This window comes from Cuneatibacter caecimuris, from assembly GCF_004216775.1.
GTDB classification, from domain to species: Bacteria; Bacillota; Clostridia; order Lachnospirales; family Lachnospiraceae; genus Cuneatibacter; species Cuneatibacter caecimuris.
In genome coordinates this window covers 57,672-114,208 of record NZ_SGXF01000004.1, presented here as the reverse complement: position 1 = coordinate 114,208, position 56,537 = coordinate 57,672, and the positions used below count along the sequence as shown (strand labels likewise).

General features: G+C 49.3%; 62 protein-coding genes and 1 tRNA gene (1 of these 63 only partly in view). 44 read left to right on the top strand and 19 right to left on the bottom strand.

Annotated features, from left to right (window positions below; all coding sequences use genetic code 11):
- Window positions 1-69 precede the first annotated feature (69 nt).
- The gene (locus EV209_RS10710; RefSeq protein WP_130435460.1) at window positions 70-957 is read left to right on the top strand and encodes a DUF3881 family protein; all 888 of its coding nucleotides are present in this window, start codon (window positions 70-72) and stop codon (window positions 955-957) included.
- A gap of 84 nt (window positions 958-1,041) precedes the next feature.
- Window positions 1,042-1,115 (top strand) — tRNA-Arg (locus EV209_RS10705).
- A gap of 72 nt (window positions 1,116-1,187) precedes the next feature.
- On the opposite strand, the gene EV209_RS10700 is transcribed toward EV209_RS10705, so the two are convergent.
- The 3 genes from EV209_RS10700 to EV209_RS10690 are packed head-to-tail and all read right to left on the bottom strand — an operon-like array spanning window position 1,188 to window position 3,895.
- Entirely contained in the window at window positions 1,188-1,967 is a 780-nt protein-coding gene (locus EV209_RS10700; RefSeq protein ID WP_130435459.1) for a hypothetical protein, read from the bottom strand.
- A 20-nt stretch (window positions 1,968-1,987) separates the two neighbouring features.
- On the bottom strand, window positions 1,988-3,031 hold the full coding sequence (locus tag EV209_RS10695) for a suppressor of fused domain protein (RefSeq protein WP_130435458.1): 1,044 nt from the start codon (window positions 3,029-3,031) through the stop codon (window positions 1,988-1,990).
- 27 nt (window positions 3,032-3,058) lie between these two features.
- On the bottom strand, window positions 3,059-3,895 hold the full coding sequence (locus tag EV209_RS10690) for a DUF2262 domain-containing protein (RefSeq protein WP_130435457.1): 837 nt from the start codon (window positions 3,893-3,895) through the stop codon (window positions 3,059-3,061).
- A gap of 165 nt (window positions 3,896-4,060) precedes the next feature.
- Between EV209_RS10690 and EV209_RS10685 the strand changes: the two genes are divergently transcribed.
- The 9 genes from EV209_RS10685 (at window position 4,061) to EV209_RS10645 (ending at window position 10,500) form a co-directional block, all read left to right on the top strand.
- Entirely contained in the window at window positions 4,061-4,636 is a 576-nt protein-coding gene (locus EV209_RS10685; protein WP_130435456.1) for a TetR/AcrR family transcriptional regulator, read from the top strand.
- An 8-nt stretch (window positions 4,637-4,644) separates the two neighbouring features.
- A complete protein-coding gene (locus tag EV209_RS10680) occupies window positions 4,645-5,487 on the top strand; it encodes a helix-turn-helix domain-containing protein (protein WP_130435455.1) in 843 nt (280 codons plus the stop codon).
- A gap of 90 nt (window positions 5,488-5,577) precedes the next feature.
- Window positions 5,578-5,784, top strand: a complete 207-nt coding sequence (locus EV209_RS10675; RefSeq protein WP_130435454.1) for a hypothetical protein — start codon at window positions 5,578-5,580, stop codon at window positions 5,782-5,784.
- 4 nt (window positions 5,785-5,788) lie between these two features.
- Entirely contained in the window at window positions 5,789-6,577 is a 789-nt protein-coding gene (locus EV209_RS10670; RefSeq protein WP_130435453.1) for an SAM-dependent methyltransferase, read from the top strand.
- 252 nt (window positions 6,578-6,829) lie between these two features.
- Entirely contained in the window at window positions 6,830-7,306 is a 477-nt protein-coding gene (locus tag EV209_RS10665; protein WP_130435452.1) for a hypothetical protein, read from the top strand.
- 79 nt (window positions 7,307-7,385) lie between these two features.
- The gene (locus EV209_RS10660; protein WP_130435451.1) at window positions 7,386-8,033 is read left to right on the top strand and encodes a CatB-related O-acetyltransferase; all 648 of its coding nucleotides are present in this window, start codon (window positions 7,386-7,388) and stop codon (window positions 8,031-8,033) included.
- Between the two features lie 142 nt (window positions 8,034-8,175).
- Window positions 8,176-8,970: a MerR family transcriptional regulator gene (locus EV209_RS10655; RefSeq protein ID WP_330521117.1), complete on the top strand. Its 795-nt coding sequence runs from the start codon at window positions 8,176-8,178 to the stop codon at window positions 8,968-8,970.
- A gap of 1 nt (window position 8,971) precedes the next feature.
- On the top strand, window positions 8,972-9,787 hold the full coding sequence (locus EV209_RS10650; RefSeq protein WP_130435450.1) for an ABC transporter ATP-binding protein: 816 nt from the start codon (window positions 8,972-8,974) through the stop codon (window positions 9,785-9,787).
- Window positions 9,784-10,500, top strand: a complete 717-nt coding sequence (locus tag EV209_RS10645; protein WP_130435449.1) for an ABC transporter permease — start codon at window positions 9,784-9,786, stop codon at window positions 10,498-10,500. Before EV209_RS10650 ends, EV209_RS10645 begins: the two co-directional genes overlap by 4 nt.
- A gap of 2 nt (window positions 10,501-10,502) precedes the next feature.
- On the opposite strand, the gene EV209_RS10640 is transcribed toward EV209_RS10645, so the two are convergent.
- Window positions 10,503-10,940, bottom strand: a complete 438-nt coding sequence (locus EV209_RS10640; protein WP_130435448.1) for a metal-dependent transcriptional regulator — start codon at window positions 10,938-10,940, stop codon at window positions 10,503-10,505.
- Window positions 10,941-11,049: 109 nt separating this feature from the next.
- On the opposite strand from EV209_RS10640, the gene EV209_RS10635 reads away from it, so the two are divergent.
- The 4 genes from EV209_RS10635 (at window position 11,050) to EV209_RS10620 (ending at window position 14,668) form a co-directional block, all read left to right on the top strand.
- Window positions 11,050-11,283: a FeoA family protein gene (locus tag EV209_RS10635; RefSeq protein ID WP_130435447.1), complete on the top strand. Its 234-nt coding sequence runs from the start codon at window positions 11,050-11,052 to the stop codon at window positions 11,281-11,283.
- 12 nt (window positions 11,284-11,295) lie between these two features.
- Window positions 11,296-13,440, top strand: coding sequence for a ferrous iron transport protein B (gene feoB / locus EV209_RS10630; RefSeq protein ID WP_130435446.1), 2,145 nt, complete (start codon window positions 11,296-11,298; stop codon window positions 13,438-13,440).
- Between the two features lie 95 nt (window positions 13,441-13,535).
- Entirely contained in the window at window positions 13,536-14,069 is a 534-nt protein-coding gene (locus tag EV209_RS10625; protein WP_130435445.1) for an inorganic diphosphatase, read from the top strand.
- Window positions 14,066-14,668, top strand: a complete 603-nt coding sequence (locus tag EV209_RS10620) for a 4'-phosphopantetheinyl transferase family protein (RefSeq protein ID WP_130435444.1) — start codon at window positions 14,066-14,068, stop codon at window positions 14,666-14,668. Before EV209_RS10625 ends, EV209_RS10620 begins: the two co-directional genes overlap by 4 nt.
- Here the strand turns inward: EV209_RS10620 and EV209_RS10615 are convergent.
- Window positions 14,657-15,079, bottom strand: a complete 423-nt coding sequence (locus EV209_RS10615) for a PPC domain-containing DNA-binding protein (RefSeq protein ID WP_130435443.1) — start codon at window positions 15,077-15,079, stop codon at window positions 14,657-14,659. The two genes, EV209_RS10620 and EV209_RS10615, sit on opposite strands and share 12 nt — an antisense overlap.
- Window positions 15,080-15,234: 155 nt before the next feature.
- Here EV209_RS10615 and EV209_RS10610 point away from each other — a divergent pair, with 155 nt between their 5' ends.
- From EV209_RS10610 to EV209_RS16365, 16 genes are all read left to right on the top strand, one after another.
- Window positions 15,235-16,425: a glycoside hydrolase family 88 protein gene (locus EV209_RS10610; protein ID WP_130435442.1), complete on the top strand. Its 1,191-nt coding sequence runs from the start codon at window positions 15,235-15,237 to the stop codon at window positions 16,423-16,425.
- A gap of 176 nt (window positions 16,426-16,601) precedes the next feature.
- Window positions 16,602-16,928, top strand: a complete 327-nt coding sequence (locus tag EV209_RS10605) for a hypothetical protein (RefSeq protein ID WP_130435441.1) — start codon at window positions 16,602-16,604, stop codon at window positions 16,926-16,928.
- A 4-nt stretch (window positions 16,929-16,932) separates the two neighbouring features.
- Window positions 16,933-17,913, top strand: a complete 981-nt coding sequence (locus EV209_RS10600; RefSeq protein WP_130435440.1) for a 3'-5' exonuclease — start codon at window positions 16,933-16,935, stop codon at window positions 17,911-17,913.
- A complete protein-coding gene (locus tag EV209_RS10595; RefSeq protein WP_130435439.1) occupies window positions 17,897-19,261 on the top strand; it encodes an MATE family efflux transporter in 1,365 nt (454 codons plus the stop codon). Before EV209_RS10600 ends, EV209_RS10595 begins: the two co-directional genes overlap by 17 nt.
- Before the next feature lie 66 nt (window positions 19,262-19,327).
- Window positions 19,328-19,918, top strand: coding sequence for an SOS response-associated peptidase (locus EV209_RS10590; RefSeq protein ID WP_130435438.1), 591 nt, complete (start codon window positions 19,328-19,330; stop codon window positions 19,916-19,918).
- A gap of 327 nt (window positions 19,919-20,245) precedes the next feature.
- A complete protein-coding gene (locus tag EV209_RS10585) occupies window positions 20,246-21,085 on the top strand; it encodes a tyrosine-type recombinase/integrase (protein WP_130435437.1) in 840 nt (279 codons plus the stop codon).
- Window positions 21,086-21,481: 396 nt separating this feature from the next.
- On the top strand, window positions 21,482-22,042 hold the full coding sequence (locus tag EV209_RS10580) for a signal peptidase I (protein ID WP_130435436.1): 561 nt from the start codon (window positions 21,482-21,484) through the stop codon (window positions 22,040-22,042).
- A gap of 64 nt (window positions 22,043-22,106) precedes the next feature.
- Window positions 22,107-22,718, top strand: coding sequence for a SipW-dependent-type signal peptide-containing protein (locus EV209_RS10575; protein WP_165388903.1), 612 nt, complete (start codon window positions 22,107-22,109; stop codon window positions 22,716-22,718).
- Window positions 22,719-22,803: 85 nt separating this feature from the next.
- Entirely contained in the window at window positions 22,804-23,373 is a 570-nt protein-coding gene (locus tag EV209_RS10570; protein WP_165388902.1) for a TasA family protein, read from the top strand.
- 72 nt (window positions 23,374-23,445) lie between these two features.
- Window positions 23,446-24,210, top strand: coding sequence for a TasA family protein (locus EV209_RS10565; RefSeq protein ID WP_130435433.1), 765 nt, complete (start codon window positions 23,446-23,448; stop codon window positions 24,208-24,210).
- Between the two features lie 152 nt (window positions 24,211-24,362).
- Complete coding sequence (locus EV209_RS10560; RefSeq protein ID WP_165388901.1) at window positions 24,363-24,944, top strand: SipW-dependent-type signal peptide-containing protein; 582 nt, start codon at window positions 24,363-24,365, stop codon at window positions 24,942-24,944.
- A gap of 12 nt (window positions 24,945-24,956) precedes the next feature.
- Window positions 24,957-27,929 (top strand): VWA domain-containing protein, encoded by a 2,973-nt coding sequence (locus tag EV209_RS10555; protein ID WP_130435431.1) that lies wholly within the window; start codon window positions 24,957-24,959, stop codon window positions 27,927-27,929.
- Window positions 27,910-28,497: a hypothetical protein gene (locus tag EV209_RS10550; protein ID WP_130435430.1), complete on the top strand. Its 588-nt coding sequence runs from the start codon at window positions 27,910-27,912 to the stop codon at window positions 28,495-28,497. Before EV209_RS10555 ends, EV209_RS10550 begins: the two co-directional genes overlap by 20 nt.
- 14 nt (window positions 28,498-28,511) lie before the next feature.
- Window positions 28,512-29,789 (top strand): Cna B-type domain-containing protein, encoded by a 1,278-nt coding sequence (locus EV209_RS10545; RefSeq protein ID WP_130435429.1) that lies wholly within the window; start codon window positions 28,512-28,514, stop codon window positions 29,787-29,789.
- On the top strand, window positions 29,782-30,423 hold the full coding sequence (locus EV209_RS10540) for a sortase (protein ID WP_130435428.1): 642 nt from the start codon (window positions 29,782-29,784) through the stop codon (window positions 30,421-30,423). The genes EV209_RS10545 and EV209_RS10540 overlap by 8 nt, the downstream gene beginning before the upstream one ends.
- Window positions 30,424-30,569: 146 nt before the next feature.
- Complete coding sequence (locus tag EV209_RS16365; protein ID WP_165388900.1) at window positions 30,570-30,713, top strand: hypothetical protein; 144 nt, start codon at window positions 30,570-30,572, stop codon at window positions 30,711-30,713.
- 67 nt (window positions 30,714-30,780) lie between these two features.
- Here EV209_RS16365 and EV209_RS10530 read toward each other — a convergent pair whose 3' ends face one another.
- From EV209_RS10530 to EV209_RS10480, 11 genes are read right to left on the bottom strand one after another with little or no spacing between them, the layout of a single operon-like run.
- Window positions 30,781-31,683, bottom strand: coding sequence for a ribokinase (locus EV209_RS10530; RefSeq protein ID WP_130435426.1), 903 nt, complete (start codon window positions 31,681-31,683; stop codon window positions 30,781-30,783).
- Window positions 31,684-31,704: 21 nt separating this feature from the next.
- Window positions 31,705-33,093 carry a D-alanyl-D-alanine carboxypeptidase family protein gene (locus EV209_RS10525; protein ID WP_130435425.1) on the bottom strand — a complete coding sequence of 463 codons (1,389 nt, stop codon included), beginning with the start codon at window positions 33,091-33,093 and terminating at the stop codon, window positions 31,705-31,707.
- A gap of 4 nt (window positions 33,094-33,097) precedes the next feature.
- Window positions 33,098-33,715 (bottom strand): V-type ATP synthase subunit D, encoded by a 618-nt coding sequence (locus EV209_RS10520; RefSeq protein ID WP_130435424.1) that lies wholly within the window; start codon window positions 33,713-33,715, stop codon window positions 33,098-33,100.
- 29 nt (window positions 33,716-33,744) lie between these two features.
- The gene (locus EV209_RS10515) at window positions 33,745-35,142 is read right to left on the bottom strand and encodes a V-type ATP synthase subunit B (RefSeq protein WP_130435423.1); all 1,398 of its coding nucleotides are present in this window, start codon (window positions 35,140-35,142) and stop codon (window positions 33,745-33,747) included.
- A gap of 12 nt (window positions 35,143-35,154) precedes the next feature.
- Window positions 35,155-36,924, bottom strand: a complete 1,770-nt coding sequence (locus EV209_RS10510) for a V-type ATP synthase subunit A (RefSeq protein WP_130435422.1) — start codon at window positions 36,922-36,924, stop codon at window positions 35,155-35,157.
- The gene (locus tag EV209_RS10505; protein WP_130435421.1) at window positions 36,914-37,510 is read right to left on the bottom strand and encodes a V-type ATP synthase subunit E; all 597 of its coding nucleotides are present in this window, start codon (window positions 37,508-37,510) and stop codon (window positions 36,914-36,916) included. The genes EV209_RS10510 and EV209_RS10505 overlap by 11 nt, the downstream gene beginning before the upstream one ends.
- A 17-nt stretch (window positions 37,511-37,527) precedes the next feature.
- Window positions 37,528-37,836, bottom strand: a complete 309-nt coding sequence (locus EV209_RS10500; RefSeq protein ID WP_130435420.1) for a V-type ATP synthase subunit F — start codon at window positions 37,834-37,836, stop codon at window positions 37,528-37,530.
- An 18-nt stretch (window positions 37,837-37,854) separates the two neighbouring features.
- Entirely contained in the window at window positions 37,855-38,295 is a 441-nt protein-coding gene (locus tag EV209_RS10495) for an ATP synthase subunit C (RefSeq protein WP_130435419.1), read from the bottom strand.
- Window positions 38,292-40,253 carry a V-type ATP synthase subunit I gene (locus tag EV209_RS10490; protein WP_130435418.1) on the bottom strand — a complete coding sequence of 654 codons (1,962 nt, stop codon included), beginning with the start codon at window positions 40,251-40,253 and terminating at the stop codon, window positions 38,292-38,294. Before EV209_RS10490 ends, EV209_RS10495 begins: the two co-directional genes overlap by 4 nt.
- A 30-nt stretch (window positions 40,254-40,283) precedes the next feature.
- Window positions 40,284-41,324, bottom strand: coding sequence for a V0D/AC39 family V-type ATPase subunit (locus EV209_RS10485; RefSeq protein ID WP_130435417.1), 1,041 nt, complete (start codon window positions 41,322-41,324; stop codon window positions 40,284-40,286).
- A 4-nt stretch (window positions 41,325-41,328) separates the two neighbouring features.
- Window positions 41,329-41,640, bottom strand: a complete 312-nt coding sequence (locus EV209_RS10480; protein WP_130435416.1) for a hypothetical protein — start codon at window positions 41,638-41,640, stop codon at window positions 41,329-41,331.
- 168 nt (window positions 41,641-41,808) lie between these two features.
- Between EV209_RS10480 and trmB the strand changes: the two genes are divergently transcribed.
- The 9 genes from trmB to atpC all read left to right on the top strand — a co-directional run bounded on the left by trmB (window position 41,809) and on the right by atpC (window position 48,756).
- Window positions 41,809-42,453, top strand: coding sequence for a tRNA (guanosine(46)-N7)-methyltransferase TrmB (gene trmB, locus EV209_RS10475; RefSeq protein WP_130435415.1), 645 nt, complete (start codon window positions 41,809-41,811; stop codon window positions 42,451-42,453).
- Window positions 42,454-42,516: 63 nt separating this feature from the next.
- Window positions 42,517-43,179: a F0F1 ATP synthase subunit A gene (locus EV209_RS10470; protein WP_207220608.1), complete on the top strand. Its 663-nt coding sequence runs from the start codon at window positions 42,517-42,519 to the stop codon at window positions 43,177-43,179.
- Between the two features lie 49 nt (window positions 43,180-43,228).
- Entirely contained in the window at window positions 43,229-43,450 is a 222-nt protein-coding gene (gene atpE, locus EV209_RS10465; RefSeq protein WP_130435413.1) for an ATP synthase F0 subunit C, read from the top strand.
- A 34-nt stretch (window positions 43,451-43,484) separates the two neighbouring features.
- Complete coding sequence (atpF, locus tag EV209_RS10460) at window positions 43,485-43,970, top strand: F0F1 ATP synthase subunit B (protein ID WP_130435412.1); 486 nt, start codon at window positions 43,485-43,487, stop codon at window positions 43,968-43,970.
- Complete coding sequence (gene atpH / locus EV209_RS10455; RefSeq protein ID WP_130435411.1) at window positions 43,967-44,470, top strand: ATP synthase F1 subunit delta; 504 nt, start codon at window positions 43,967-43,969, stop codon at window positions 44,468-44,470. The genes atpF and atpH overlap by 4 nt, the downstream gene beginning before the upstream one ends.
- A gap of 4 nt (window positions 44,471-44,474) precedes the next feature.
- A complete protein-coding gene (gene atpA / locus EV209_RS10450; RefSeq protein WP_130435410.1) occupies window positions 44,475-45,977 on the top strand; it encodes a F0F1 ATP synthase subunit alpha in 1,503 nt (500 codons plus the stop codon).
- 21 nt (window positions 45,978-45,998) lie between these two features.
- On the top strand, window positions 45,999-46,886 hold the full coding sequence (gene atpG, locus EV209_RS10445) for an ATP synthase F1 subunit gamma (RefSeq protein ID WP_130435409.1): 888 nt from the start codon (window positions 45,999-46,001) through the stop codon (window positions 46,884-46,886).
- Window positions 46,887-46,925: 39 nt separating this feature from the next.
- The gene (gene atpD, locus EV209_RS10440) at window positions 46,926-48,320 is read left to right on the top strand and encodes a F0F1 ATP synthase subunit beta (RefSeq protein WP_130435621.1); all 1,395 of its coding nucleotides are present in this window, start codon (window positions 46,926-46,928) and stop codon (window positions 48,318-48,320) included.
- Between the two features lie 19 nt (window positions 48,321-48,339).
- The gene (atpC, locus tag EV209_RS10435) at window positions 48,340-48,756 is read left to right on the top strand and encodes an ATP synthase F1 subunit epsilon (protein ID WP_130435408.1); all 417 of its coding nucleotides are present in this window, start codon (window positions 48,340-48,342) and stop codon (window positions 48,754-48,756) included.
- A 303-nt stretch (window positions 48,757-49,059) separates the two neighbouring features.
- Here the strand turns inward: atpC and EV209_RS10430 are convergent, their stop codons facing one another.
- Complete coding sequence (locus EV209_RS10430; RefSeq protein WP_165388899.1) at window positions 49,060-50,784, bottom strand: sensor histidine kinase; 1,725 nt, start codon at window positions 50,782-50,784, stop codon at window positions 49,060-49,062.
- Window positions 50,785-50,878: 94 nt separating this feature from the next.
- Window positions 50,879-51,616 (bottom strand): response regulator transcription factor, encoded by a 738-nt coding sequence (locus EV209_RS10425; protein WP_130435406.1) that lies wholly within the window; start codon window positions 51,614-51,616, stop codon window positions 50,879-50,881.
- Window positions 51,617-51,836: 220 nt separating this feature from the next.
- On the opposite strand from EV209_RS10425, the gene EV209_RS10420 reads away from it, so the two are divergent.
- The 4 genes from EV209_RS10420 to EV209_RS10405 all read left to right on the top strand — a co-directional run bounded on the left by EV209_RS10420 (window position 51,837) and on the right by EV209_RS10405 (window position 56,149).
- Window positions 51,837-53,171 (top strand): ABC transporter substrate-binding protein, encoded by a 1,335-nt coding sequence (locus EV209_RS10420; protein WP_130435405.1) that lies wholly within the window; start codon window positions 51,837-51,839, stop codon window positions 53,169-53,171.
- A 73-nt stretch (window positions 53,172-53,244) separates the two neighbouring features.
- Entirely contained in the window at window positions 53,245-54,150 is a 906-nt protein-coding gene (locus tag EV209_RS10415; RefSeq protein WP_130435404.1) for a carbohydrate ABC transporter permease, read from the top strand.
- The gene (locus EV209_RS10410) at window positions 54,140-54,991 is read left to right on the top strand and encodes a carbohydrate ABC transporter permease (protein WP_130435620.1); all 852 of its coding nucleotides are present in this window, start codon (window positions 54,140-54,142) and stop codon (window positions 54,989-54,991) included. The genes EV209_RS10415 and EV209_RS10410 overlap by 11 nt, the downstream gene beginning before the upstream one ends.
- Before the next feature lie 12 nt (window positions 54,992-55,003).
- On the top strand, window positions 55,004-56,149 hold the full coding sequence (locus EV209_RS10405) for an enolase C-terminal domain-like protein (protein ID WP_130435403.1): 1,146 nt from the start codon (window positions 55,004-55,006) through the stop codon (window positions 56,147-56,149).
- A gap of 322 nt (window positions 56,150-56,471) precedes the next feature.
- Here EV209_RS10405 and EV209_RS10400 read toward each other — a convergent pair whose 3' ends face one another.
- A protein-coding gene (locus EV209_RS10400) for a hypothetical protein (RefSeq protein WP_130435402.1) crosses the window boundary here: on the bottom strand, window positions 56,472-56,537 show its final stretch. The gene runs 828 nt beyond the window's last position; the window shows 66 of its 894 coding nt (coding positions 829-894); the start codon falls outside the window, past its right edge — the gene reads right to left on this strand; the stop codon is at window positions 56,472-56,474.

Here is a 56,537-nt window from a genome sequence, read left to right as displayed (position 1 = left end):
GGAATCAGGACTTGCAAAAGCTACGGAGCTGAATTATAATAAGCGAAAAGCGTTGAAAGGAGCAGCGGAATGCACAGCTATTTAAAAACTATTGGATTTCGTTCCTATCAGAATAAGAGGCAGATCCGCCAGCTCCTGCAGCTGGCTATGGAGAAGCCTGATACGATGCATCTGGTCCAGACAGACATGGACAGCACGATGGCAGTGCTGACAAGGGAAGTTGCAGAAGGAATCGGACTGGCGCTGTATGGTGAGATGGATGAAAACGGGCAGTTTCAGATGGAATACTATTATCCCTATATGGTTGGGGATGAAATCAGCAGCGTGAGCGAAACTGTGATTCAGAAACAGGGCAGCAGAGATTCTTTTGCAGGTATGTATGAAGATTACAGGGTTGGAATGACGCTGATCTATTTTCTCACCAATGTGTTTCAGATGAAGGAATTGTTTTCCAGGACCGGGAAAGAACCAAAAGTTTTATCCACCAGGCTGGCCGGGCTGGCCAGCGAAGGGAAAATAATTTTGCCTGTCAGGAAATCTACCATGGAACTGAAGCAGGCGAAAGTCCTGTCAAGACGCAGGGAAAAACTGATTGAAGAGGCAAAGCAGGGAAATGAAGAAGCCCTGGAAGATCTTACGATTGAAGAAATGAATACCTATGCCAAAGTAAGCCGCCGTCTGGAAAAAGAAGATCTTTATTCTATTGTTGATTCTTTTTTTATTCCCAATGGGGTGGAATGCGATCAGTACTCTGTAATGGGAGATATTCAGGGCTGCGAGACCGTGAAAAATAAGATCACCGGAGAAGAACTGGTGCGCATGTCGCTGCTGTGCAACGATATTTCCATACAGGTTTTGATTAACAGGGAGGACCTGCTGGGCATGCCTGCCCCTGGATTCCGGTTTAAAGGAAATATCTGGCTGCAGGGCAGCGCAGAATTTCAAGTTAATAGTTGACTTTTCCGCAGTTTTCCGTTAGAATATAGGTTGTTTGTACAGCATCCTGTATTCTGACGGGAGCGGAAGTGCATACAGTTATGAGTCGCTATAGCTCAGCTGGATAGAGCGACCGCCTCCTAAGCGGTAGGCCGGAGGTTCAAATCCTCTTAGCGACGTTATAAAAACTGCTGAAAATTCTGGATTTCCAGAGTTTACGGCAGTTTTTTCGTTTAACCTGGCATTATTTTTTACTTCTCCGATTGTTGTATGTGTTTTCGGATTTCCAATTCATATTTCTGACAATAGGCATAGCTGTTTCGCATAAAATCTTTGATATTCTGGCTCTTGTACATCGCGTCCAGCGTGTCGAGGATCAGCTTGCCGTCCACTGTCATATCGAAGAAATACGGATAGATACAGCCGCCGTTTTCTCTGGGATAATAAGGATTGATGGAACTAAGGCGTTTATCACTCATAACAGACTCGACAACCATCTCGCTCAGAATCCATTTAAGCGACGGTTTTTCATATTCCTTGCAGGTGTCATGGAACAGGCTATTCCATATATAAAACCAAACAAAATGAATGATTTCATGTATTGCGGTACCGATGGCGCCTTTTTCACTGTTCAAATAAAACACCTCAAAACACCGTTTCTTCAGAAAACGAGGGCTTATGGGGTTCATGCAGATATTACACTGCAGATCATTAAACAGTTTTGTACAATCAATTTCAAAAGCATCCGAAAGTGCAGCCTCAATCTGCCCTTTACAGTTTGTCCAGTGACTGGAATACAGAGCAACTTTTTGATTGATTATATTTTCCAGTTCGAAATATTCATCACGCAATATTCGTTCCAGGTAAGCAGATCTTTCAGGAAAAGGCAGATTCATAGAAAAATCCCTGTCTAGCCTTGGATAGAAATGATAGAGTGGTTCCGACCAGAACGCAGACATTTCCTCCGTCTGGAATTCCATAATAGATTGAATCATATATTCCACACCGGGATTTATAAAATTTATTTCCATTCAGTTGTACTCCTTGCTTTTTATTCAATTACCTTCAGAACGTTTCCTTTTTGGTCCGTGATCCTGGTAGGGACTAACTCTACAGTCAGCGGAAAGGATGCCAGAGGATAGACGCCGGCATGAGGCTGGAGAGCGGCGCACAATTCTGTAAGAGCCTGTTCCGGAAGAGTCAGAGCCAAACATTCATCCTCCAGAGTGACGAGAGCCTGTTTTCCGGATTGGAACTGTATTAAAGTATTTTTACCTTGAAGACACAATGCCTTCCCTTTGCCCACTCTGGCCCGGAGCATATTTTTCAGTATCCGGTCATGGCCTGCGCCCAGCCGAATCCGGGCATGGTTATCTTTCAGGCTTACGCCTACTTCATCCAGATATAGGAATCCCGTTGAGGAGCCATCCTGCTCCATGCCATTTTGGCATATGTCCCGGAAAGCAGATACTTCCATTTGAGACCCGCGGGCAAGATCAGTGATACACAGAGGAATTTGCTCTTCCAGAGCCGCCAGAAATTTTTCACCATTCCAGCACATCATAGCTTCCATTTCATTGCCAGTGATTCCAATTGCCTGTAAAAAGGCCATGCGGCCGTTGGGAGTATCCATTTCTCCCAGTTCCGGGTCCACCCGGAAGGCTAAAGCAGTGAGTAAGGTATCAGTCTCTAAAGCAATAGGACCATTGCAGTCAATGTAATGTCCTGAGGAAAAAACATTTCCGCTGGAAAATATATAGCGTCCCAGATTTTGCAGAAGGCTGACGGGCCAGGAAGGGGGCTGTTCTTCTCCGCTGCGTTTCAGGCGGAAAGTCAATTCGAAGCCGTAACCGCTTACATCAGGGGTATCATTTTCTTTTTCATAGAGTTCAGAAAAGCCATAGGTAATGTAATGCCAATGTGGGACGCCGCGCTCGCTTTCCCAGACCTCTACGCCGTCCAGCGGATCGCCGCCGCCCAGGGAATAGGGAATGATGGTGCCGTAATAAGTCCCATCCTGGCTGGGATATAATTGTTTCATTTTTTCAGAAATGGCGTCAAAACCTGCCTGTCCCAGTTCAATTTCATCATTCATGGGATCTCTCCTTTTATCTGTGTGTGTTTACCCCACAATATCTGCTGTAGTGGGACCTTCCTCCAGGGAACCGCAGACCTGAACTGCATGTCCCCAGAACATATCATCATCGTTATAGTAGGCGGTAAAACTGCCGCCGGAACCAATGGAAAGTTCCGACAGGGTTATGCGTTTTGAAAAGGATTCCTCTGTAATGCCTGCGGATTCCTGGTTTTCATCATCATCTTCCAGCCAGTCATTGGCCAGTTCAGTCAGTTCACGCGCGGCAAAGGCACGCATGGCGGTTTCCCAGGATTCTTGGCCCATGACCATTGCTTTCGCTGCAGTGAAGACAGCGTCCCAGGAGGACCTTTTTTCCGAATCAATCTCCAGCATGAGCGAAATCTCTTCTTTGTTCCACCAGAGAGAAGTTTCAAATATATTAAGCTCCCGGTTGAGGGTCAGCGTTCCCAATATCTTGTCTTCAATGACCACAGGCCTGCTGTACTCTTCCAGAACTGCTTCCAGCTGCGGGCAGGACGCTTTTGATTTCAATATCTTGGTAACACACCAGCAGTTAAACTTTTCTGGATCCATATGCGCCGGCGCCTGATCGTCCAGGAGCTTTCTTACCTTAATCCGGCAAATCTGCCCTTTCTTAAACTTCTTCCAGGCTTTTCCTTTATTTTTTTCTTTTTCTGTAACGGGCCACTTCAGCCGTCCTTCCTGGATTTTGACTTTTCCTGTATCACAGAATACCATCCCCAGTGAAATCGCCGTCATCTCCCAGAAACCGCTGTTATATCCGGCGCCCAGGCAGTTCCGTACCAGAACAATTACTTCTTGTTCCTCCGGGGCGTATTTTTCATAGAATTTTTTAAACATAGATACTCTCCTTGTTTTTCAGTATACTCTATTTTAAATAATAAGTACAATACAAAAATGAAAAACAAAACCGGACTGAATACTTGATAAAATCCAATATCCTCCAGTTGACAAAACTATTTAAATTAGTTAAAATAAGAACAAGAAAAGCTTTGGAGGAATAAAATGGCGCGGGCAGGGCTTGATAAAAACATTGTGATAGAAAAAGCTGCACAGCTGGCGAATGAGCTGGGATTCGAAAATATATCGCTGAAACTGCTGGCGGACAGGCTAAAGGTCCAGCCCCCTTCCCTGTATAATCACATCAAAGGGCTGGATGATCTGCAAAATGAATTAATGCTGTACGGCTGGCGGCATATGGAAGAGAAAATGATTGAGGCAGCGGTGGGCGTCAGCGGATATGCTGCCTGGGAAGCGGTATGCAGGGCGTTCTATAGGTATGCCACCTGTAATCCAGGCGTCTTCAGCGCGATGCTATGGTATAATAAATATCAGGGCGAGGAAGCGCTGAAGGCGACTGAAAGATTATTTTCTGTATGCTTTAAAATTGCGTCTTCGCTGAATATTTCAGAGGAAAACTGCGGTCATTTAATCCGAACTTTTCGGGCGTTTTTAGAAGGATTTTCCCTGTTGGTCAACCACCAGGCATTTGGGGATCCGTCGTCTGTGGAGGAAAGCTTTGAATTGTCACTGAAGGTGTTAACAGCAGGAATGAAAACATTAGAAGAAAGTCAGGAGTGACAGGTTTTATGACCCCAGATTTCCATAAACAATACAGGCCGCTGACTTCCCGGCCGTTTCTTCGCGGATACGCTTACTCTGAATACGCCCCCAGTGGCTGCCTTGCTCCCTACATAGCTTGTTTTTGGGAGGCGGGAGAGGTAAAGGAAGGTGCGGGGGAGAGGAAGGTGCTGGTGATACCGGATACCTGCGCGGATATTATCATTCATATAAATTATACCAGACAAACAGTGAGCAGCCGTATCTGCGGGGTTGCAGATTCCCCCGCAGTATCAGTGCAAAAGCCGTCTGGCGATAGGGAAACTACTTTTGCGGTTCGTTTTTATTTTTGGGCGGTACGTTTGTTCCTGAATGTGAAAATGAGCGAACTGTACAACCAGGTTCTTAATCTTGAACTGGTGGACAAAGAAGCTGCGGGAGAGTTTAAAGCTTTTTTAGATATAACAGAAACAAGTGGACGCATTGCCTGGCTGGAAAGGTTTTTGCTGAACAGGCTTCTGCAGGCAACCGTGAAAAGACAGTGCAATTTTAACGTATACAACGCCGTCGACCGGATATTAAAAAATTCCGGGAGCATATCAGTCAAAGAGGTATGCGGATATGCCAGCATCAGCCAGAGGCAGATGGAACGGCTTTTTATGCAGGACATCGGCCTTTCTATCAAGCGTACGGCAGACCTGGTACGTTACCAGAATGTGTGGTGCGACGTGGTCAGGCAGGACGTATTGAATATACAGGATACGGTTTACCGTTACGGCTTTGCGGACCAGTCCCATCTGTTAAATGAGTTTAAACGTTTTCATGGCGTAACTCCCCGGCAGGCGAAGGAAATCGCACTGTTAAACCTGTAAAATGGCGCTTTTTTTCAAGACATAAACACTCTGTCATGATAATATTAAATTTCAAAGGAACAGAGATATATGGAGGAGAAGCAATGTTTTTTGAATTATCGAAAAAGTTTAAGTAAAAATAAAAAGATCAGCCAGAAGGAAGCGGAGTTTATCAGAAACACGCAAAACCCTGACGGCACATGGAATATAACATGGAACTGGGGTATGTATCCCGAGGAATGGCATATCAGCAAAAACAGGTGGAAATCGGATGTGATTATAAAAAATGTCCGGTTTGTATCTGAAATGGAGAAATGAATACATGAATTATATGAAAGCAAACAAAGAGGCGTGGGAAGAAGCATTTGACCACAGGAGGGACGGGTGGGGAGAAGACGTTGTGGAGAATATCCGCCGCAGGCCGGATTTCTATATCAATCCGACGATTAAGTCTGTACTGGACCAAGCGCAACTGGCTTCTAAAAAAATAGCGCATTTCTGCTGCAATAATGGCAGAGAATTATTATCAATTGTCCAATATTATGGGGCGGAGGGAACGGGATTCGATATTGCTGAGAACTTAGTTTCCCAGGGAAACAGATCTTCCGGAGAGCTGGGACTTTCCTGCGACTTCATAGCGGAGAATATATTGGAGATCGGGCCTGAGCACTATCAATCATTTGATATTGTTCTGTTTACCATCGGCGCAATCACCTGGTTTCAGGATCTGGAAGCACTTTTTAAAGTTGTTTCCCTCTGTCTGAAAGACAAGGGAATGATGATCCTGCATGAGATCCATCCGGTAATGAATATGCTTCCCCTTCCGGGAGAGGAGGGTTACAGAAGCGATATTCCGGTTGTCCTGGAACACAAATACTTTACGGAGGAACCCTGGCTGGAGACAAGTGGAATGGGCTATATTTCCGGGGAATACGAATCTAAAACATTTACAAGCTTTGCACATTCTATGTCAGAAATTGTCAACGGTATTTTGAAATCTGATATGGAAATAAAACTGCTGAACGAGTATGATTATGATATAGGGCTTTCGGATGCGTATGAGGGTAAGGGACTGCCTTTGTCTATGCTGTTGGTGTCCGCGAAGAGGTAAAGAAGCGGACACAGATAGGAAGGAACGTGATGGATTGAGAAAAAATAAAAAGGGCCAGGTATATTATTGGCGGACTGATATTGCCGACGATTCCCCAGGCATTGGAGCAGACAACTTTTATTACAAATTTGGCAGAGGGCACTTTTCAGGCGGGATTTGCCAAAGGTATATTCATTGGATTACGAATCATAGGCGTTTGCCTTTTCGCCTATGGAATTGCATACTATGCAGGAAAGGTAAAGGAACAGCAAAGTGAGTGAGAAGGTTACGTTTCATGATTTTATAGGAAGTGTGGATGCAGAAAACCAGGAATTTGTCATAGACATGCATGATGAGCTGATGAAGCGGGGCTGCAAAACAGATGTGAAGCTGGCCAGAAGCGGCTACTTGGTTACCTACAGTCTGAATAAAAAGTCAATCGCCAACTATGTGTTCCGGAAAAAAGGATTGCTTGTGAGGATTTATGCAAATCATATAGCTTCCTATATGGGGGTTTTAGACACGCTGCCGGAAGATATGGCCCGGGCTGTCTGTGAGGCTCCTGTATGCAAGCGTCTGGTGGACCCGTCTGCCTGCAATCCGAAGTGCTCCATGGGATATGACTTTCTTCTGAAAGGCCAGCGCATGCAGAAATGCCGTAACGGTGCTTTTATGTTTTTGCTGAGCGAAGAGAATAACCCTTTTGTGAAAACATTATTGCTGCGTGAAGCAGAGGCTTCTGCTTTATAAAAAGGGAAGGTGAGAAAGGTGAAACGCTGTATTGTATCAGCCGGAACAGCGTAAACAGAAATAGTCAGGAGGTAATACAATGTCTGTTCCGGAAAAAAAGATATATCCACGTACAGGTGATAAACAGACGGTGTATCTGGATGGTGTGGTAAAAGATCCCAGTATAACCGCAGGCGCATATACCATGTACAATGATTTTGTAAATGACCCCATGGATTTTGAAAAAAACAATGTACTGTATCATTATCCTGTAAACGGGGATTGCCTGAAAATCGGTAAGTTTTGTTCTATCGCCTGTGGAGCAAAATTTATTTTTACCAGCGCGAATCATACGCTGGATTCCCTGTCCACCTATCCATTTCCGCTGTTCTATGAGGAATGGGATACGCCGGTTTCAGAAGTTGCCCAGGCCTGGGACAATAAAGGGGATATTATCGTTGGCAGCGATGTTTGGATTGGCTATGAAGCGGTGATTCTGTCAGGGGTCCATATCGGAAATGGGGCAGTTATTGGCGCGCGAGCTGTCGTTACAAGAGATGTGGAACCCTACGCCATCGTAGGCGGGGTCCCTGCAAGGACGATCCGGAAGCGGTTTGACGAGGAGACGGTTCGGGCGCTGGAGTCTCTGCACTGGTGGGATCTCCCTGCCCGGCAGATCAAGGAGCTTCTGCCAGCCATAAAAAGCGGGGATATCAGGGCGCTAATGGAAGCTTACAGGCGGCTATGATAATGTAGAAAGTGTTGACGAAGCCAGGCAGTTCAGGTTCAGGAACTGCCTGGCTTCAAATATTTAACAGCAAAACATTCTGAAAAGGCTTGCTCATGACGCAGCGTAATGAAGTACAATAGAATGGCAGGAGGAACTGAATGTGAAAAGTAGCATCGGGGATAGCGAAGAATATATGACAGTGGGAGAAGTGGCGGAGAAAACAGGTACCACAGTGCGCACTTTACAGTTCTATGACAGAAAAGGGCTGTTGTGCCCTTCCGCACAGAGCAAGGGAGGCCGCAGGCTTTATACCTATAAAGATATGGTCAGGCTGCATCAGATTTTGTCCCTGAAATCTCTGGGATTTTCTTTGAACGAGATAAAAAATCATCTGAGTTCTCTGGACACTCCTGATGAGGTGGCTGCTGTTCTTTCAAAACAGGCTGCCGACCTTCGGCAGAAAATACAGAGGCTGTCAGAGGCGGCGGAGGAAATTGACGCGCTGAAGGCAGAGGTGATTCAGATGCAGTCGGTTGATTTTAAAAAATATGCGGATATAATTGTAAATTTGCAAATGAAAAATGAGTACTACTGGCTGATCAAGCATTTTGACAATAAGATGATGGATCATATTCGCAAAAGGTTTACCAAGGAGAGCGGAGAAGTCTTTATCCGGGGATTTAATAAGGTATGCGATCAGATTCTGGAGTTGGCTGCCAATCACGTTTCTCCTGAAAGTGAAGATGCACAGAGGCTTGCAAAAGCATTTTGGAATATGATTGTTGAATTTACCGACGGGGATATGAGCATGCTGCCTCAGCTGATGGAAATCGGCAAATTTGAAGGTGCAAAGGATGGATGGAAACAAAAACAGGCTGCTGTAAATGCCTATATTGAACCAGCCTTAGATGTATATTTTACAAAACAGGGGTATGACCCGTTTCAGGAGGAATAAAATGCGCTATGCCGTGCAAGTTGAAAATCTAAAAAAAAGTTATGGGAACCATGAGGTGCTCAAAGGTCTGAACTTCAGCGTAAGGGAAGGAGAAATTTTTGCTTTGCTGGGCGTGAACGGAGCGGGAAAAACAACTGCTCTGGAATGTATTGAAGGGCTTTTAAAATATGACGGCGGTAAAATAACGGTGAGCGGGAAAATGGGGATACAGCTTCAGTCTTCGTCTTTGCCGGAACACATTAAGCCGCTGGAAGCCATAAAATTATTCGCGAAATGGAACAAAACAGCTGTGGATTCCTCTGTTATAACTGCGCTGGGCATAGAGGAACTGGCAAAAACCAGTTATTGCGGGTTGTCCACAGGCCAGAAGAGGCGCTTGCATCTTGCCCTTGCGCTGATCACAAGACCGGATATCATCTTTCTTGATGAACCGACAGCAGGACTTGACGTGGAGGGGCGTATCTCTCTGCACGGACAGATACGGAAATTAAAGGAGCAGGGAAAGACCATCATTCTGGCCAGCCATGATATGGCGGAGGTGGAAAGCCTTTGCAGCCGTATCGCAGTACTGCGCGAAGGGATTATTATTTTTGAAGGGACAGTAGACGAGTTGACCGCCAGAGTCAGTAAGCGGTATAACATCCGGATCATAACGGAAAAAGGAGAAGAAAATTACGAATCAGAGGACGTGGGGGAAACGCTGCTGCATCTGCTTTGGCGGTACCGGGCAGATAATATTTCTGTGCTGGATATCCGGGTGGACAGAGGCAACCTGGAACAGCATTTTATCGATATCACAAATGGAGGCGGCAAATGAAAGCATTTATATATGGAATTGGGCTGCAGTTTAAATTAGACATACGCAGCAAGACCCTGCTGATTACTTGTTACGCGGTACCGCTTTTGTTTTTTGCCATTATGGGAGGGATTTTTACTTCCCTGATGCCGGAGGCAAAAAACACGCTGATTCAGTCTATGACAGTGATGGGCGTTTCTATGGGAGCATTTATCGGCCTTCCGCCGTCGCTGGTGGAGATCTATGGGGGCCCTATTAAAAAAATGTATAAAGCCAACGGAGTGCCATTATATTTCGGGCTGGTGTCCACAGTTTTATCGGCGTTTTTGCATCTCTATATCATGAGCGGAATTATTTTTGCTGCTGCGCAGCTTATGTACGGCGCCGTTCCTCCGGCTGACCTGCCGCTGTATTTTGCCTTTCTGTCTGTTTTTCTGGCGGTATCGGTCAGCGTGGGCAGTGTTCTGGGGCTGCTGGTGAAGCATCAGGCGAAATTGACCATGCTTTCCCAGTTGATATTTTTACCTTCTATTATGCTTTCAGGAATTATGTTTTCAGCTGACCTGCTTCCCGGATTTCTGGTTTATATGGGAAAATTGTTTCCTGCGTCCTGGGGATACATGCTGCTGACAGATACAGGTTCCCGCTTCTGGAATCTTTCAGCCCTGTTTGTGATTTTTGCGGCGTCGGCCGCGGTTTGCGGTATTATTTTGAAAAAAATGCAGTCCAGATAAATTTAATTTTCACCGGAAAGTTTTTCTGCCAGCAGATCCAGATTGTGAACCGTTTCTCTATTGAGAAAATGCTCAATTTTTTCCGCCTGCTCCAGTTCATCCTGAGATTTGTTCAGAAGGCAAAGGAACCGGCAGATCACCTCATGGCGGTACAGGAGATAACGGCCGGTTTCCAGGCCTTTCTGCGTCAGCCTGATATATCCGTATTTTTCTGTAGACAGGTAGTCCGAAGCAGTCAGGTGCTGTATCATTTTTGTGACAGAGGAAGGCCGGACATGCAGGTTGTCCGCCAGATCGCGGACTCGAACTCTGGCACTGGGATTTCCCTGAAGAATCCTGCAGATCATTTCCAAATAATCTTCCATAGAGGCTGTCAGGTCAGCGTTTTCGTTGATCTGATAGCCTTTCATTGTGTAAAATCCTTCCCGCTGACCGCTCATAAGCCCTCCCGAACCGCCCCTCCTTTACATTGGTAACCAAACAGGAGCGGATAGAATATGATGTAATAAAAGTTTCCTTATCCTAAAATTATTCGAAAGGGGTTTTTTTATGAATCGTCCGGCTTCTCTGAACGATATTCTGCCCGGACAGCGGGCGGTAATCAAGGAACTGGGGGTTTCCGGAAGCATGCGAAGAAGGCTTCTGGATATTGGCCTGATTGAAAATACTGAGGTGGAATGTTTGGGGCGCAGCCCCGGCGGCGATCCTTCCGCATATCTGATCCGCGGGGCTGTAATTGCGATCCGCTCCGAGGATTGTTCCAATATATTTATCACGGATTAAAAGGAGAGGAAAATGGGGCTGACAAACAGTTCAATCGGGATAAAAGCAGTGGATATGGGACTGTCTGTTAAAAAACAAAGTGAAAATGACCGGGTAGTGGCGCTGGCGGGAAATCCTAACGTAGGGAAAAGCACAGTCTTTAACGCGCTGACCGGCATGAACCAGCATACCGGGAACTGGCCGGGAAAAACGGTAGCCAATGCCCAGGGCTTTTGCAAAACAGAACGCCATTCTTATGTCATGGTGGATATCCCGGGAACCTATTCCCTGATGGCTCATTCCGCGGAAGAAGAGGTGGCCAGGAACTTTATCTGCTTTGGAAAACCGGACGCCGTTGTGGTAGTCTGCGACGCAACCTGTCTGGAACGCAATCTGAATCTGGTGCTGCAGGCAATGGAAATATCCCCCCGGGTAGTGGTTTGCGTCAACTTGATGGATGAAGCCAGGAGGAAAGGAATGCAGATTAATCTGGAGGCTTTGTCAGATAAACTGGGGGTTCCTGTAGTAGGGACTTCCGCTCAGAGGAAAAAAGGTCTGGAAGGGCTGATGAAGACGCTGGACAGAGTGGTGGAACAGAAGCCGGGAAGGCGCGCCGTTACCGTACAGTATCCCCAGGAGATAGAAAAATCGGTAAAAATTCTGGAGCCGGCGGCAGAAGAATGCGCCGGGGGAAAGCTGGACAGCAGATGGCTCAGTCTGCGTCTTCTGGATGAAGACCCATCTCTTGAAAAAGAAATAAAAGACTTTCTTGGAAAAGAATTTTCAGAAAGAGGAACTCTTTTCCGGGCGGCAGAGCAGGAAAAGCAAAGGCTGAATGCGCTGGGAATCGGGCCCGATCAATATAAAGACCTCACGGTCTCCGCTTTGGTAAATCAATCGGAAGAAATCTGCAGGGAAACAGTAATTTACAGAAAAAAATCTTATCAGGATCTGGACAGGAAAATTGACAGGGTCCTTACCAGCAGATGGGGCGGCTATCCGGCCATGCTGCTGCTTCTTGCCGCGGTTTTCTGGCTCACCATTGCGGGGGCAAATTATCCTTCCCAGTTATTGTCGGAAGGGTTGTTTTGGATTCAGGACCGGCTGACAGACCTGTTTATCTGGCTTCATGCCCCTGCCTGGCTTCACGGGGCATTGGTATTGGGGGTATACAGAGTTCTGGCCTGGGTGGTATCCGTTATGCTCCCCCCCATGGCAATCTTTTTTCCCCTGTTCACATTGCTGGAAGATGCAGGCTATCTGCCCAGAATCGCTTACAATCTGGATAAACCGTTTAAGCGGTGCTGCGCCTGCGGCAAACAGGCGCTGACCATGTGCATGGGGTTTGGCTGCAATGCTGCGGGAATTGTGGGCTGCAGGATCATTGATTCTCCGAGGGAACGGCTCCTGGCCATTCTGACCAACAGCTTTGTACCATGCAACGGCCGTTTTCCCATGCTGATCGCGATTCTTACCATGTTTTTTGCCGTGGCTGGGGGAGGGGCCTTTTCTTCCCTGTTTTCTGCGCTGCTGCTTACAGCGGTTATTCTGACGGGTATTCTGGCCACCTTTGCTGCCACAAAACTGTTGTCGAAAACGTTGCTGAAGGGGGTACCGTCTTCTTTTACCCTGGAACTTCCCCCGTACCGTAAACCTCAGATAGGGAAAGTAGTTATACGGTCTGTATTTGACAGGACTCTGTTTGTGCTGGGCAGAGCGGTGGCGGTAGCCGCCCCCGCCGGGCTGATTATCTGGCTGGCTGCAAACGTTACAATCAGCGGGGTCAGCATTCTGAATCACTGCGCCGCTTTTCTGGACCCTTTTGCCAGGCTGATGGGGCTGGACGGAGTGATTCTCATAGCGTTTATTTTGGGATTTCCAGCCAATGAAATTGTGGTTCCCATTATCATCATGGCATATATGGCTCAGGGCAGCATCCTGGAATTAGGCAGTCTGACGGAAATGAAGGAGCTGTTTTTGCAAAACGGCTGGACCTGGGTGACCGCAGGGTGCACGGTTCTGTTTTCCCTGATGCACTGGCCCTGTTCCACCACACTGCTGACGATTAAGAAAGAGACGGGAAGCTGGAAATGGACTGCTCTGGCCGCGGTGATTCCAACGGCTGCCGGAATTGTGGTCTGTATTTTGTTTGCCGCATTGGGACGGCTGTTTGTGTAGCTGCCTGTGAATAAAAGGATAAAATTGTGGAATTCTCTTGCTGTCTGTGTTAAAATAAGTGGAAAACATATGGAAAACCAGAAAGGCAGGCTTGCATGAGCATTTGGCACGATATAAGAGAAGACAGGATTTTTCCCACAGATTTCATCGCGGTCATAGAGATTTCAAAGGGTAGCAAGAAGAAGTATGAATTAGATAAAGAAACAGGGCTGATCATTCTGGACAGGATTTTGTATACCTCCACCCATTATCCGGCAAATTATGGTTTTATCCCCAGGACTTATGGCGACGATAAGGACCCGCTGGATGTGCTGGTGCTCTGTTCTGAGCCTCTGGAACCCATGACGCTGGTTCGCTGCTATCCGATCGGCGTGATGAAAATGATTGACAACGGGATGGGGGATGAGAAAATCATTGCTATTCCTTACAACGACCCCACCTATCAGATGTATACGGAAATCCGTGAACTCCCCCCGCACCTGTTGGAAGAGATGAAGCATTTTTTTCAGGTATATAAGGAGCTGGAGGGTAAGCAGACAGAGGTGGATGAATTTTATGACGCTGCGGAATCTGTGCGGGTGATTCAGCATTGCATTGAAAATTATAAAAAAGTATTTGGTTCCAAATGAAGACAGGAATTTACTGGTATAGTACCACGGAGAAAAAGAAAACAGAGGAACTGCTGGAGATTGCTGCAGCGCGGTACTGGGGGGCAGCGGAAAAAGGAGAGAACCGGAGGCTGGTCAGGCCAGCCGGAGGAAAACCTCGTTTTATTAACGCGCCCGGCAAAGAATTTTCTGTTTCTCACAGCGGGGACTGGTGGGTATGCGCGCTGGCGGATCGTCCGGTAGGAATAGATCTGCAGCAGCATACCAGGCTGAAGGGAGAAGAACCGGACGCTGCTGCTTCCCGATACGGGAGGATGGCGGCGCGTTTTTTTCACCCGGAGGAGAAAGAGTATGTTCTGGAAAAAGATGTGTACCGCCGCTTTTTTCGGATTTGGGCAGCAAAAGAAAGCTATGTGAAATATACAGGACAGGGGATCAATTCTGATTTTGGGAAATTCTCTGTGTTGCCTGAGGGCGGTTTCCGGCTGGAAGAGAAGGCGGGAAAAACCCTGAGCTGGCGGGCGGCGGGAGCCTGGTTTATACAGGTTCCCGCTCCGCCAGGCTACACGCTGTGCTTCTGCAGCGCCGGGAAGGCTGAAGTGACGGTATCAGAATTCTAAAAGATTGAGCCCTACCTCATTGCTGAACTTACGCCCTGCTTCTCCGTCCAGAACAGTGATGAATAATTCGGCTGTCGCGCTGATCACCGCCCTGCTCAAATGCCCCGCGTGGCATTCTCCTGTGACGGGATTGCCGATGGTGATATGAAGGTGGAGATAAGGCTTTCCCTCCATCCGGGTAATGTTGCCGGTGAGAGAGCTGATTTCATAGGCGCCGGCGAAAGTTTGGCTGTAATACTGTTTTTCTCCTGGTTGGAAAATGCCAAGCGTCACTTCTCCGGCCGCGCCCAGGCCGCTCACTGCGGCCAGGGACAGGCCTTCCTTTTCTGCCAGGGCGGCCAGGGACTCCAGGATTTCATCACCGGCATCCAGCCGCACTGCGTAAACAGAACCATATCTGCGGTATTGCATGATTATTCACATCCTTTATGTTATTCTGATTATCAGTGTATATTTTCAGAATAAAGTTGTCAAGCTCCGTAAAAAATTTGCTTGCCTTTCAAGAAGGATATGTTATGATTATATTTAAGAAAGTATGCCGGTACAGCCGGAAGAAGGAGGAGTATATGTCTAAAAGAAACGATGCGCTGAAAAATGTTCTGAGCCAGCAGGATGTATCCTGGGCAGAGGGGATTTTTGAAAAGATTCAGGAGAAAATGGCCTGGGTGAGCGAGAAGTCCAAGGATAAGATTCCTTATACAACAATCAACGGAACTTACGACAACCGGGCTTTTGACGGAAAAGATAATGTATCAGAACTTGGAGTGTGCTGGTGGACCAATGGATTCTGGGCAGGCATGCTGTGGCAGATGTACCATGCGACAGGGGATAAGCGCTATGCGGAAATTGCAAAGTTTACCGAAGAGCAGCTGGATCACTGCCTGGAAGGTTATTATGGGCTGCATCATGACGTGGGATTCATGTGGCTGCACAGCGCCGTGGCGGATTACCGCCTGACAGGAGACGCAGACGGCCGCCGCAGAGGAATGCATGCCGCCAATATACTGGCAGGGCGTTTTAACCCGGTGGGAAAGTTTATCCGGGCGTGGAACGATAACGAGGAAACCGGAGAGAAGAAGACGGGTTGGGCGATCATCGACTGCATGATGAATATACCGCTGCTGTACTGGGCTGCTGAGGAAACAGAAGATCCCAGATACAAACAGATCGCTATGATGCATGCGGATACAGCGATGGGCAGCTTCATCCGCCCCGACGGCTCTTCCAATCATATTGTGGAATTCGATCCCAACACCGGCGAGCTGGTGCAGACCTTCGGAGGCCAGGGCTATGAGAACGGATCCGCCTGGACCCGCGGGCAGTCCTGGGCAGTATATGGCTTTACGCTGAGCTACCTGCATACAGGAAAGCAGGAATATCTGGATACGGCAAAGAGAGTGGCTCATTACTTTATTTCCAATATTCCGGAAGACGGATTTATTCCGGTTGATTTCCGTTCCCCCAAGGAGCCCAAGTGGGAGGATTCCACAGCGGCGGCAATCACAGCCTGCGGCCTGATCGAGCTGGCAGGGTGTGTGAGCGAGCATGAGAAGCATCTGTACCTGGATGCCGCAATGAAGATGCTGAAGGCGCTGGGAGACCATCGGTGCAACTGGACAAAGGACTGCGACAACATCGTGGAAAAATGTACTGCTGCATATCATGATAAAGAGCACGAGTTTTCCATTATTTACGGCGATTATTTCTTCATCGAAGCGATCCTGAAGCTTCTGGACAAGGACTTCCTGATCTGGTAATAATAACATAAATAGCCGCGGCAGGGCTACGGATGAATTTCCGGGCTTTTGCCGCGGTTTTTAGATAACTCTGTCTTGAATCGCCTGGGCTTTTATGCTAAGATAGATAACAGCGTATACAAGGACTTGTGTTTATACCACAAAAAGACACAAGCAATAGATAGAGGAGAGATAAAATGGAACAGGAGCTGCACGGTCCGTCAGTGACCAGAGAAGAGGACGCCTATCTGATGTCCAGAGAAGCTGTGACTAGGATGAAGGAGTTGATGAAAGAACCGATCCACCCTTCCAGGATGGAGAAAGAAGATCTGGAGCGGCTGGCTCAGGTGATGCTGGAAGCCCTGAACTGGTTTGACCGGGAGTATTCCTATCTGGATGCGGAGAATCGCCTGCTTCAGGAACTGCTGGAGGAACATGGAGTGAGTAAGGTTGAATTTTTAAGCCGCACCATGCAGTTTGTCACGGAGGATTTCAGGGGAATTTTGCATAATTTCTGGGAGTGATGCCATGCAGTATATTGTGATGGACCTGGAGTGGAACCAGAGCCCCAAGGGCAGGCCCATGCAGGACAGGGGCCTGACTTTTGAAATTATTGAAATCGGCGCGCTGAAATTGAATGAAAAAATGGAGATCATCGGAGAATTCCAGGAACTGGTGAAGCCGCAGCTGTATCCGAAAATCCATGAAATTATACAGGAGATGGTCCGCATCGCTCCGGAAGAGCTGGCAGCTGCCAGAACATTCCCGGAAGTGGTGAAGGACTTTTTTGCGTGGTGCGGAGATGATTTCAGATTTTGTACCTGGGGGACCATGGATTTGCCGGAACTCCAAAAGAATATGGACTTCTACGGCGTGGAGAATAGCTTTCCCATTCCACTGTATTATTATGATATACAGAAATTATTCAGCATCTGCTTTGACGACGGAAAGAGCAGAGTTTCTCTGGAAACAGCGGTAGAGCAGCTGGAGCTGGAAAAGAAAACAAAATTCCACCGGGCTAAGGCAGACTGCTATTATACGGCGCTGATCCTGGAGCTTCTGGATTGGAAAAAGGCTGGCCGGCTGGTTTCGGTGGACTACCACCGCCTGCCTGCCGCCAGAGAGGAAGAAATCTATCTGGTATTTCCCGATTATTCAAAATATGTGTCCCGGGAGTTTGACTCAAAAGAAGAGGCGCTGCAGGATAAACGGGTAGCTTCCGCCACCTGTTATCTGTGCAGGAAAGCCCTGCGGAAAAAAATCAAATGGTTTTCTCCCAACGGCAAGAATTATTATTGCCTCGCCCAGTGTCCGGAGCACGGCTTTCTGCAGGGGAAAATCAGGATGAAAAAATCTGATAGCGGAAAAACCTTTGCAGTTAAGACGCTGAAGCTGATTCCGGCGGAGAGGGCGGCTTTGCTGCGCGTAAAACAGCAGGAGGTCCGTGAAAAGAGAAAAATAAAGAATCAGGAGCGCAGGCAGAGGCAAAAAAATGAAAACGAAGAGTGAAGCGGACCCGGGGTCTTATTTATTTTCTAATCTGGATTTGAAAAAACTGATCATCCCTCTTGCCATTGAACAGACCCTGGCAATCACAGTGGGCATGGTGGATATCATGATGGTATCCTTTGCGGGGGAAGCGGCGATTTCAGGCGTTTCTCTGGTGGATATGATCAATAACCTGCTGAACGCTGTATTCGCCGCCCTGGCGACTGGAGGGGCTGTGGTGACGGCCCAGTTTATCGGAGCGAAGAGAAAAGATATGGCCTGCCGCTCTGCAAAGCAGCTGAATGTGGTGGCGGTGATGATCGCTGCGGTGATCATGGCGGCGTGCCTGGCGCTGCACAGGCAGGTGCTGGGGCTGCTGTTCGGGGATATCGAGGATGCGGTGGTGGAGAGCGCGGCGACGTATTTTCTTATTTCAACCCTGTCCTATCCTTTTCTGGCAGTTTATAATTCCAACGCCGCGCTGTTCCGCTCTATGGGGAATTCCAAGATTTCCATGAAGGTTTCCGTGCTGGTAAATCTGATCAACGTTTTGGGAAACGCGTTTTGCATCTTTGTCCTGCATATGGGCGTGGCAGGCGTGGCGATCCCCACGCTGATCAGCAGGATGGCCGGCGCGGTGGTGATGTTTTTGCTGCTCCGGCATCCGGATAATCTGATTAATCTGCGGAAAGAAGATTCTTACCGGCCTGATTTGGGCATGATCCGGAAAATTTTATATATCGGTATTCCAAACGGCCTGGAGAGCGGTATTTTTCAGCTGGGCCGGGTGGTTGTGGTCAGCATTATCGCTACCTTCGGCACCGTGCAGATCGCGGCGAATTCCGTGGCCAACAGCATAGACGGCATGGGAACCATTGTAGGGCAGTCCTTTGGCCTGGCCATGATTACGGTGGTGGGACAGTGTGTGGGAGCGGGGAGCGAAAAGCAGGTCCGGTATTATACGAAAAAACTGCTGAAGCTGGCGTACCTGTTTACTGCAGTGGTGAACAGCCTGATCCTCATCGCTTTGCCCCTGATCCTGAAGCTCTATGCGCTGTCCCCGGAAACTACAGAGCTGGCCTGGATTTTGATCATGATCCATAACGGCACCGCCATTTTGCTCTGGCCTCTGTCCTTTACCCTTCCTAATGCCCTGCGCTCCTGCAATGACGTGCGCTTTGCCATGGTAACCGCTGTGTTCTCCATGATCGCCTTCAGAGTGCTGTTCAGCTACATACTGGGCGCTTGGCTGGGGCTGGGAGCCATCGGCGTGTGGATTGCCATGATCATGGACTGGATATTCCGCGTCATCCTTTTCGCATGGAGATGGCGAAGCGGGAAATGGAAGGCGAAAGCTCATTTGGCATAAAAAATGGGCTGAATCCGAATAGAGCCGTCTGATAGCGCAGAGAATAGGGGAAAAGGAGGGCTGGCCATGTGCGGCAGGTATTATATCGACCCGGAAGCGGTGCGGGAAGTGGAAAAACTGGTAAATGAGATTGACGCTTCGTTAAAGGTAAAGGCGCAGAGGGATGTGCACCCTTCAGAGGACGCCCTGGTGATCTGCGGCAATTCCAGGGGGCTGCTGGCGGAAAAGATGAGGTGGGGATTTCCCATGCATACTGGAAAAGGGCTTTTGATCAACGCCAGGGCGGAAAGCGCTGCGGAAAGAAAAACCTTCCGGGACAGTGTGATGAACCGCAGGTGCGTGATTCCTGCGGCCGGTTTTTATGAATGGGACAGGCAGAAGGAGAAGGTCACATTTTATCGGGAAGATTCCCCGGTCATTTACCTGGCCGGATGCTACAGCCGGTATGAGGATCGGGAATGCTTTGTGATTCTGACTACGGAAGCGAACCCGTCTGTGGCGGAAGTCCATGGGAGGATGCCGCTGATTCTGGATGGAGAGGAAGTTGGACGGTGGATCGGGGACGCGGGCTGGACGGAACAGGCACTGGGGAAAACGCCGGTTTTGCTTGAGAATAGAAGAGGATATGAACAGATGAGGCTGGAGGATTTGATTTAATCTTTCTGGCCTCTTTTTTTCTTTGAAAAAATAATAAGCTTATAGAAATAATTTTAACCTTAAAATTAATTTCCTGCCTGAAGTTCATATTTTAATTATTTTAGTATTACTTATCACTCCAGCAGAGTTGGAAAAATGTAGAAAATTGTTGAAACATATCAGCTGAAACCCATTACAATAAAATCAATAGCGAATTAATATCAATGCTCTGAGGGGCTTCGCTATAAAATGCACCTTTCCTCCGGGACAGCTGACGTATTTGCTGAAACATTGGGTACAATAAAAAAATACAGTAAGCAATCATATGCACTACAGGAGGAACAACAAATGGAGACAAGAAGAATCACACAGAAACAAACGAAAGCCTTCTGTCAATATCTGATCCAGGGAGAAAAAAGCACGGCTACCGTAGAGAAATATCTCCGGGATGTCCGTGCTTTTTCTGCCTATATTGGGGATGGACTGGTAACAAAGGAAGCCGTGCTGGGCTATAAAAAAAATTTGCAGGATAGAAATTACGCCGTACGGTCAATCAATTCCATGCTGGCGAGCCTGAACAGCCTGCTTGCCTTTTTAGGATGGACAGACTGCAGGGTAAAGAACTTAAAGCAGCAGAATCAGGTCTACTGCACTGAAGAAAAGGAACTGACAAAGGCGGAGTACCTGCGCCTGTTGGAGGCAGCAAAGAAGAAGCCGCGCCTGCATCTGGTAATGCAGACCATCTGCGCTACAGGAATCCGAGTTTCGGAATTGCGGTTTTTTAGCGTTGAGAATGTAAAGAAGGGAGAGGCTGTCGTTCGATGTAAGGGAAAAAGTAGGAAGATCTTGATCCCCAGCAAGCTGAGTAAATTGCTCTTGAAATATGCCAAAAAAGAAAAAATCCGTTCCGGCGTAATTTTTATTGACCGAAACGGCAGGCCTTTAAACCGGAGCTGTATCTGGGCGCAGATGAAACAGCTTTGCCAGGCTGCCGGGGTGAAGCCCGGAAAAGTATTTCCACATAATCTGCGCAAGCTGTTTGCCCGTACCTTTTACGGAATTGAAAAGGATATTGCGAAGCTGGCCGATATCCTGGGCCACAGCAGCATTGATACTACCCGGATTTATATTATGACTACTGGTATTGAGCATCGCAGGAAAATTGAAAGGCTGGGTCTGGTAATTTAGAAAAAAAAACGACATAATTCACATTATGTCAATAATTACAGCCCCCAAAAGCGCTTATCCTTTTTAAAGTTAAAAAAACTATATCATACATAACCCTAAAAATCAAGTCCCGTAAGGAAAAGAAGTGCATTTCATTTTTCAAACCGTATAAAAAGCCTTGCAAAAGTAATACAGGCATCACAAAATAACCCTTTTCGTAGTTTTTTTGAGAAAACGAAGAAGGGTATCTATTTGTGCGCTTTAAAAGGGGAAAACGTTTCAATGCAAGGAGCGCTTCCGCCTTATTATTGTAACATAATGTGAATTATGTTGTATTCACCCTTTGGACGTCAGTGCTTTTCTTTTATAGCAAAATACTTCTGCCGATGACAGAAAGAAGGCGGTACATAAAATGCTATGAGTAAAACAGTAAAAAAAATATGGAATTGGTTTACGACGGTACTGGTAACGGCTGCTGTGCTGCTGGCCGTTGCCCTTGTGGGCATCCGGATTGTGGGATTCCAGGTGTTTACGGTTCTCTCCGGTTCTATGGAGCCAACTTATCATGTGGGTTCACTCATCTATGTATGGGATGTTGACTACAGGAAGCTTCAACCCGGCGATGTCATCACTTTCCTGCTGGATGAGGACACCGTGGCTACGCACCGCATTGTGGAAATTGTTTCCGATGATAATGACCCGCAGATTTTGCGTTACCGAACAAAGGGAGACGCCAATGAGGCTGAGGACGGGGCTTTGGTTCATTATAAAAACATCATTGGTTCCCCGGTGTTCAGTATTCCGATGCTCGGATATTTCGCGAATTATATCCAGACTCCCCCGGGAACCTATGTAGTGATTTTTGCCGGGTTTGTTCTGCTGCTGCTGTTCTTTCTGCCGGACTTGATTTTTTCTGCTAATCAGGACAAGAAGCAGCAGAAAAGGCGGGGCGATCTTAAGCGGCCCCGGGGAAATTAAGGCGGGGTACGTGAGGAAAATGCCGCAAGGCTTTCCATATAAAATTTTAAAGGAGGTTTTCTGTATGAAGAAAACAAACAAAGTTTTGCTCCTGGGCCTCTGTGCAGTATTGCTTGTGGCTGCCTCTGTGCTGGGAACTGTGGCTTACCTGACTTCCAGCGATTCTGTTACCAACACATTCACCGTGGGATCCGTGGCCATAACCCTGGACGAGCAGGATGTGGACAACAGTACCGAAGGAGCTGACCGTGACCAGGCCAATGCTTACAAGCTGATGCCAGGCCATACTTATACCAAGGACCCCATCGTCCATGTAGCTTCCACAAGTGAAGATTGCTATTTGTTCGTGAAGGTTACTAACGAGATCATTGACATCGAGGATGAAAACAGCGTAGCGGCCCAAATGGCCGACAAGGGCTGGATCGCTGTAGATGCAGTCAACGGCGTATATGTTTATACTACAGATAGGGCTAATCCTGCTGTTGTTTCCGCCAATGCCAATGTGCCCGTCTTTGAAACTTTCACCATAGCAGGCTCTGTAACAAACGAGACTCTGGCTGAATATGAGAACAAGACCATTACTGTTACTGCTTACGCTATCCAGGCAGACGGCTTCCAGAACAAGACTGCATCCGAAATCTGGAATATGGCTAAATTTGATACTGCCGGTAACTGATTCTCTGTGGCTTTCTCAGAGAGACTGAGAGTCTGATCTGTGGAAATGGGATCCATCCAAATTAATGGGGAAGGAAATACACAATATGAATATGAGGAAGAAAACGATTGCGCTGCTGACTACTTTGGTATTGGCTTTAGGCTGCATTATCGGCGGTACAGTGGCCTGGCTGACAGCGCGGACCAATCAGATCGTTAATACATTTACCACCAGCAATATCGATATTACCCTGGAAGAAACCACTGGTATGAACTATAAAATGGTTCCAGGCCATACCATTGCCAAGAACCCCAAGGCGGCTGTGATTGTCGGAAGTGAAGAATGCTATCTGTTTGTCATGTTGGAGAAGTCCGCGAACTTCGATTCTTACCTGGCTTTTGAAATGGCAGATGGCTGGATTGCGCTGGATAATGTTGAAGGTGTGTATTACCGCACAGTAACTGCCAGCCAAATGGGTACTGAATACAGTGTCCTGAAGGATGATCAGGTCAGTGTGAAGGGCACGGTTACTAAAGAGATGATGGATACCCTGTCCCCTCAGACCGATCCAATCCTATCTATAACCGCTTATGCCTCCCAGCTTCACAAAAATTCTACGGAGGATTTCACGGCCGCCGAAGCATGGACTAACATAGGTCCTGCTTCCCAAAATTAACCTGGATGCTTTTTTGTATGGCTCGGATGTATATACCGAACCAGTATTCATAATGCGAAAGGAAATAAGAAAATGAAAAAGAAAATTCTGGGTTTCTGCCTGGTCGCGTCACTGGCGGCAGCTGTTATAATGGGGGGGACCCTGGCCTATTTCACTGATACCGATGCTCAAACCAATGAATTTACTGTTGGGAATATAAAGGTTGACCTGTTCGAGGACTTCAATACAGGGAATCTGCCCTTGATTCCGGCGGTGGAAGTTATGGATGAGCAAGGCAATAGCTTCTTCGAAAACGCCATTGAGAAAGAAGTATATGTGAAGAACATTGGCGATCAGAATGCCTATATCCGCGTACATATCGCCGTTCCTGCTGTAAATGACTGCGAAGGTAACAATGCCATCTGCATGCTCCATAGCAATCTCACCGTGGGGGATGGCAAATGGAACTGGAGCAGTGCCATTGATGGAGAGGAAGATCCTTCGAATAGCGCTGACTGGAATATGTATGGCTTTGTTCGGATCGGCGGGGTCAACTATAAAGTTTATGTTGCCACCTATGAAACTGCACTGAAACCGGATGAAACTACTGTTGATGCAATAGATAGTGTTTATATGGCTCCGGCCACTACCCAGGAAGACATCGCCAGCTGGCCCGAAGGTTGGAATCATATCTATGTCGTTACAGAGGCTGTTCAGGCCGATGGCTTTACAGATGCTTATACCGCGCTGAATACAGCATTTGGCACTCCCGGTTCTGAGGGCTATACTGCGCCGGATTTTACTGCCCATGGTCATGACCAGACTTTTATTGAGATGACAAGTGCCGAAGGCAAATGATTTTTTATCCATAATCAATCTCGTACCTATGATTCGCTCCCTCTGGAGAGGGGGAGCGGGTATAGGAGAGTATCCGAAGAAAAGTTTTCGGATATTCTCCTATGGCGCATAATGACTCTGACCTATCTCAAAAAAGAAAGGAGCTTGTAAATATGAAGAAAAAACTGCTTACTTTGGCCATGGCAGTGAGCTGCCTGGCAATCATCACCGCCGGAACCTTGGCCTACTTTACATCGGAGGATACGGCTCACAATGTAATCACCTCCGGCGGGATAAATATTGAGGTGGTGGAGAAAACACAGGGCGAGGACGGAATCCTGACAGACTTCCCGGAGGAAGGGATAAGAGGTGTGATGCCCGGTTCTGATGTCAGTAAGATCGTTAGTGTAAAAAACACCGGCGAAAGCGAAGCCTGGATTCGTGTCCGGGTCGAGGCCGATGTGAAGGGGATTGACGGCGCAGATCTGCCGCTTAGCATCGAGGGGACAGGTCCGGTATTGACCTACGCTGTAGGCAGCTGCTGGATTCTGGGGGAAGACGGCTATTACTATTATACCGTACCGGTTGCCCCGGGGCAGTTTACGGAGATCCTCTTTGATACTGTGACCTTTGCTTTTGAAATAGGCAACGAATATCAGGGCTGTACGGCCAATATTATAATTGCCGCTCAGGCTGTCCAGGCTTCTATTAACGGTGAGACAGTAATGGATGCTAAGGGTTGGCCGGAATCGTAAGGAGGCAAAATAATGAAGAGAGTTAAAACAGTTGCTTTGTTCCTCTCCCTTGCCATGGTGTTCATACCTATGGTTACTGGTACACAGGCTCAGGCCGCCGACGGGCAGGAAAAGGACAACGGCATGGTTATTAGTAAAACGGCCCAGGCCAATATGGACGGCAGCTATACTATCACCCTGGAAGCCTATGCAACCGGAAGTAAGATCACAACAGAGACAAAGAAAGATGTTCCTACTGACGTCATTCTGGTGTTGGATCAGTCCGGTTCTATGTCTGAAGATATGTTTTCCTATAGCTTCCAGGAATACACAAATAGAGACAACGATGATTATTATGGACTACGGCATAATGGAGCAAGAAATTCAAATCTGTATTTTCCACTTGAGGATGGCGGATATGCCACTGTTTCTGTAATCAGAGCACGTCCGTACATTTATACAAAATGTCCGGACAATTGGAATAATGATGCACAAGGATCATGGCCAAACTACAGTCCGGATGATTACTGGAAGTATGCCGACAGTCTCTTTGTTAAAACTGGAGAGGAATATCAGAGAGTTGAACTGACCCGTTCTCGGGATTGGCAGGGATACACCTATACCTATACCTTTCCCGACGGCTCGACTGTTGTCTGTCAAGGCAGTGATCAGTCCCCTGATTTCGGTGATAAAGGCCCTCTCTATTATCGCACGGAAAGCAACAGGGGCGAATATACCTATACATACACCTACACCGACGAAAACGGCATAACCCAGACCATAGGCATATCTACCGGTGCGAATACCCAGCCGGAGTTTACCCTATATCAGCGGTATGCATCTTCTAGTACATCCCGGTTAGAGGCGCTGCAAACCGCCGTTGCCAACTTTACCAACAGTGTTCGGGCTAAAGCTGCCGGTGAGGATGGGATAATTGGGACGGCTGATGACGTAAACCATCGTGTCGCTGTTGTCGGATTTGCCACTGGCAACCGGGGGCAAAGTGGTTATCCGGCATATGAGAACACAGAGGTTTTTGTTGGCTCACAGCAATACAATTACAATTCCAACGCCAGCGGCTACTACGATGACGCATTACAGAATATGGACACTGATGCGGGCTATAACAATGTAATCGCTTCTAAAAATGCTTTGGATGCTCACGGTGCAACTTATCCCAACTACGGCCTTGAAATGGCAAAGGGAATTTTTGATGCAAATCCCTTGCAGGAAACGGAAAAGCGCAATCGGGTTGTCATTCTTTTTACCGACGGTACGCCGGGATATAGCAGCTATGAAAGTGACGTTGCCTCGGCTGCCGTTGATGAGGCTGATACTCTGAAAAACATGGGTGTGACTGTGTATTCGGTTGGAATCTTTGAAGGCGCTGATGCGACTTCTGCGGGCATCGCCCAAGGAGCGGGCAACAGACAGGCAAACCAGTTTATGCAGGATGTGTCCTCCAACAATGGCACGCCACGTACCCCCAGTTACTATCTTTCTGCTTCTGACGCGGATACCCTAAACTCTATTTTTCAGCAGATATCCGACCAGATTGAGGAAGGAGGCTCATCCACCACTCTGGACGGGGAAACCGTAATTAAAGACATCATTTCTCCTTCCTTTACATTGCCCGAAGGTGCTGATGCGTCTGAGATTATGCTGGAAACCTATGCCTACGGCCAGGATGGCAAATGGACAAAGAACAACAGTGCCATGGGCGCTGCTGCCACTGTCAGCGGCGACAGAGTAGATGTTACCGGCTTTGACTTTGCGGCCAACTGGTGCGGCACAGAAACAGCAGCGAATGGAGACGTAAACTACCGCGGCAATAAATTGGTGATTTCCTTTACCGTTGAGCCAAAGGCTGGTTTCCTGGGCGGAAACGGCGTACCCACCAACAGCAGCGCCGGGATTTATGAAAACGATGGTGCTGATGAACCTGTGTTTATCTTCCCTGAACCAAAAGTGGATGTAGAGATTGGTTCCATCACCGTTACTGCCCCAGATAAAGACGTGTACCTTCTTCAAAACATACCAGCTGCTGATCTTCAAAACGGTACTGCTTCTGTCGGGGATGTGGTGCTTGACCTGTCCAGGGCTGATGAGAACTATGGCCTGGAAGCCTGGCAGACTGCCTATGTAGAAATCACGGCAGAGGTCATGGACAAGGATGGGAATGCGGTTGCAAACGGCTTTACCGGGTTAACGGAAGATAGTGAGTACACAGTTTCCCTCAAGGTTTCTCCCAAGACCGAGGGTGATGCTATGGAGCAAACTGGCAGCGGTAAGGGGAACATCCTTGTCTATAAGCCGGAATTGACCTATCAGGACAGTGAGGCCTGGTACGGAGCCGATGTTCCCACCGATTTTATCGAAAATCTTACGTATACCAAGTGGGTACACGGAGAAACGGAAGCCGACATAAATAAGATGGGCAGTGCTCCGGAATTGACTTTTGTCTATACCCCTGATGAGACCAAGGTTAAGGATGCCAAGATCAATACTAAGCAGGATGTGCCTGTGGATGCAGCTGTCAGGATCGGTAATACCGATGTAACAATGCATACAGCCTTCCAGCATATCAATTGTACCGGTCAGTCCTGTGAAGTGCCCGGGAATTACGAATTCCTTCTCCACATAAATACCTGCAGGCTTACTGTTACCAAGACTGGCGGCGCTGAGGGCGAGCCATATGTATTTACTGTGAAGAAAGATGGCCGGAAATATTCGGAAATTACCATCGTAGGTAATCGCAGCGAAACGATTGCCGAGCTGCCGGTGGGTACTTACACGGTTACCGAGGACCAGGGCTGGAGCTGGCGCTATGACAGTGACAACGGCACAGGCTTTGTACTGACTGCGGAACATCCCAGCGGAAGTATTACCTGCGCCAATACGAAAATCAATAACAATTGGCTCAACGGTTTCAGCAATGTTGTAAAAAACATTTTCAGCACTGAGAATTATGGAGGGAGGGAAAAATATGGATCACGAAAAAAATAAAGTTCGATATATACAGACAAAACGTCGGCAGCGCATCATAAAAGCAAGAATGCTGTTTTTCTCCCTCCTGCTGGTCGTAACTCTTGCTGTCTGTGGGACAATGGCCTACCTGGGCGCTCAGACTGCGCCGGTAAACAACACTTTTATTCCCTCCCGCGTGACCTGCGAGGTGTCAGAGGAATTTGACGGAATCAACAAGAAAAACGTCAATGTTACCAACACTGGAGACACAGAAGCTTACCTTCGTGTGAAGCTGGTGTCTTACCGGGTAAGTGACCAGGGACAGCATATCGGCGGCATAGCGGAGATCCCTGCTTTTATTCCCGGAACCAACTGGGTAAAATATGGCGAGTATTATTATTACACTTTGCCAGTGGCTCCTGGCAAAAAGCCTGCTGCAGATTTGATCGGCAGTATCGCTCTGATCGGCAGATATACTGATGCTGATGGCGGCAGGCAGGTTATCGAGGTGATGGCAGAGGCCATTCAGAGCGGGCCGGCCGAAGCGGTCGGGGACTCTTGGGGCGTCAGTATTTACCCGGGCAGCGTCACTGCATATCAAGGTTAAGGAGGTGCGGGAAATTGAAACTGGAAAATACTGCAAAAAAATGCTCCTCGCTCCTGCTTATTCTGCTGATGGTCATGAGCCTGTCGCTTACGGCCTTCGCGGGGGAACCATCGGTAACATTTAAGGGCCTTGCGGAGGGCTTCGAGTTTCAGACTGGCAGCCAATACACTGCTTCTGATCTGTTTGATGGATTCAAAAATGTAATACCCGGTGATCATCTGTCGGAAATCATTCAGATTAAAAATGCCGCGACAGACTGTAACTATATCAAGCTTTACATGAAAGTGGTTGTCCATGATGAATATGGTAATCCGCTGACCTACAGTGAAAGCGCTGAAAATGCCGACGGCAAAGATCAGGCCAATATCGATAACCAACGGGATGAAACCGTGGCCACGATGCAGGATTTTCTGTCCAGGCTGACTATGCGCATCTATAACGGCGCCCAGCTCATTTATGAGGCATCTCCCGACAAGGCGGGCGCTTTGGCAGATCATGTTTTCCTGGGAGATCTGCGCGCAGGCGAAACAAGCCAGTTGAAAGTAGAACTTGATGTGCCCGCCGAGCTGGATAACAAGTATGCCAATTGTGTGGGAGAGGCGGACTGGGTTTTTCTGGCGGAAGGTATTGAATATGAAAAGCTGACGGTTCATAAGGTGTGGGACGATAACGGAAATCCCGAACGGCCCGACAGCGTGGATGTCTGGCTTCTGCGGGACGGCAGACTTTTTGAAACTGTGAGTCTGAGCAAGGAAAACCAATGGACTTTTACATGGGACGGGCTGGACGATCAGTACAGTTGGACGGTGGAGGAGGAAACTGTCAAGGGATATGAAGTTTCCTATAAGATAAAAGACAACACAGTGTTTATAATCAACCATAACGACTATATCCCGGTCCCTGCGCCAAAACCTGTGGATTTGACGGTGAAAAAGGTCTGGTCTGATGAGAATAACAAAAATGGAAGCCGTCCGGATTTTGTAACCGTTACTCTGTTTGATGGAGACCATGCTGTAGAGAAGGTCACTCTGAATGCCCGGAATAACTGGAGCTACAGATGGGAGAATCTGAATGGAAGCGGTAATTGGAGCGTTGTGGAGACCGGCATTCCAAAAGGTTATACCCCCTCTTATTATAATCAGAATGGTGTTGTGACCATTACGAATACGGCATCCTTGATTCATACGGGCCAGTTAAACTGGCCAGTCCCCGTGATGAGCATTCTCGGCCTTGTGCTCATTGTATACGGCGTAATGGTGATTGCCAGGAAGCGAAAGGATAAACATGCCTAAAAAATCAGGCATTGTATACCTATTTGCAGGGATAGCGCTGATTTTTTCAGCACTGTCCCTTTTCCTGTACAACTGGCGGAAGGATGTACAGGCGGGGCAGAAGGCCGAGAAACTGCTTTCCTATGTGCAGGCCGTCATTCAGGAAAGAAAACCTGCTGCCCCTGCAGAGATTATATATAATCCTTCTGCACCACAGGAGGCCCTTCTCCCGGAGCTGCCTGTTACGGAGATCCAGGGCTACGGATATGTGGGCTATATTACTATCCCTGATCTGAAGCTAGAATTGCCGGTAATGTCCGAGTGGGACTATGATAGACTGAAAATCGCCCCATGCCGCCAGTTTGGCTCCTCACGGACGGACAATTTGGTCATTGCGGCTCATAACTATAAAAACCATTTTGGAGATCTTTCTCAGATTGAAACGGGCGATACTGTGATTTTCACCGATATGGAAGGAATTGAAAACCTCTATGAAGTCACATTGGTGGATACGCTGAACCCTACGGAGGTAGAAGCCGTCCAAAATAGTGGGCATGATTTGGTACTCTATACCTGTACCTATGGCGGAGTGGCACGGATAACGGTGTTCTGTGACAGGCCCGAAAAAGATTCTGATACTACTGACTCTGATTGAAAGGCAGAAGTTGTATGAAACAGAAACAAAGTAAAAAACCCGTGTTGAAGCATAAGTGGGCTAATCAGCACCCTGAAAGCTTTAAATCCGGAGATGATTATGAAATATGCGTTTTGTGCAGAGCTATTACAAATGTACCTAAATCAATGCCGGTAGAAATGCGCAGTGATTATATTCCAGGGGCCGGGCAGCTCTGCCACGAATGCGCAGTACAGAATGCGGAAGAAGAACGGACTGCTATGAAAAACGGATTTGTTTATACGATGTCACTGCATGACTATGATGATTAGCAGTAGAAAGCTGGTATTGTAAAAGCTTTCTGTATTTAAACAATTACAGCCGCAAAATCGAAGTGGGCTAAATTAGTTTTATTCCTGGAATCTCATCCCGCCATGGAATAGAAGGCGCCGCCCCTCTGCGGGAAACAGCGATGGCGGCTGCCTGTGAGGCGATATCCAGTGCGTATTTCACAGAGCCGCCCCGTAAAACTTCAGAAAGAAAGTAACCGGTAAAGGTATCCCCGGCGGCTGTGGTATCCACTGCTTTTACAGGATAAGCAGGCTGGTTCAGAACCTGTCCGTCTGCCGCGCAGCAGGAGCCTTCTTCCCCAAGGGTCAGCAGAATTTTAGAGGAGGGGAATTCCTGCTGCAGCGCCTGGATCAGCAGTTCTTTGCCGCATTGATTTTCCGGCAGCCCGGTGAGCTGGGCTGCCTCGATTTCATTGAGCAGGAACCAGTCCACATGCTGCAGGTTTACAGTTCTGATGACCTCGTCCATGGGGGAAGGATTCAGGACAATGACCATTCCCTTTTCATGCCCCGCTTCAATCAGCTCATTCAGACAGCTGGTTTCATTTTGCAGCAAAAGCCAGTCGCCCTTTGAAAAATCCTTCAAAACCAGGTCAATCTGCTGTTTTCCCACAGCCCGGTTGGCCCCTCCGTACAAAATAATACAGTTATCCCCGGAAGAATCATTCTGTATGATTGCGTTGCCTGTGCGCATATCAGAGAGGACAGATACATAACGGGGTTCCGCTCCCGCCTCTTTCAGCTGCTCCAGGAGAAAGCGCCCGTCTTCCCCGATACAGCCGGCATGAAATACCGGGACGCCCGCCCGCCCCAGAGCGATGGATTGGTTGAGTCCCTTGCCGCCGCTGAAAACCTGGAGAGAACGGGAAGAAATGGTTTCCCCTTTGCGCACAAAGTGATCTACCCGGTAAACATAATCAATATTGAGTGAACCAAAATTCAGAATCTTCATCCATAACTGCCTTTCTGAAATTTAATAACGCAGCCGCCCTCTTTTCTGCCGCCGCTTCCGGTCATTCCTGTTTCTGGGAGAAAAGAACCTGGCCAGCAGGTATATGCCCAGGCCCATAAGAATCAGAACCACAGCGCCCAGAATCAGGAGCCAGAGTCTGAGGACAATCAGCCTGGAACCCTGTTCCAGCGCTTCTTCAGCCGGGTGATACTGAGTCTGGGTGTTTTTTTTGTAAATCAATTCGCCTTCTTCATGGGCGGAGGCCATCAGCACTGCTTTTCCCAGGGGATAACCCTGATAGGTGTAGGTCAGTGTTCCAGCGGTCCCGTTTTCCTGCTGCTGGTAAGAGGCTTCTGCTTTCAGGTCGGAAAATTGAAGCGTATCAGGCAGTACCACCAGTGAGGAACCATCCATATGAAAAGAAGCCAGTTCGCCGGTCTGGGAAGCCAGAGGGCTTACGGCCTGGGTTTTTCCTGCGGCTCCCGCGTCAGATGGGCGGACACAGGAAAAATGTGAAAAAGCGTAATCCAAAAGTTTCTGTGTATCAGCATATTGCATGGAATCTTCCCCATGCAGAGTGACTACGATAATTTCCAGAGAATCTTTCTTGGCATAGGTGACGAGACAGCGTCCGGCCTCGGGCGTGGAGCCGGTTTTACCTCCCAGTACATACTGGCTGTAATAGGGAGAGCCCTTGCGCAGCATCAGATGCGTGGTAGCCATTGGCCTGACTTCTCCGGTCAGATTTGTGGCGGGCAGCACATAAGTAGGGGTAGAATCCACTGCCATAAAAGCAGAGTTCTGGGCGCAGGCAGAAAAGATTTTTGCCAGGTCATAGGCGCAGGTATAGTGCTGGGGATCGTGAAGCCCGCTGGGATTGGTAAAATGGGTGTTAACGCAGCCCAGCTCCGCAGCCCTGGCGTTCATCAGGGACGCGAACTCTTTCACGTTTCCCGATACCTGTTCTGCCAGAGCATAGGCCACTTCATTGGCGGAAGGCAGAAGAAGCCCATACATACATTGCTGGACAGTCAGCTGTTCCCCTGCCTTAAGTCCGATATGGCTGCTGCCGGGGGTCAGGCTGGAGATTGCTTTCTGGGAAATCGTGACAATATCGTTCATAGAACAGTTTTCCACGGCCAGCAGCCCGGTCATAATTTTCGTAGTGCTGGCAGGAAAACTGGATGCCGTGGCGTTTTTTGCATAAAGCATGACGCCGGTATTCACTTCCATAATGACGGCGGCCTGGCTGTTCAGTTCAGGCTGGGCGGGCCATTGATCCTCTGGAAATGATTCCAGGATGGAATCCACATCTTCTCTGACAGCTGCCCGGGCGGGCAGGGCGGCAAAGCCCAGCAGCATGACGCAGGCCAGCAGGCAGACAGAGAGTTTGGTCAGGTATTTATACATTGTATCAGGAACCTTTCATTCGTTTGATGACCTTCAGGCGTGTGAAATCCTCCCGCTCTTTTTCTTCCAGCGCGTTCTGGATATTGGACGCCAGAGACTGGTAGGACGGGATGGTGATATTCTGCAGGGCGTTAGCCCGTTTCTGGGTTTTTTTGATGCTGGCGGCCAGCCGGTAGGCGCTGTTCTCGATCATGGACAACCGGATGGTCAGCTCCTTCACCCGCTCAAACCCCAGCCGTGCGGCATCCAGGGATTCTCTGGTGCTGTAAAACGCATAGGTGGGCAGGTTGGAGTCTTTTTGATATTCTACCAGAGGGATTTCCGTTCCCATAATGCTTCTGGTCTTGATGCGGACGGAGCGCTCCACCGGAACGGCAGCCGCAATTTCCGCCACATAGCTGATTCCCAGCTGGATATTGGCCCGCTGCAGCGCCGCGTAGGCCTGGGTAAAAGTGCGGTCGATCTCGGACTGGATGTCCCTGGCCTGGCCGATCAGATCCATCAGCTCCCGGATCAGGATGTTCCGTTTTTTATCCATCAATTCATAGCCCTGCCGGGCCAGCGCCAGAGAATTTTTTGCAAGGATCAGATTTCCTTTTGTGGGAAATGTATTGGGGTCCACAATTCAGCCTCCTTTCAGGGCTCATGCGGTCAGCTTTGCTGAGACTGTTCGCCCGCCGGCCTGTAAAACTCGTCTAACAGCTTTGTATCCACCCGGTCCAGTTCTTCTCTTGGCAGCATGCCTAAAAGCTCCCAGCCCAGATCCAGCGTCTCTTCTATCGTGCGGTTCTCGTATACGTCCTGTCCGATAAACCGGCTTTCAAATTCTCTTCCAAACTCCAGATATTTTTTATCCAGAGAGGAAAGCTCATCTTCTCCAATGACAGAAGCCAGTGCCCTGGCGTCCCCCACCTTGGCATAGCAGGAAAACAGCTGGTTTGCTAAATCCTGGTGATCCACTCTGGTGTAGCCTTCTCCGATGCCGTCTTTCATCAGGCGGGAAAGGGAGGGCAGCACATTGATGGGAGGGTATATGGACTGGCCGTGGAGGGCCCGGTCCAGCACAATCTGGCCTTCTGTAATATATCCGGTGAGGTCCGGAATGGGGTGGGTGATGTCATCCCCTGGCATAGTGAGGATAGGGATCTGGGTCACAGAGCCGTTTACCCCCTGGAGGATTCCGGCCCGTTCATAAATCGTTGCCAGTTCGCTGTAAAGATAGCCGGGGTAACCTTTCCGGGAGGGGATTTCGCCCTTGGCAGAGGAAACCTCCCGCATGGCCTCACAGTAAGAGGTCATGTCCGTGAGGATTACCAGGATATGCATATTGCACTCAAAGGCCAGGTATTCCGCCGCGGTCAGGGCCATTTTGGGGGTGATCAGCCTCTCCACCACTGGATCGTTGGCCAGGTTCAGGAACATCGCCACATGGTCGCTGACGCCGCTTTCCTCAAAGGTGCGGCGGAAGAACTCCGCCACGTCATATTTCACGCCCATTGCTGCAAATACAATGGCAAATTTTTCATCAGAATTTTCTCCCAGGGAGGCTTGCCGCACAATTTGTGCGGCTAACTGGTCGTGGGGCAGGCCGTTTCCCGAAAAAATAGGAAGCTTCTGCCCCCGGATCAGGGTGGTCAGCCCGTCGATGGCTGAAATCCCGGTGCGGATATAGTTTCTGGGATATTCCCTGGCTACGGGATTTAAAGGCTTGCCGTTGATATCCCTTGTGACTTTTGCATGGATCGGCCCCAGATCGTCAACGGGCTGTCCGATGCCATTAAAGGTGCGCCCCAGCATTTCCGGGGACAGAGCCACTTCCATAGGATGGCCCGTGAGCCGTGTATGCGTATTATGCAGTGAAATGCTGTCCGTGTTTTGAAAAACCTGGATGACCGCGCGGTTCTCATAGATTTCCACAATGCGCCCCAGCTTTTTAGTGGTTCCGTCCACAATAATTTCCACGATTTCATCAAAAGCGGCGTCCTGAACACCGTCCAGCACAATCAGAGGGCCGTTAACTTTACTTAAACCTAAATATTCAATTGACATTCAGCTTCCTCCTTATGCGTTGCGGGCCATTACCTGTTCGTAGAATTTATCAATTTGTTTTTTGTACTCATCGAACAGCTGCAGCTTGTCATTGGGCACGTCATACTTAATAGAAATAATCTTTTCAAAAATGTTGTCTTCTTTTAAAATGGAGACAGGCATTCCCATGGTGACCAGAGCCCGGCATCTGCGGTACAGGTAAAGAATAATCTCCATCATTTTCAGCTGCTTTTCCATGGGCACGCAGGTGTCGTCCTGGTGAAAGGCGTTCTGCTGCAGGAAACCCAGCCGGATGACCCGGGTGATCTCCAGCACCAGCTTCTGATCGTCAGGCAGCACGTCAGAGCCGATCAGCTTGACGATCTCCATGAGTTTGCTTTCCTGGTTCAGAAGAGCCATGATTTCATTCCTGAAGTGGACAAAATCACTGCCCACATGCTCCGCGTACCAGGGGGCCAGGTCAGTCAGGTATTCACTGTAGGAATTCAGCCACTGGATGGCGGGAAAATGCCTGGCGTAAGCCAGCGCTTTATCCAGAGCCCAGAAGCAGCGGACGAAGCGCTTGGTATTCTGGGTAACCGGTTCGGAGAAATCCCCGCCCTGGGGGGAGACCGCACCGATAATGGAAACGGAACCTTCGGAACCATTCAGATTCTGCACCATTCCCGCCCGCTCGTAAAAAGCGCAGAGCCGGGAGGCCAGGTAGGCCGGGAAACCTTCTTCCGCGGGCATTTCTTCCAGGCGCCCGGACAGTTCCCGGAGGGCCTCCGCCCAGCGGGAAGTGGAGTCCGCCATGATGGCCACATGGTAGCCCATATCCCTGTAATATTCCGCCAGGGTCACGCCTGTATAGATGCTGGCTTCTCTGGCGGCCACCGGCATGTTGGAGGTATTGGCAATGAGCGCAGTCCTGTCCATCAGCAGGTTCCCTGTTTTGGGGTCGGCCAGCCTGGAGAAATCCTCCAGAACCTGGGTCATTTCATTGCCCCGCTCGCCGCAGCCGATATAGATGATGATATCTGCGTCGGACCATTTTGCGATCTGATGTTGGGTCATGGTTTTGCCGGTGCCGAAGCCCCCGGGCACTGCCGCGGTCCCGCCTTTCGCAATGGGGAACAGGGTGTCCAGAATACGCTGGCCGGTGAGAAGGGGTTGAGAAGCCGGAAAACGTCTGGCGATGGGCCTTGGCACCCGGATGGGCCATTTCTGCAGCATGGGAACCTGCTGTTCCGATCCGTCCGGCAGCTGCAGGGTTAACAGAGGCTGTTCAATGGTGTAATCGCCGTCAGGGACTGCGGAAAGCACCCGGCCCTCCATCTGCGGCGGGATCATCACCCGGTGGACAATGGAAGGCGTCTCCGGTACTTCCGCGATAATTGTTCCGGCGGATACCTCCTGGCCGGGTTTCACGGTGATATGGGTCCGCCATCTCTTCTGACGGTCCAATGAATCTACGCTCACGCCTCTGTCAATATATGCGCCGGATTTTTCGGCAATGGCTTTCAGCGGGCGTTCGATGCCGTCAAAAATATTGTGCAGGATTCCCGGGGCCAGCAGCACAGATATGGCATCTCCGGTGGCTGTCACCGCTTCGCCCGGGCGCAGCCCTGCGGTTTCTTCAAAGACCTGGATTGTGGTGGTATCGGCAGTCAGCCCGATGACTTCCCCCACCAGCTTTTCCTTTCCTACATACACCATTTCGGACATTTTAAATCCCGTGTCCCCCTTCAGGTAGACCACGGGGCCGTTGATGCCATGGATGACGCCGGTTTTATTTTCCATCGCTGTCCCCTCCTTCCGGTTCCAGGATGAAATTCTCCCGCGCCTGGGACAGCTTTGTCTGGAACGAATTATCGATCAAAACCTTTCGGGAGGGGATTACTGCCCGGGTTCCCCCCATGAAAGAATAGGCGCTGATTTTCAGATTGCAGCCTGTGGCAGCGGATAAGGTGTTCTGCAGCCTGGCGTCTGCCGGGTCCAGATAGACCACAAAATCCGCCCCCCTGGAAAATTCCTGGGCGGCTCTGATCTGCCGCGCCAGAAGTTCTTCATATTCGGAAGAATTCATAAACTCTTCCAGCCTGTTTTTCACTTCCACAAATAATTTATCCGCCAGCTCTTTCTGCTTTTTGCTGACAGTTTTCCGGATTTCCAGCCGCTGCAGAGAGAGCTGCTTGTTGCTTTCCCGGTTCAGCCGGTCGGTTTCGGTCTGGATTTTCAGAGAAGCCTTCTGGCGGCTCTCTTCTTTATGCTCTGCAAATACCTTTTCCAGCGCGTCCTGATAGTCTTTCAGGGTTCTGGAACTCTGCCTGCGGGCGTCCGTCAGGGCGGTTTCCTGGAAATGCAGCAGCTTTTCTTCAGTGGTCAAGGCATTCACCTGTCTTTCTATAATTTCAGCCCAATGGCCTCGTTGACATAATCTGTAATAAAATTCGGTTTGCGGCCTGTACCGTGCCGGTCAGGGATTTCTACAATTAACGGAAGCCTGCGGTCCAGCTTCAGCTGGTTGATATCCTCCGGAAAATCCCTGGAAAATTTCTCTGTCAGCAGCAGGATGCCGATTTCTTTGTCCGCGAAAACCGCGTCCAGGGCGTCCAGAAGCTCCTGCCGCTCATGCACGACCACGCCTTCCACGCCTGCCAGCCGCATGCCGGTATAGGTGTCGATATTATCGCTGATCAGAAATAATTTCATGCCCGCTCCTGTTCTGCCTTACAGGCGGCCAAGGATCATGAATGCGATGATCAGGCCGTAAAGGGCAACACCTTCGGCCAGGCCTACGAAGATCAGGGACTTGCCCAGGATAGAAGAATCTTCGCTGATCGCTCCCAGAGCCGCGCTGGCGGAACTGGCGACAGCGATGCCGCCGCCGATACCGGACAGGCCTACGGCCAGAGCTGCTCCGATGTATCCCAGGCCGGTGGAGAGCCCGGCGCTTCCGGCCGCGGCAGTTTCAGCCGCGGATACAGGATCGGCAGTGGCCAGACCGGTGATGGCTGCCACAGCCAGAGTGCCGAAGAACAGGGCCGCGTTGACACTGACAGTTTTCCGGTAGCGGCGTTTGGTGCGCTCTCCGGCCAGAAAACAGGCGAATGGAATTACAATGCTGAGGATCAGCGCGGCAAACAACAGAATTTTTACGATCAGGTTCATGATAATTCCTCCTTGGATAAGTGTTTGGAACGGGGGTGGGTATAAGATTTGAAATCCCGTCCTGTTCCTTTGTAAAAACGGCTGAACAGTTCATAGTATTCCAGACGCAGGACCTGGATGCCCACGATCAGGCCTTCCATGGCGCATACCAACAGGTTGCCGAACACCACCACAATCCAGTTGGGCGAGCCGGATTCCGCGCCGGAAAGCATCATAACCACCTCCATCATCGCGGCATGGCTCACTGCAAATGCGCCGATCCGGATGAAGGAAAGGGTGTTGGAAAAATAACTGAGCAGCACTTCAAACAATTCAAAAAAAGTCTGCACCACAAACATCACAGCGCTGTTTTTCGTCTCAGCCTTTTTCTTAAGAAGCCTGTTGGTCAGGGGCTCTTTCAGGGCGATCAGGAGAAGGGGCACGCCGAACATCAGGGCCAGTACAATGCCTCCGGGCAGGCTGTGGCCTGTCATGAACAGGATGATGACTGTGACGGCGGCTCCATAGAAGACCAGGCCCGCAAAACCGTTGTGGTCAAACCAGGTGTCGCCCGTTTCCTTCGCCTTCAGGCTGTTGATGATGTGGAAAACCATGACCAGCAGGTTTAAGGCCATGCCGAACACAATGGTGACCACAAAAATGGTGTTCATTTTTCCTACAAAAGGCAGGTTTACCATAGCCTCTGAACTGGCGGGGCGCAGCCAGAGGGCAGGCAGAATATCTTCAAACCCGAACAGACTGCCGTAGAGGAAACCGAATATAGTAGAGAAGATTCCCGCATAGCCCACAATAGCAGCCAGCTGCAGCTTCTTGAAACGGTACAGCAGAAAGCCGCCCACGGCCAGCAGCAGGCCCTGGCCCGCGTCGCCGAACATGGCCCCGAAGATCAGCGCATAAGTGAGGGCGATAAACAGCGTGGGGTCCAGCTCATTATAGGCGGGCAGACCATACATTCTGGTGAACATTTCAAAGGGCCGTACCAGCCTGGAATTTTTCAGCTTGGTGGGAGGCGGGGAATCCACGCTCCGGTCCACATCCTCAGTGACACAGTAAACATTTTCATCTGATTCTGTCTCTTCTTTAAAAGCCGCCGCGTCTTTCTCTGACATCCAGCCGCAGAGGATGTAGAACATCTCGTGATGTTCCCGGGTGCAGGCAGCCAGCCTGCGCACCTCAAAATTTTCAGACAGCTTTTCCAGCTTTTCTACAGCCAGCAGCAGCTCTTTCCGGCGGTTCTTCAATTCCCCGGCAATGGATCTGGAAATGGCTGTTTCCTGAGCGGCCAGCTCCTTCTCCTGCTCATCCAGCCGGGACCAGTATTCATCGGGGGAACCCTGCAGGTCTCCGGAGAGGTGAATACGTTCAAAGTGCATGGAGGCGTAGATGGCGTCCACTCTGTCCGCTTCGGAGGCAGGGACAAAATAGATTCCCCAAACTGTTTCTGAATCTTCTTTGCATTTAAAAAAAACAGTCTCTAGATCGTCATAGACGTATTTTTCAAATTCCCGGAAATAGGTTTTCGCAATGCTTCCATAGCGGTGCTTTACAAAACGGAAGCCCTGCAGCCTGGAGGTATCAAAGCTGAGGGAACGGAAAGGTTCCAGCTTTTTCTGCTTTTCGCGCACTTCGCCTAGTTTCGCGGTGACATCGCTGCGGTGGGAATTTTTTTCTTCCAGCTGCCAGTTCAGCTGCTTAATCAGTTCTACCGCTTCCTCCATGGAGATGCTGCCCTCGGGCCGGTCCAGGCTGCCGTCCAGCAATTCTACCATGGACTTAGCCTGCGCCAGCAGCTCCCGGTAGGGGTTTGCTTCGTTAAAAGGCTGCAGGTCTCTGACCGTTTTCAGTTCGGACAGGGCGTTTTCCAGGTGGATTTCATATCGTGACAAATACTCATCCATCATTCTGTCCAGGTCGTCTTTGGGACCGGTGATGGTGAGAAATTTCATTTTAACAATCAAAACTAAGCACCTCCTTTATGCTGCCGCTGTTTACCGGATAAATTCATATATCTCCGCTGCAGGCAGCTGGTATCGGATTCCCTCCACCACGGTGACAATATCGTGAAGTTCTTCTTCTTTTAAAAACAAATAGGTATTCAGGCAGGCAGCTGAGTAAGGCATCCTGCGGCTCTGAGACCGGTAAATCCGGCGCAGCAGGTTTCTGTAAAGCTCTTCAAGATTAAGCGGTCTGCCTTTTTCCTCCTGAAAAGCTTTTGCATAGCCGGTGCCGGCAGCCAGCTGAAGGAAAGCCTCCTCAGTTTCTGCTTCCACCATAGCCTGAAACGTGCTGTCAGATATCCTGTAGTGAACGGGAATCAGCAGCGGGTAAATTTCTTCGTTTTCCAGCTGAAAGTATTTTTTGGCGCGGTAGATCCACTGCAGGTTCAGCAGATCCAGCCTGGAACCAAAAGCCTCTGTAATCAGTTTGCGGTCCTCCCCGTCAAAAATACGGTTTTTCATCCTCCATATATTGGAAAAGTACCTCAGATCCAGCGCCATTTCGTAATCAAAAAGCGTAGGATGCGGGATAGGCAGAAGCCGCCGGAATAAAGGCTGGTATCTGGTGCCGTGCAGCGCTTCCGTCAATTCTTCCAGGGTATGGCAGGCGGAAAGGGCAGCCAGGTCCAGAGAAGAATATTTTGCAAAAAATTCATAGGACCCGCTGAGGTCCACAGAGAACTGTCCGCTGTCAAAGACGCTGCGCAGGCACTGTTTCAGCAGCTTTATCTCAAAGTGGGGAAAATACAGCTTGAGAAACTGCCTTGGTTCCGGCGCTGAAAAAAGATAGAGCCGGTTAAAATCGGCGTAGAGGGATTTCTGCAGCAGCCGTTCAATCTCTCCTCTGTGCAGCGTCTGCCCGCCCAAGCGGGAGAAAATATCCGCATATGCGGGAAGCTGCCCCAGCCACTGGACTGCTTCGGAAACCGAAGCCAGCCTGCACATGAGCCTGTAGTCCTCATCAGACAACAGCCGGCTGCTCATGGCGCGCACCTTTGTGGCAATGCCGCTGTAGGTCATCATATTACCCATAATGTCACTCCCTGGTCATCTCATCCACCAGGCGGAGGGCGATTGCCCCATGCCTGGCGCGGTAGGTTTCTTCCAATGCGCTCAGCTCAGAAGCTGTATCGGCCCGCAGTCCGGACAGCTCTTCCTCCAGCTTTCCCTGCAGCTGCCTGCGCAGGGTTTCCAGGCGTAATTCTGTGTCCTGGTGAAGTTTCCTGTCAAAATCCCGGGTGCGCCTGTCCATATCCGCATCCATCTCTGCCTTTTTCCGGGCAGTTTCTTCCATGATCCCGGCAGCTGTGGAATTGATCTGCTCAATGCGTTCCAAAACCTGATCCATGACACCCTCCTTGTGCTATTTTTACTTTTATGCTTTTATTATCATACACCTCTTTCATAAATTTTTCACTATAAAACGAAGAAAAATCCTAAAATTATCTGGATATTTTATATTTCATTTTTAAAAAAAGGCTTGTATGATAGAGGCAAACCAGAAAAGGAGAGCAATATGCGGTTAAGAAATATCCGAGGGGCCAGGGAAGCGATGTTAGAAAGCCCTTATGTAATTGATGCGCCGGAACAGTGGAAAGGGCGCTGGGCAGAGCTGTTTGGGAACAGCAACCCTATTCAGATAGAGGTAGGGATGGGAAAGGGCAGGTTTATCACATCCCTTGCGGAAGGAAATCCGGACATCAATTATATCGGGATAGAAAAATATTCTTCTGTCCTTCTGCGCGCTCTGCAGCGTCGGGAAGAGGGGGAGCTGCATAATCTGTATTATCTGAGGCTGGATGCAGAAGCTCTGCCTGAGATTTTCGCCCCGGAAGAGGTGGACCGCATCTATTTGAATTTCTCTGACCCATGGCCAAAGGACCGCCATGCCAAACGGCGGCTTACGTCCCCGCAGTTTTTTCAAAGGTATGACCGGATCCTGAAAAAACACGGACTGGTGGAATTTAAAACGGACAATCAGGAGCTGTTTGACTTTTCTCTGGCTTCGGTGGAAGAAGCCGGGTGGATACTGAAAGCGTCTACCAGGGATCTGCACCACGACGGCCTGCTGAATGAAGGCAATGTGATGACAGAATACGAGGCCCGCTTTTCGGCAGAAGGGAAGGCGATCTGTAAGCTGATCGCATACCGGAAGCGTTAATCTGATATAGATAGATCATGCAGAAAGGGAGTGAGATGTACGGAGGAACTTGCTGAAAAACTGATGGAAGAGCTGAACTGTGATACGGTGTTCACTATTCCCCTGTTCGGGGGGATACCGGTGGCGGAATCCACGGTGGTAACATGGATTATCATGGCCGGGCTGGTGCTTCTGTCAATCCTTCTTGTGAGGAATCTGAAAGTGGAAAATCCGGGAAAGGTACAGCTATTGCTGGAATCTTTTATTGGATGGCTGTCGGATTTCTTTGAAGACATCCTGGGGGAGCATGGAAAACGCTATATTCCTTATCTGATCACGGTGGCGCTGTATATCGGCGTGGCAAACCTGATCGGCCTGCTGGGCTTCAAGTCCCCTACCAAGGACCTGAATGTGACAGCGGCGCTGGCAATTATGAGCATCATACTGATCGAGTACGCCGGCATCCGGCAGAAAGGTCCCAAAAAATGGGTGAAAAGCTTTGCGGAGCCGATGCCGCTGCTTGCCCCTATCAATGTGCTGGAGATTTTTATCCGGCCTCTGTCGCTGTGTATGCGTCTGTTCGGCAATGTGTTGGGCGCGTTTGTGGTGATGGAACTGATCAAACTGATCGTCCCGGTGTTTGTTCCGGTGCCGTTCAGTTTTTATTTCGACATTTTCGACGGCCTGATCCAGGCCTATGTGTTCGTATTCCTGACCTCCCTGTTTGTCAAGGAAGCTGTGGAGTAAGAACGGCTGAAAATGAATGGACCAATTCAAAGAAAAGGAGATTACAGCTATGACTATGATCGCAATTGGAGCAGCAGTAGCAGTTTTAACAGGTATTGGAGCAGGTATCGGGATCGGCCATGCCACAGGGAAAGCAGTGGAGGCGATCGCAAGGCAGCCTGAGGCGGAGAGCAAAATCAGCAAATCTCTTCTGCTGGGATGCGCGCTGGCCGAAGCAACTGCTATTTATGGTTTTGTTATTGGACTTCTGATTATTCTTTTCCTGAAGTGAGAAGAACAATTTTCAAGAAAGGCAGGTGGGAAGGATGCTGAAATTAGGTTGGGACCTGGTATTCACCATCATTAACCTGATTGTTCTTTATCTGCTTCTGAAGAAATTTCTGATCGGGCCGGTGACAGGGATCATGGAAAAGCGGAAAGCGCTGATTGCATCTTCCCTGGAGGACGCTGCGGCGCAGAAAAATCAGGCGCAGGAAATGAAGCAGCAGTATGAACAGAGTCTTGCGGCTTCCAGGCTGGAATCTGATGAAATTGTAGCCAGGGCCAGGATAGACGCCAGGGCGGAATACGAACAGATTCTGAAGGACGCCGGTGTTCAGGCCGGTCAGATCATAGAAAATGCACGGAAATCCGTGGAGGCGGAACGGGAACAGGCCCTGCGGGAAATGAAGGCGCAGATCGCTTCTCTGGCCATGGACGCGGCGGAAAAAGTCACGGCAGGGAAGGCCGGAGCGGAATTAGACCAGGCGCTTTTCGACCAGTTTATCACAGAAACAGGTGATGGAAAATGACGCAGACAGCGGTGAATTATGCAAAGGCCCTGTACGGCGCCGGGGTTTTGCTGGAAGAGGTGGAGGGCGCGGCTTCCTGCCTGCGGAAAAATCCGCAGCTGATGGAAGCGCTTTTAAGCCCTGTGATTCCTCAGGGGAAGAAGCGCAGAATCATTGACCGGATATTTTCTGAGAATGTGCGCAGCTTTTTGAAGGTGCTGTGCGCCCATCATCAGATGGAGGAAATATACGATATCAGCAAAGCGTACCGCGCCTGCTGCATGAGCCATGAGAAGAGGGCTGCGGCGGATCTGTATTATGTGACGGAGCCTGATCCGGGGCAGCAGCAAAAAATGAAAGAGTTCCTGTGCAGAGAAACCGGAGCGCGGGAAATCGAGCTGGCCCTGATATATAAACCGGAGCTGATCGGAGGATTCGTGCTGCGGACGGGGGATCAGGAATATGACTGGAGCCTGAAGGGGCGTCTGGATCGGCTGAGACAAAAATTGACCTGGAGGTGATTGGGTGAGCGCGATCAGTTCAGATGAGATTATATCAATTTTGAAAAGTGAGATAGAGGATTTTGAGGTACACAGACAGACCCAGGAAGTGGGCACAGTGATCTGGATCGGGGACGGAATTACTACTGTATATGGCATTGACCACGCTATGTACGGGGAAATCGTAATATATGAAAACGGCGTGAAGGGAATGGTGCAGGACATCCGGCAGAATGAGATCGGCTGTATCCTGCTGGGCCGGGATACCGGAATCCATGAAGGGACCCGGGTGACCAGGACCGGCAAGCGGGCGGGCATTCCGGTGGGACCTGCCTATTTAGGGAGAATCATTGACGCGCTGGGCGCGCCCATAGACGGCATGGGAGAGATTCCGGCGGAAGGGTACCGGGCGATAGAAGAAGATGCGCCCGGGATTGTGGACAGGAAATCTGTCAGCGTTCCTCTGGAAACCGGAATCCTGGCGATTGACGCTATGTTTCCTATCGGCCGCGGTCAGAGGGAACTGATTATCGGGGACCGCCAGACCGGTAAAACATCCATTGCCGTGGACGCAATCCTGAACCAGAAGGGGAAGAATGTGATCTGCATTTACGTGGCGGTAGGACAGAAAGCCTCCACTGTGGCGCGTATCGTCTCCACGCTGAAAAAACATGGCGCTATGGAATATTCCATCGTGCTGTCTGCTGTGGCCAGCGATCCCGCGCCCCTGCAGTATGTGGCCCCCTATGCGGGCACGGCCCTTGCAGAATATTTTATGTATCAGGGAAAAGATGTGCTGATCGTCTATGACGACCTGAGCAAGCATGCGGTGGCGTACCGCGCCCTGTCTCTGCTGCTGGAACGTTCCCCTGGCCGGGAAGCATATCCCGGAGACGTGTTTTATCTGCATTCCAGGCTGCTGGAACGTTCCAGCCGTCTGAGCGGGGAAAAAGGGGGCGGTTCCATTACGGCCCTGCCGATTATAGAAACACAGGCAGGCGACGTATCCGCCTATATCCCTACCAACGTGATTTCCATTACAGACGGGCAGATTTTTCTGGAAAGCGATTTGTTTTTCTCAGGCATGCGCCCGGCTGTTAATGTGGGATTGTCCGTATCCCGCGTGGGCGGCGCGGCACAGACAAAAGCGATGAAAAAGGCTGCGGGCAGCATCAGGATAGACCTGGCCCAGTACCGGGAAATGGAGATATTCACGCAGTTCAGTTCAGATCTGGATGAAGGCACTAAGGAACAGCTGGAATACGGACAGGGGCTGATGGAGCTTTTAAAACAGCCGCTGTGCAGGCCCATGAGCCTGAGCCATCAGGTAATCACGCTCTGCGCCGCCACTCATAAGGTGATGTTGGGCGTAGAGAAATCAAAAATCAAGGATTTCCAGGGCAGGCTTTTGGACTGGTTTGACAGAGAGCATCCGGAAGTTGGCAGAGAGATAGAAGAGAAAAAAGTGCTCAGTGATGAGCTGTCAGACAAAATTGCGTCGCTCTCTCAGGAATTCAAGAGCAGGTAAGACGCGAAGTCAGGAGGTTTTATGGCTAATACCAGGGAAATTCAAAGCAGGATGAAGAGCATCCGGGATACCCGGAAAATAACCAATGCCATGTATATGATTTCCTCCTCTAAAATGAAAAAAGCCAGAAAGATCCTGGCGGATACAGAGCCTTATTTCTATACGCTGCAGGCTAATATCGCCAGGATTCTCCGCCATATCCCTGAGCTGGAACACCGGTATTTTGACGAACGTCAGGAGATTCCGCAAGATTTGCGAAAGCGGGGGTATGTGGTGATTACGGCGGATAAAGGCATGGCCGGCGCTTATAACCATAATGTCATGAAGCTGGCGGAGGAACGGGCCGCGCGGGGCGGTGTGAGGCTGTATGTGGTGGGAGAAATCGGACGTCATTATTTTGCCAGGAAAAATGTGGAAGTAGATATCCAGTTTCACTACACCGCGCAGAATCCCACCATTCACAGAGCCAGGGTAATTGGAGAAAAAATGCTGGAACTGTTTGAAAGCGGGGAACTGGATGAAGTCTACGTGATTTACACAAAGATGGAAAATGCGGTCCAGGCCGAGACTGAAATCCAGCAGCTGCTGCCGCTGAAAAAAGCGGCCTTTACCGGGAAGCTGCCGGCAGGCGTGCCGCTGGAAGAAACAGCGTTCTCCCCTTCCGGGGAAGTTGTAATGGATTATATCGTCCCCAACTATGTATTCGGTTTTTTATTCGGCGCGCTGGTAGAATCTTACTGCAGCGAGCAAAATTCCAGAATGATGGCAATGGAAGGAGCGACAAACAGCGCCAATGATATGCTGCGTGAACTTTCTGTGGCCTATAACCGGGCCAGGCAGGCGGCGATCACCCAGGAAATTACAGAAGTGGTCAGCGGCGCAAAGGCGCAGAAGAAGCGCAGGCATTGACAGAGAGGAGGTTTCCTCACTATGGTGGGAGCTGATAGAATGTTAAAAGGAAAAATTGTGCAGGTCATGGGGCCTGTAATTGATGTGGAATTTCCGGAGGATTCAGAGCTTCCGGAAATCAAAGACGCCCTGGAAGTGGATAATCAGGGCAAACGCTGCGTTATGGAGGTGGCGCAGCATACCGGGAACCACGTGGTGCGCTGTATCATGCTGCAGGCCAGCGAGGGCCTGCACCGGGATATGGAAGTGACGGCCACCGGCGCGGGCATCCAGGTTCCCGTGGGGAAAAAGACCCTGGGCCGGCTGTTCAATGTGCTGGGAGAGGCCATCGACGGAGGGGAGGGCCTGGAGTCGGAAGAACATTGGGTGATCCACCGGGAGCCGCCCACATTTGAGGAGCAGAGCCCGGTGGTGGAGATCCTGGAAACCGGGATCAAAGTCATTGACCTGCTGGCCCCTTACGCAAAGGGCGGAAAAGTGGGCCTGTTTGGCGGAGCCGGTGTGGGAAAGACAGTGCTGATCCAGGAGCTGATCCATAATGTGGCCACAGAGCACGGCGGATACTCTATTTTTACCGGAGTGGGAGAGCGTTCCAGAGAGGGAAATGATCTGTGGACAGAGATGAAGGCCTCCGGTGTGCTGGAGAAAACGGCCCTGGTGTTCGGGCAGATGAACGAGCCGCCGGGAGCGCGCATGCGCGTGGCGGAGACCGGCCTGACCATGGCGGAGTATTTCAGGGATAAAGAAAACCAGGATGTGCTGCTTTTTATTGATAATATTTTCAGATATGTCCAGGCCGGTTCAGAGGTATCCGCGCTGCTGGGCAGGATGCCTTCTGCGGTGGGATATCAGCCGACGCTTGCCACAGAGGTGGGCGAACTGCAGGAGCGGATTACTTCCACAAAAAATGGTTCTGTCACCTCTGTACAGGCAGTATATGTGCCGGCGGATGACCTGACGGACCCTGCCCCGGCTACCACCTTCGCCCATCTGGACGCCACCACAGTGCTGTCCAGAAAAATTGTGGAGCAGGGTATTTATCCGGCGGTTGACCCATTGGAGTCCAATTCCAGGATTCTGGAAGCGGATGTGGTGGGAGAAGAACATTATGATGTGGCCAGGCGGGTGCAGGAAGTCCTGCAGAAGTACAAAGAGCTGCAGGATATCATCGCGATTCTCGGCATGGAAGAGCTGTCCGAGGAGGACCAAAAGACAGTATCCCGGGCCAGAAAAATCCAGCGTTTCCTGTCCCAGCCATTTTTTGTGGCGGAAAACTTTACAGGGGTTCCCGGCAGGTATGTGCCGCTGAAAGAAACCGTGAGAGGATTTCAGGCGATCATTAACGGGGAAATGGACGAATATCCTGAGTGGGCGTTTTTCAATGTGGGCACTTTGGAGGACGTGATAGAAAAAGCGAAAAAAGGCCAGCAGTGACGGAAAGTGAGGCAGCGGGATGGACACATTTACATTAAAAGTGGTGGCGACAAACCGTGTATTTTATGATGGCCCCTGTCAGATGCTGGTGATTCCGGCCATAGACGGGGAAAAAGGAATTATGGCCCACCATGAGGATATGGTGATTGCGGTGGAAATCGGAGAACTGCGCCTTCAGAAACCGGACGGGGAATGGCTTCACGCCGTCGTCAGCCGGGGATTCGCCCAGGTCTCCCACAACCGCGTGACCATGCTGGTGCTGTCGGCGGAAAGGCCGGAAGAAATCGACGTGCGGCGGGCAGAAGAAGCCAAGGAGAGGGCCCAGGAGCAGCTGAGACAGAAACAGAGCCTGGAGGAATACCATATTTCCCAGGCTTCCCTGGCCAGGGCTATGGCCCGCCTGAAGGAGGCCAGCAAGTTCAGGCCCAGGGTTTGAAAAGTCTTAATAATAAACATACAAAAAATAAGCCTTGAATTTAAAGCAAAAAAATGTTATATTATAGACAGAAAAGGGAGCAATCGCCCACAAGGTGGGTTGTCCTCAATAGTAAAGTAGAAATTCCACCCTGCTACCGGTCAAAGTATAAGGGTGGTTTTTCTATGTTAAGCTAGCGACATATCAAATAAATGAATGTCAGCAACGCTAAGATAAACATTCCAAAGGACATTAGATCCTTAAAATCGAAATGCTTCATAGACATCACCTCCATTCTAACTGGATAAATAGAAACATGGCCTATCAGGAGTCCGGAAAAGGTCGGGGACTGAAAGGGAACTGTATCTTCACCACAGTTCCCAGCCCTTCCCGGCTGTGTATGGAGAGTCCGGCGGATTGGCCGAAGATCAGGTGCAGGCGCCGGTTACAGTTAAAAATCCCGATATGCTGGTCGCTTCCTTCCAGCTGTCTCAGCGCATCCTGGATTTCAGCCAGCCTGGGAGCGGGGATGCCGCCCCCATTGTCAAGGACGCGGATGATGATCACAGTCCCTTCCCGCTGAATGCGGATTTTGATGCGCTGTCCGGAAGAAGCGCCATGAAAACCATGTATTATTGCATTTTCTACTATGGGCTGCAAAAGAAATTTAATGGAGGGCAGAGCCGTCACTGTTTCTTCATACTCCCAGGTTACGGTAAAGCCGTATTGGTACCTGACACGCTGGATGTCAATATAGCTTTTGGTATGGCAGATTTCTTCTGACAGAGGGACCAGAGTATCTTTTGAAGTCAGGGAATAGCTGAGGATGTCCGTCATATTTTCTACCATCTCACAGACTATGTTTTTAGAAGCAGTAATCTTGTAGCTCATCCAAAAAATCGATTTCAGTGTATTAATAAGAAAATGGGGACTCATCTGGGCCTGGAGCGCTTTCAGCTCCAGGTTTTTTTGCTTGTACTGGTTTTCAATGATGTCCATTTTCAGCTGGTTTTGCTGCAGATGGAGACGGAGGATATTCTGAGTGATCAGATGATACAAATCTGTGTTCTCGGTCACGCTGCCGCCCGAAGCCGCAGTCCCGGATTCTGTGGATTCACTGGTGAGAATATCAACGACCTGCATGATATTGCGGTAGAATTTCTTGCTGCTGTGCAGCGCCAGTAAAATGGAGATCAAAGCGATCACCAGAATCATCAGCAGGAGGTTCAGAAAAACCTGATAGACAGAGGAGTAGATAGCGCCCAGCGGAATTACAGAGATACACTGCAGGCCGCCCAGAGCAGAATATTCTCTGGTAATCTGGTAGGTTTCCTTTTGAATCCGGAGCGTTGTCTGAGAGGCGTCTGCACTATGCAGAGCATCCAGCAGCTCGTCTGATATCTCACTGGAAGAGTTTTTCAACAGAAGGCTGCCGTCCTGGTTCAGGATCAGAATGTGCTGGTCCTTGGGCAGCTGAAGGGCATCCAGCTCCTGGCGCAGATAACTCAGATTAATATTGATGATTGAGACACCGTTTTGGTAGTAGAGCTTCTGGTAGATGGTCATTACATCGGTCAGCTCTTCAAAAGAATATCTGCGGTAGCTTCTCGTATCGCTCCACAAAGATACCTGACTGGAACGTTTGCGCTGATAGGAATGATACCAGGTGTAATCCGGGTAGGAGGACAGGTTGACCAGCCCCTGGGGAATAGAGAAAAACCGGCCGTTTTCATTATCAATATAGATATACATGGAATCAATGTAACTGCGGCTGGCAATCAGAGGAATCAGATATCGGTTGGACTGGGTCTTGGCCTGATTGATTTCGGAATTGGAGTCCGCATTGACAGAAACCCGTTTGAGCAGGCTGAAGAGTTCTGTATTCATGGACAATTCAATGTTCATGTAATTAATTTCATTGAAAAGCGTTTCCAGCTTTGTGCGGTACTGATACAGGAGATTCCGGCTGTTTTTCGTGTATTCATTGGCCAGGATGGGCACGAAGATCATGGCGATTAAAACGGCCAGCCCGAAGACAGGAATCAGCATGGAACAAAGCCTGCCGAAAAGGTTCTGCCAGAAAAAACGCCGGTGGGCGGAGCGTTTCAGCTGCCTGTGAAAGAGACGGCCTGCGGCACTGTTCTCAGGACTGCCTTCTGTACTGTGACGGCGGAATAGAAAAATACTTCTTAAAGGCTTTCGAAAAATTCTTATCATTGCTGTATCCTACCTTTTCGCTTATTTCTGTAATCGAAAGCGTGGTTTTTGATAAATAGTAGCCGGCCAGCTCCATACGTTTTTTCAATAAATATTCAGAGAAGTTGACGCCAGTCTGTTCTTTGAAATAGCGGCTTAAGTAGACAGGATTCATTGAGACACTGTCAGCAATATACTGCAGAGAGGCTTTATCAATGTGATCATTTATCTGCTGTAATACTTTCCGGATCACTGGATTTTCTGTCTTTGTAAGTATCGCTCCAGTGGCAGGGTTACAAGTAAGCAGCTCTTGATCCAGCTCTTTGCGGAGCATTTGGAAAAAGCTCATCATTTCATCATATTTGGCAGACTTGATCAGGTAGCGTTTGACGCCCAGTTCCATGGCCTGTCTGGCATATTCAAAGTTGCGGTAGGCGCTGATAAAGATGATGGTTGCAGCAGGAGAGAGCCTGCGTATTTCTCTGGCAAGAGTCAGGCCGTCCACAGCAGGCATTTTGATATCAGTGAGGACTACATCCACAGGGTGGGCCTGAAAAAAGGCCAGCGCTTCCGCACCGTCCTGAAAACTTCCGGCTAAATGAAAGCCCAATGATTCCCAGGGAAAAAAATCCGCTAACCCGGTGCGGATGTGGAAGTCATCTTCTGCAAGAATCAGAGAATACATATCAGGCCCTCCTTTGTAAACATTCAGAAATCCAGTATATTATACTACAGCCTAAATAAAAATGTAATTCAGATGTAAAGAAATAACACTATAGTATAAAAAAGACACTTTTGTAAAATAAAGGAAAAAAAGAGTAAAACCGGCGGGGGGCGCAATGCAGAAGGATCATGTATACTACTCTCAAAATACAAATCCGAAAAAGACATGAAGGAGGAAAAGGATGAAAAGAAAAATGATGGCAGTGATTCTGGCGGCCTCTCTGGCACTGTCTCTCACGGCCTGTGGAGGCAGCGGGCAGAAGCCTGCGGCAGAGGGCGAAAACACAGAGAATACTTCAGGGGGAAAGAGTGAGGTAAACCTGCGCTTTTCCTGGTGGGGCGGCGATGACAGACACGAAAAGACGCTGCAGGTAATTGATCATTATGAAACAAAACATCCTGGTGTTACAATAGCCGGCGAGTATGGCGGTTTTGATGGTTACCTGGAGAAACTGACCACACAGCTGGCGGCAAACACAGCGCCGGATATTATTCAAATCGACTACGCATATTTGGAAGCGTTGTGGAAGACAGATGATTTTGTGGATTTCACTAAAACGGATGCAGTGGATCTCAGCGATATTTCCCAGGCGTTGCTGGACGGCGTTACATCCACAGACGGCCGTCTGATTGGAATCCCCAGCGGCATTAATTTTACCGTATCCTTTGCAAACAAAGCGGCAGCTGATCAATATGGTGTAGATCTGACCAAGCAGTTCACCTGGGAGCGGGTGCTGGAGGAAGGGAAGCGCGTTCACGAACAGGATGAAAATGCCTATTTGTTTTACTCCAATGCCATAAACCGTTATATTTTTGAGCCGTACCTGTTCAATCTCACTGGCAAGAAGCTGGTGGAGGATGATTATTCGCTGGGCTTTGACCGTGACAGCCTGATCCAGACCTATGAATATGTGATGGAGCTGTATGAAAATGGCGTGACACAGCCTTATGACGATGTGGTAGGGATCAAATCCACAGTGGAAAACCCTCTGTGGCTCAACAATAAGATTGTTTTTGCGCCTCATTTTTCTTCGGAATATGATCCGATGAAAGCTTCATTGAAAGAAGGGGACCTGGTCAGCCTGGTTCCGATGGGTGACAGCGAAGCAGCCAACACTGGTATTGTCATGCGCCCCACCAATATGATTGCGGTTAACGCCAAAAGCCCGCATCTGGAGGAAGCGCTGGACTTTGTGAATTACTTCTTCAATGATCCGGAGGCTCAGCGGATTTCCGGCATGACGCGTTCTGTGCCGGCAACTGGCAGCGCCCTGGACATCGTATCAGAGGAAGGGTTGCTGGACGACGGCCTGAAGGAGGTGCTCAAATGGTGTGAGGACCATAAAGGCGGCCAGGGCCAGAATGTAATCAGCACGAACACAGAGATCGAGACCATTGAAAATGATGTGCTGAACGCATTGTATTACGGAGAACTGACACCGGAGACAGCAGCCGATGAATTCATCAAACTGATGACCAAAAAGGTTGCGGAACTTAAAGAAAGCTATCAGCAGTAAGAAAAACCAAGAGTGCCGCGCCCGGCCCGGAATGCAGGCCTGGCGCGGTATTTACGGTAAAGGGAGGAATTGGATGAAACAGAATGCTTTGATAAAAAAACACCGCTATACCAGGCGGGACTGGAGCGGCCTCCTGTATCTCCTGCCATGGCTCTTAGGGCTGCTGATCTTTCAGCTCTATCCATTTGTTTATTCATTTGTGCTGTCTTTTACAGACAAATCTATGGGAGACTCCTTTCAGATTTTAGGACTGGGAAACTATGTCAGGCTAATGACAGAGGATGCAGATTTCTGGAAAAATGTGGAGGTCACTCTTAAATATGGACTGGTGGCGGTGCCGGGCCGGGTGCTTTTTGCATTGTTGGTAGCGGTGCTTCTGAGTGCGGACATGAAAGGAATTAATTTGTTCCGGACTGTTTATTATCTGCCTTCTATTTTCGGCAGCAGTGTGGCAATTTCGATTATATGGAAGTTCGTGTTTCAGAAACAGGGCGTAATTAACGCTGTATTAGAAGGGATTGGCCTTACCGGACCAAATTGGCTGGGGGACCCCGGGATTGCGCTGCTGACCATCAGCATTATCCCCATCTGGCAGTTCGGTTCTTCTATGGTGCTGTTTCTGGCGGCAATCAAAAATGTGCCGAAGGAGCTTTACGAGTCGGCGCAGATTGACGGCGCTTCCCGCATCCGGCGATTTTTCAGGATTACTCTGCCAATGATCTCACCGATCATGCTGTTTAATCTGATCATGCAGCTGATCAGCTGCTTCCAGGAGTTCTCCACAGCCTATGTTCTGACAAACGGCGGGCCCAATAAATCAACGTTTTTATATGGGATCAAGATCTACCGGGAAGCATTTACCAACTTTAAAATGGGATATGCCAGCGCGTTGTCCTGGCTGTTATTTGCGGGAATTATGTGCCTCAGCGGCCTGATTTTTATCAGTTCCAGAAAGTGGGTGTATCATGATGAAGCATAAGAAGGGGCTGCGTGCGGCGGGGTTGATTTTCAAATATCTTTTACTGGCCTTTTTGGGACTGATTCTGATTTTTCCTTTGATTTATATGTTTTTCGGCAGTTTCAAGTCAAATCAGGAGATTTTTGGAACGCTGAAGCTGCTGCCGGAAAGCTTTCATCCGGAAGGGTACATAGAGGGCTGGAAGGGCTCCGGCCAGATTACTTTTGGCGCTTATATCTGGAATTCTTTTTTGCTGGTAGTGCCTACTGTGGCGCTGACGGTAGTTTCCAGTATTTTGACGGCGTATGGGTTTAACAGATTCCGGGTACCCGGCAGGAAGGTGCTGTTTGCGGTTATGATGGCATTGATGATGCTGCCTGCTTCTGTCCTTTTGATCCCCCGGTACCTGCTGTATGTGAGCTTCGGCTGGATTGATACTTATCTGGTGTTCTGGGTGCCGGCAGCCTGTGCTACTTCCTCATTTTTTGTTTATATGTTTGTACAGTTTTTTGAGGGGGTGCCGCGGGAACTGGATGAAGCGGCGAGAATTGACGGCTGTTCTTCCTTCCAGACACTGGTGCGGATTCTGGTTCCCCTGAGTAAACCGGCTGTGATTTCAGCGGTGATTTTCCAGTTTATCTGGACCTGGAATGATTTCTTCCAGCAATATGTGTATATCAGTTCTGTAGGGAAATATACCGTTTCCTTGGGACTTAGAATGGCGCTGGACGCTACGTCTGCTATTCAGTGGAAAAATATTCTGGCAATGTCTGTAATTGCAATGGTGCCCTGCACTCTTATCTATTTTGTGCTGCAGCGGTATTTCGTGGAGGGAATTGCCACATCGGGCCTGAAAGGCTAGAGAGGAGCGCTCATGAAACATTTTGATGAATTTCATGCAGAAGAACTGCATGAGCACAGGATCAAGAAAATCCGTACTCTGGAGGTGCGGAATCGTTACACCAGATTAAATGGCAAGAACTCTGTAAGGGGAGAGCACGGCTATGGAGATACTTTTCTGGTGAAGGAGATTACTACAGATAAAGGTACAGCCGGATGGGGCTATTGCCTGGGCCGGCCGGCAGCCGGACAGGATGCGGACCGCGCACTTCTGGGCCGGACGGTGGCGAAACTATTTGATCCCGCAGTGGGAATCCGGGACAGCCGGCTCAAGGAATATGATTTTGCCCTCCATGATCTGGCCGGAAGGATTATGGGCGTCTCTGTGGCCTGGATGATCGGCCATGGCGGTCAGAATCCGGTTCCCTGCTATGACGGCGCGATCCTGATCGACGACCTGAGCCCTGATCAGAAGCCAGAGGGCATCCGGCAGATTTTAAAGGAGTGCCAGGACGACTATGCGCTGGGTTTCCGGGATTTTAAACTGAAAATCGGCCGGGGCCTGAATTGGATGGAAAAAAACCAGGGCATTGAGCGGGATATCCAGGTGACAAAACTGGTGCGGGAATATTTTCCGGAATCCCGTATCATGGTGGATATTAACAGCGCCTATACGGTGGATGAGGTGAAACGGTATGTAGACGGCGCGGCAGGGTGTAACCTGTACTGGATCGAGGAACCTTTTGAAGAAAATCTGGAGGACGACCGGGAACTGAAAGCCTATCTCATGGAAAAATGCCCCCGGACCATGATTACGGACGGAGAGGCGCACCCTGACCTGGAACTGCTGCTGCGGCTGGCGGAAGCGGGGGCGCTGGACGTGCTGCAGATGGATATAGCAGGCTTTGGATTTACAGAGTGGAGAAAAATATTACCTATGCTTCGGGAAAAAAAGATTAAGATATCCCCCCATAACTGGGGCTGGGGAGTAAAAACAAATTATACCGCCGCTCTGGCAGCCGCCTACCCCTATGTGCCAAGTATCGAAGGAATCGTAGATACTACGGAAGGCGTGGATACCTCCGGCTATGAGCTGGTGAACGGCAAGCTGACCGTGCCGGACCTGCCCGGATTCGGGATGGAGTTGTATTTTGGGATGGAAGTGGATTCTGTAGAGTGAATTAACTTGGACCGAGAAGGTAAAAATGCGCTGCTGCCAGAAATCCCTGGCAGAGAGGCGGCAGAAAGACGCGGGAGGCACAATGCCTGACGGCCATAGCCTCCCGCGTCTTTTCCTGCTTTTCTATACTGAGAATTTTAATCTTTTTCCCGCAGGCCCTTTATGCAGAGATAGAATCCTGCGATAAGGATAGCAATGATTGCTAATCTAAAAAAAGACATGCCACGAGAAATATACCCTAAGGACATCATAAAGATCAAAAATGCAGTGCAGCAGATGATTAGTGTTGAGCCAAAGACTATTTTTTTCATAATACATTCACCTAAAAGCCCTTTTGCCAACTTTTGCTAAAAAATCCGGTGGTACTGTCGCTAAATGTAACTGTAAC

Bases quoted from the DNA above. Each gene is read 5' to 3' on its own strand.
- EV209_RS10710 (WP_130435460.1), top strand. From the start codon at position 70: ATGCACAGCTATTTAAAAACTATTGGATTTCGTTCCTATCAGAATAAG.
- EV209_RS10700 (WP_130435459.1), bottom strand. From the start codon at position 1,967: ATGGAAATAAATTTTATAAATCCCGGTGTGGAATATATGATTCAATCT.
- EV209_RS10695 (WP_130435458.1), bottom strand. From the start codon at position 3,031: ATGAATGATGAAATTGAACTGGGACAGGCAGGTTTTGACGCCATTTCT.
- EV209_RS10690 (WP_130435457.1), bottom strand. From the start codon at position 3,895: ATGTTTAAAAAATTCTATGAAAAATACGCCCCGGAGGAACAAGAAGTA.
- EV209_RS10685 (WP_130435456.1), top strand. From the start codon at position 4,061: ATGGCGCGGGCAGGGCTTGATAAAAACATTGTGATAGAAAAAGCTGCA.
- EV209_RS10680 (WP_130435455.1), top strand. From the start codon at position 4,645: ATGACCCCAGATTTCCATAAACAATACAGGCCGCTGACTTCCCGGCCG.
- EV209_RS10670 (WP_130435453.1), top strand. From the start codon at position 5,789: ATGAATTATATGAAAGCAAACAAAGAGGCGTGGGAAGAAGCATTTGAC.
- EV209_RS10660 (WP_130435451.1), top strand. From the start codon at position 7,386: ATGTCTGTTCCGGAAAAAAAGATATATCCACGTACAGGTGATAAACAG.
- EV209_RS10650 (WP_130435450.1), top strand. From the start codon at position 8,972: ATGCGCTATGCCGTGCAAGTTGAAAATCTAAAAAAAAGTTATGGGAAC.
- EV209_RS10645 (WP_130435449.1), top strand. From the start codon at position 9,784: ATGAAAGCATTTATATATGGAATTGGGCTGCAGTTTAAATTAGACATA.
- EV209_RS10640 (WP_130435448.1), bottom strand. From the start codon at position 10,940: ATGAGCGGTCAGCGGGAAGGATTTTACACAATGAAAGGCTATCAGATC.
- EV209_RS10635 (WP_130435447.1), top strand. From the start codon at position 11,050: ATGAATCGTCCGGCTTCTCTGAACGATATTCTGCCCGGACAGCGGGCG.
- feoB (WP_130435446.1), top strand. From the start codon at position 11,296: ATGGGGCTGACAAACAGTTCAATCGGGATAAAAGCAGTGGATATGGGA.
- EV209_RS10625 (WP_130435445.1), top strand. From the start codon at position 13,536: ATGAGCATTTGGCACGATATAAGAGAAGACAGGATTTTTCCCACAGAT.
- EV209_RS10620 (WP_130435444.1), top strand. From the start codon at position 14,066: ATGAAGACAGGAATTTACTGGTATAGTACCACGGAGAAAAAGAAAACA.
- EV209_RS10615 (WP_130435443.1), bottom strand. From the start codon at position 15,079: ATGCAATACCGCAGATATGGTTCTGTTTACGCAGTGCGGCTGGATGCC.
- EV209_RS10610 (WP_130435442.1), top strand. From the start codon at position 15,235: ATGTCTAAAAGAAACGATGCGCTGAAAAATGTTCTGAGCCAGCAGGAT.
- EV209_RS10605 (WP_130435441.1), top strand. From the start codon at position 16,602: ATGGAACAGGAGCTGCACGGTCCGTCAGTGACCAGAGAAGAGGACGCC.
- EV209_RS10600 (WP_130435440.1), top strand. From the start codon at position 16,933: ATGCAGTATATTGTGATGGACCTGGAGTGGAACCAGAGCCCCAAGGGC.
- EV209_RS10595 (WP_130435439.1), top strand. From the start codon at position 17,897: ATGAAAACGAAGAGTGAAGCGGACCCGGGGTCTTATTTATTTTCTAAT.
- EV209_RS10590 (WP_130435438.1), top strand. From the start codon at position 19,328: ATGTGCGGCAGGTATTATATCGACCCGGAAGCGGTGCGGGAAGTGGAA.
- EV209_RS10585 (WP_130435437.1), top strand. From the start codon at position 20,246: ATGGAGACAAGAAGAATCACACAGAAACAAACGAAAGCCTTCTGTCAA.
- EV209_RS10580 (WP_130435436.1), top strand. From the start codon at position 21,482: ATGAGTAAAACAGTAAAAAAAATATGGAATTGGTTTACGACGGTACTG.
- EV209_RS10575 (WP_165388903.1), top strand. From the start codon at position 22,107: ATGAAGAAAACAAACAAAGTTTTGCTCCTGGGCCTCTGTGCAGTATTG.
- EV209_RS10570 (WP_165388902.1), top strand. From the start codon at position 22,804: ATGAATATGAGGAAGAAAACGATTGCGCTGCTGACTACTTTGGTATTG.
- EV209_RS10565 (WP_130435433.1), top strand. From the start codon at position 23,446: ATGAAAAAGAAAATTCTGGGTTTCTGCCTGGTCGCGTCACTGGCGGCA.
- EV209_RS10560 (WP_165388901.1), top strand. From the start codon at position 24,363: ATGAAGAAAAAACTGCTTACTTTGGCCATGGCAGTGAGCTGCCTGGCA.
- EV209_RS10555 (WP_130435431.1), top strand. From the start codon at position 24,957: ATGAAGAGAGTTAAAACAGTTGCTTTGTTCCTCTCCCTTGCCATGGTG.
- EV209_RS10550 (WP_130435430.1), top strand. From the start codon at position 27,910: ATGGATCACGAAAAAAATAAAGTTCGATATATACAGACAAAACGTCGG.
- EV209_RS10540 (WP_130435428.1), top strand. From the start codon at position 29,782: ATGCCTAAAAAATCAGGCATTGTATACCTATTTGCAGGGATAGCGCTG.
- EV209_RS16365 (WP_165388900.1), top strand. From the start codon at position 30,570: ATGCCGGTAGAAATGCGCAGTGATTATATTCCAGGGGCCGGGCAGCTC.
- EV209_RS10530 (WP_130435426.1), bottom strand. From the start codon at position 31,683: ATGAAGATTCTGAATTTTGGTTCACTCAATATTGATTATGTTTACCGG.
- EV209_RS10525 (WP_130435425.1), bottom strand. From the start codon at position 33,093: ATGTATAAATACCTGACCAAACTCTCTGTCTGCCTGCTGGCCTGCGTC.
- EV209_RS10515 (WP_130435423.1), bottom strand. From the start codon at position 35,142: ATGTCAATTGAATATTTAGGTTTAAGTAAAGTTAACGGCCCTCTGATT.
- EV209_RS10510 (WP_130435422.1), bottom strand. From the start codon at position 36,924: ATGGAAAATAAAACCGGCGTCATCCATGGCATCAACGGCCCCGTGGTC.
- EV209_RS10500 (WP_130435420.1), bottom strand. From the start codon at position 37,836: ATGAAATTATTTCTGATCAGCGATAATATCGACACCTATACCGGCATG.
- EV209_RS10495 (WP_130435419.1), bottom strand. From the start codon at position 38,295: ATGAACCTGATCGTAAAAATTCTGTTGTTTGCCGCGCTGATCCTCAGC.
- EV209_RS10485 (WP_130435417.1), bottom strand. From the start codon at position 41,324: ATGGGTAATATGATGACCTACAGCGGCATTGCCACAAAGGTGCGCGCC.
- EV209_RS10480 (WP_130435416.1), bottom strand. From the start codon at position 41,640: ATGGATCAGGTTTTGGAACGCATTGAGCAGATCAATTCCACAGCTGCC.
- trmB (WP_130435415.1), top strand. From the start codon at position 41,809: ATGCGGTTAAGAAATATCCGAGGGGCCAGGGAAGCGATGTTAGAAAGC.
- EV209_RS10470 (WP_207220608.1), top strand. From the start codon at position 42,517: ATGGAAGAGCTGAACTGTGATACGGTGTTCACTATTCCCCTGTTCGGG.
- atpE (WP_130435413.1), top strand. From the start codon at position 43,229: ATGACTATGATCGCAATTGGAGCAGCAGTAGCAGTTTTAACAGGTATT.
- atpF (WP_130435412.1), top strand. From the start codon at position 43,485: ATGCTGAAATTAGGTTGGGACCTGGTATTCACCATCATTAACCTGATT.
- atpH (WP_130435411.1), top strand. From the start codon at position 43,967: ATGACGCAGACAGCGGTGAATTATGCAAAGGCCCTGTACGGCGCCGGG.
- atpG (WP_130435409.1), top strand. From the start codon at position 45,999: ATGGCTAATACCAGGGAAATTCAAAGCAGGATGAAGAGCATCCGGGAT.
- atpD (WP_130435621.1), top strand. From the start codon at position 46,926: ATGTTAAAAGGAAAAATTGTGCAGGTCATGGGGCCTGTAATTGATGTG.
- atpC (WP_130435408.1), top strand. From the start codon at position 48,340: ATGGACACATTTACATTAAAAGTGGTGGCGACAAACCGTGTATTTTAT.
- EV209_RS10430 (WP_165388899.1), bottom strand. From the start codon at position 50,784: ATGCTGATTCCTGTCTTCGGGCTGGCCGTTTTAATCGCCATGATCTTC.
- EV209_RS10425 (WP_130435406.1), bottom strand. From the start codon at position 51,616: ATGTATTCTCTGATTCTTGCAGAAGATGACTTCCACATCCGCACCGGG.
- EV209_RS10420 (WP_130435405.1), top strand. From the start codon at position 51,837: ATGAAAAGAAAAATGATGGCAGTGATTCTGGCGGCCTCTCTGGCACTG.
- EV209_RS10415 (WP_130435404.1), top strand. From the start codon at position 53,245: ATGAAACAGAATGCTTTGATAAAAAAACACCGCTATACCAGGCGGGAC.
- EV209_RS10410 (WP_130435620.1), top strand. From the start codon at position 54,140: ATGAAGCATAAGAAGGGGCTGCGTGCGGCGGGGTTGATTTTCAAATAT.
- EV209_RS10405 (WP_130435403.1), top strand. From the start codon at position 55,004: ATGAAACATTTTGATGAATTTCATGCAGAAGAACTGCATGAGCACAGG.